Genomic DNA, 56450 nt, shown 5'->3' on the forward strand with positions numbered 1-56450 from the left:
GACTCGCTGCTGTGCGCGCACGTCCTGGAGCACATGGACGAGTCCCTGGGGAACTCGATCCTGGAGCAGTACCTGCCGCTGGTGAAGCCGGGCGGCTCGGTCGTCCTCATCACGCCGCAGGAGGCCGGCTACAAGACGGACGCCACGCACGTCCGCTTCGTCGACTTCGAGGGCCTGCGCGGGCACGCGGAGAAGGTGGGACTCACCGTCGACCGCACGTACTCGTTCCCCTTCGCGCGGTCGGTCGGCAAGGTCTTCCCGTACAACGAGTTCATCCTGGTCGCCCGCACCTGAGCCGGACACCGCCTACGGCACCCGGGCGGTCCACTCCGGAGTCGCGAACTTCGTCTCCGCGAGCTCCTTCGCCCGGGTCAGCTCCTCCTCCGTGACCGTGCCCTCGGACAGGCCGTAACGGGAGCGGAAGGAGGCGATCATCCGCTCGATGACCGCCTCCCGGGGCAGCCCGGTCTGGCGGCGCAGCGGGTCCACACGCTTCTTGGCGCTCTTGGTGCCCTTGTCGGAGAGCTTCTCCCGGCCGATGCGCAGCACCTCGGTCATCTTGTCGGCGTCGATGTCGTACGCCATGGTCACGTGGTGCAGCACCGCGCCGTCGCCCGCGACCATGCGCTTCTGCGCGGCCCCCGCGATCTTGCCGGCGTCGGTGGCGATGTCGTTGAGCGGCTGATACCAGGCCTTGACGCCCATGTCGCCGAGCGCGCCCAGCACCCAGTCGTCCAGATACGCGTAGCTGTCGGTGAAGGACAGGCCCTGGACCAGGGCGTCGGGGACCGAGAGCGAGTACGTGATGGTGTTGCCCGGCTCGATGAACATGGCGCCGCCCCCGCTGATCCGGCGCACCACCTCGATGCCGTGCCGCTCCGCCGCCTCCGGGTCCACCTCGTTGCGCAGCGACTGGAAGCTGCCGATGACGACGGCGGGGGAGCCCCACTCCCAGACCCGCAGCGTCGGCGGTCGCCGGCCCGCCGCGACCTCGGCGGTCAGCACCTCGTCGAGCGCCATGTGCAGGGCGGGGGACTGCGGCGGCTCGTGGATCAGCTGCCAGTCGTAGTCCGTCCAGTCCGTGGCGTGCGCGAGGGCCCGGCGGACCGCCACCCCGATGCCCTCCGTGGTCAGCCCGTACATCTGCGTCCCGGGCGGCAGCGCCGCGTCGATCCTGACCGCGAGACCGGCCGCGTCCGTGTCGGCCGGGGCGCCCTCAAGAGCGCGGTCGATCGCCAGGATCGCCTCGTCGGGCTCCAGGAAGAAGTCGCCCGCGACCCGGACCCGGCGCAGCACGCCGTCCTCCACGTCGAGGTCGACGACGACCAGCTTGCCGCCCGGAACCTTGTACTCGCCGTGCACGGGACCCTCCCTGGAGGTAAAGGGGTGAACTCGATCAAAGCGTACTCGGGGCCCGAGGGTCGCCCTCCGGTTGTCCACAGGTCGCCACGGGGCCTCCGGAATGTCAGCCGGGTGTGCTTGGCTGGTCACATGACCGCATACCCCGAGAGCATCGAGAGCACCGAGAGCACCCTGACCGCGGCAGGCGCGGCCTTCCTGGCGCATGTCCTGGCCGGTGGCACGGCCGAGGTGGAGGAGGCCGTCCGCAAGGCCGCCGCCGCCGAGATCATGCCGCGCTTCCGGCAGCTCGGCGCGGAGGAGATCGTCGAGAAGAACGGGCCGCACGACCTGGTCACCGTCGCCGACCGGGCCGCCGAGGCCCACCTGACGGCCTCCCTCACCGCCCTGCTGCCCGGCTCCGTCGTCGTCGGCGAGGAGGCCGTGCACGCCGACCCCTCGGTGTACGAGGCGCTCCAGGGCGACGCCCCCGTCTGGATCGTCGACCCGGTGGACGGCACCCGCCAGTTCGTCCAGGGCGAGGCCGGCTTCTGCACCCTGGTCGCGCTCGCCCGGCGCGGCGAGCTCCTCGCCTCCTGGACCTACGCCCCCGTCCTGGAGGAGCTGGCCGTCGCGGTGCGCGGCCGAGGCGCCACGGTCAACGGGCAGGGCATACGGGCGGGCGCGCCCGCCCCGGGAGCGGCCCTGTCCGTCGCCACCTCGCACCCCGACTACACCACCCCGGACCAGAAGCGCGCCCTGCTCGGCCTGCGCACCGAGGGCGTCCGGCCCCGCCCCTGCGGCTCGGCGGGCCTGGAGTACCTGGCCGTCGCCAAGGGCGAGCTCGACGCGGTCGCGTTCTCCTGGGAGTACGCCTGGGACCACGCGGCCGGGCTGCTCCTGGTCGAGGAGGCCGGCGGCACCGACCGCACCCTCACCGGCGAGCGGTACCGCGTCACCGGGGGCAACGCGCTGCCGTTCACCGCGGCCCGCGACGCGGCCACCGCGGAGCGGATCCGGTCCCTGCTCGGGGCCGGGTAAGTCCCTTACGGGGCCGCACATATGCTGGGATCACTGGCCATCGGCTGACGAAGGAGTCCGAAGGTGCCGTCGATGCTCGATGCCGTCGTCGTGGGGGCGGGGCCCAACGGACTGACCGCCGCCGTGGAGCTCGCCCGGCGCGGATTCTCCGTCGCGGTCTTCGAGGCGAAGTCCACCGTGGGCGGCGGAGCCCGGACCGAGGAGCTCACCCTCCCCGGCTTCCGCCACGACCCCTGCTCGGCGGTGCACCCGCTGGGCGCCGGATCGCCGGTCTTCAAGACGATGCCGCTGGACCGCCACGGCCTGGAGTGGCTGCACCCCGCGCTGCCCATGGCCCACCCCTGGGACGACGGCACCGCGGCCGTCCTCTCCCGCTCCGTCGCCGAGACCGCCGCCTCCTTCGGCCCCCGCGACGCCGGGACCTACCGGCGGCTCGTCGCACCCTTCCTCGGCAAGTGGGACACCCTCAGCGCGGACTTCATGCAGCTGCCGCTCACGGCCCTGCCCCGCGACCCGGTCACCCTCGCCCGCTTCGGGCTCGCCGGAGTCCAGCCGTCCACGTGGCTGACGAGCCGCTTCCGCGACGACAAGGCGCGCGCCCTGTTCGCCGGTCTGGTCGGCCATGTCATCGCCCCGCTCGACGGCGTCGCCACCAGCGCCGTCGGCCTGGTCTTCGCGCTCGCCGCGCACGCGGGCGGCTGGCCGCTGCCCCGGGGCGGCTCCCAGTCCATCGCCGACGCCCTCACCTCGTATCTGAAGGAGCTCGGCGGCGCCGTCCACACCGACTACGAGGTCAAGCGGCTCGACGACCTGCCGCCGGCCCGCGCGTACGTCTTCGACACCTCGCCCACCGCGCTCGCCCGGATCGCCGGTCTCGGCGGCCTCTACGACTCCTACCGCTACGGCGCCAGCGTCTTCAAGATCGACTACGCGCTCTCGGGGCCCGTGCCGTGGACCGCCGAGGCCCCGCGCCGCGCCGGCACCGTCCAGATCGGCCCCAGCCCGGCGGAGATCAGCACCGCCCTGCGCCAGGCCTCCTCCGGCACCGCCCCCGACACCCCCTTCCTCATCTCCGCCCAGCCCAGCCTGGTCGACCCCGGCCGCGCCCCCGAGGGCAAGCACGTCTTCTGGGTCTACGGCCACGTCCCGAACGGCTGGCAGGGCGACCTCACCGACGCGATCGAGCGGCAGATCGAGCGCTTCGCCCCCGGCTTCCGCGACCTCGTCCTGGCCCGCGCCACCGCGGGACCGCCCGAGCTGGCCGAGCGCAACGCCAACTACGTCGGCGGCGACATCGCCTGCGGCGCGGCCCGCGGCCTCCAGCTGGTGCTGCGCCCCAAGCTGTCCCTCTTCCCGTACGCCACCCCGCACCCGGCCGTCTTCCTCTGCTCCTCCGCCACCCCGCCCGGCCCCGGCGTCCACGGCATGTCCGGCCACAACGCGGCCAAGGCGGTCTGGCGCAGACTCCGCACCCCCGTCCGGTAGCGGCCGGGGGAAAACACCTGCGGCGCCGGGCACGGCGGCGGGAGGATGGAGACATGACCACCCAGCCCGCGATCGTGCTCGTCCTCGGCGACATCACCTACCAGGACGCCGACGTCATCGTGAACGCCGCCAACTCCTCGCTGCTCGGCGGCGGAGGCGTGGACGGCGCGATCCACCGCAGGGGCGGCCCCGCGATCCTCGCCGAGTGCCGCGCCCTGCGCGCCGGCCACTACGGCCGCGGCCTGCCCACCGGCCGCGCCGTCGCCACCACCGCCGGAGAGCTCGCCGCCCGCTGGGTCGTCCACACCGTCGGCCCCGTGCACAGCACCGAGGACGACCGCTCGGAGCTGCTGGCCTCCTGCTACGGCGAGTCCCTGCGGGTGGCCGCCGAGCTGGGCGCCGAGACGGTCGCCTTCCCGGCCGTCTCCACCGGGATCTACGGCTGGCCCATGGACGACGGCGCGCGCATCGCGATCCGCACCGTCCGCGAGGAGGCCGTCGCCCCCGTCCGCGAGGTCCGCTTCGTCCTCTTCGACCGCGCCGCGTACGACGTCTTCGCCACGGCGCTCGCGGAGGACGACGCCTCCGGACGGTGAGGTCGGCTCCGGACGTCGATGTCGTTTTCTCGCCAGCCTCGCCGCCGTCGATCGTCGATCCTTGACCCATGCACACCGACACCGAGCGCTGCGTGCGGGCCGTCCGGTCGAAGGACGCCCGCTTCGACGGCGTCTTCTTCACCGCCGTCCGCACCACCCGGATCTACTGCCGCCCCAGCTGCCCGGCCGTCCCGCCCAAGGACGAGAACATGGAGTTCCACCCCAGCGCCGCCTCCTGCCAGCGGGCCGGGTTCCGGGCCTGCAAGCGGTGCCGGCCCGACACCAGCCCCGGCTCGCCCCAGTGGGACGTGCGGGCCGACGCCGTCGCCCGCGCCATGCGGCTCATCCGGGACGGTGTCGTGGACCGGGAGGGCGTGCCGGGGCTCGCCGCCCGGCTCGGCTACTCCGCCCGCCAGATCGAGCGGCACCTGCTCGCCGAACTCGGCGCCGGACCGCTCGCCCTCGCCCGCGCCCAGCGCGCCCAGACCGCGCGGCTGCTCATCGAGACCACCCCGCTGCCGATGGCCGAGATCGCCTTCGCGGCCGGCTTCTCCTCCGTCCGCACCTTCAACGACACCGTCCGCGAGGTCTTCGCCGTCACCCCCGGCGACCTCCGCGCCCGCGCCGCCCGCTCCCGCACCGCGCCCGCCGCGACCCCCGGCACGCTCACCCTCCGGCTGCCGTTCCGCGCCCCGCTCGACCCGTCCAACCTCTTCGGCCACCTCGCCGCGACCGCCGTCCCCGGCGTCGAGGAGTGGCGCGACGGCGCCTACCGCAGGACCCTCGCCCTGCCGTACGGGCACGGGATCGTCGCCCTCGCGCCCCGCGCCGACCACGTCCTGTGCCGGCTCTCGCTCACCGACCCGCGCGACCTCACCCACGCCATCAGCCGCTGCCGGTGGCTGCTCGACCTGGACGCCGACCCCGTCGCCGTCGACGACCAGTTGCGCGCCGACCCGCTGCTCGCCCCCCTGGTCGACGCGGCGCCCGGCCGGCGGGTGCCGCGCACCGTGGACGCCGCCGAGTTCGCCGTACGGGCCGTGCTCGGCCAGCAGGTCTCCACGGCCGCCGCCCGCACCCACGCGGCCCGCCTGGTCACCGCGCACGGCGTCCCCGTCGACGACCCCGAGGGCGGCCTCACCCACCTCTTCCCGACCCCCGCCGCGCTCGCCGGGCTCGACCCCGAGACCCTCGCGCTGCCCCGCAGCCGCCGCACCACCCTGCTCACCCTCGTCCAGGCACTGGCCGACGGAAGCCTGACCCTCGGCCCGGAGAGCGACTGGGACGAGGCCCGCGTCCGGCTGCTCGGCCTGCCCGGCTTCGGCCCGTGGACCACCGAGGTCATCGCGATGCGGGGGCTCGGCGACCCCGACGCCTTCCTCCCCGGCGACCTCGGCGTCCGCCGCGCCGCCCAGGGCCTCGGCCTGCCCGCCACCCCCGCCGCGCTCACCGCCCGCGCCGCCCGCTGGCGGCCCTGGCGCGCCTACGCGGTCCAGTACCTCTGGGCCACCGACGCCCACCCGATCAACCATCTCCCCGCGTAAGGAACCCCGCCCATGCCCACCGTCCAGCACACGGTCGTGGACAGCCCCTACGACGCGCTGACCCTGGTCGCCGTCGACGGAGTCCTCAGCCGCGTCCACATGACCGACCAGCGCCACCGCCCCCCGGAGGAGAGCTTCGGCTCGCCCGACCCCCGCCCCTTCACCGAGGCGGTCCGCCAGCTCGACGCCTACTTCGCCGGTGAACTCACCACGTTCGACCTGCCGTTGCACCTCATCGGCACGCCGTTCCAGCTACGCGTCTGGGAGCAGCTGCGGCTCATCCCGTACGGGGAGACCCGGACCTACGGCGAACTCGCCGAGGCCCTCGGCAACCCCGGCGCCTCCCGCGCGGTCGGCCTGGCCAACGGCAAGAACCCGGTCTCCGTCATCGTCCCCTGCCACCGTGTCATCGGCGCCGGCGGCTCCCTGACCGGCTACGGCGGCGGCCTGGACCGCAAAAAGCGCCTGCTGGCCTTCGAGTCGGGCCGCGAGGACACCCTGTTCTAGAGGGTGTCCCCACCCAGCCGATCGAGCAGCGCGGGCAGCGCCGTCCCGATCGGCTCCCGCACCACCTCGTCCGCCAGCGGATCGTACGGCGTGGGCTCGGCGTTCACGATGATCAGCCGGGCCCCGTGCTCCGCCGCGATCCCCGCGAGGGAGGCGGCCGGCTGCACCTGGAGGCTCGTGCCGACGGCGATGAACACCTGGGCCGCCTTGGCGATGGACATCGCGTCCCCGAGCACCTTCGGATCGAGCCGCTGCCCGAACATCACGGTCGCCGACTTCAGGATCCCGCCGCACACCCGGCAGTCCGGATCGGCCTCGCCGCCCCGCACCCGGTCCAGGGCCTCGGCCATCGAGGACCGGGCGTGGCAGGCGGTGCACACCACCGACCGCGCCGAGCCGTGCAGTTCGAGCACCTTGCGCTCCGGCACCCCGGCGGCCTGGTGCAGCCCGTCCACGTTCTGCGTGACGACCCGCAGCGCGTGCCCGCCGCGCGCGAAGGCCGCGATGGCGTGATGCGCCACGTTCGGCTCGGCCCGCAGGACCGGCCCGTCGAGCCGCATCCGCCACGAGCGGCGGCGGATCTCCGGGTCGGCCATGTACGGCCCGTAGGTGACGAGCCGCTCCGCCTCCGGGTCGCGCCGCCACAGCCCGTCGGGCCCCCGGTAGTCGGGGATGCCCGAGTCGGTGGAGATTCCGGCTCCGCTGAGGATCGCGACCATGGTCATACCGCGAGCGTAGGCGGGCCCCCGCGCCCCGCGCGAGCCGGTTTTCCAGGGACTCAGCGCGCCGCGCGTCCGTTCTCCAGCTCCGCCGGGCCGCGGCCCGAGGCCAGGGCGTCGAGGGCGGCGAGCACCCGCGGGCCCAGGCTGCCCGGCAGGTACGCCGTGGCCTCTGCGGGCTCGATCAGCTTCCAGGAGATCAGCTCCTCCTCCTGGAGCCGGATCGCCGCGAACCGCGCGTCCGACAGCACCCCGCCGTCATACACGTACGCCACGATCGGCGGCCGGCCCGTCCCGTGCACCCAGTCGACGGCGAGCAGCGCGCCCAGCTCCACGTCCAGGCCGATCTCCTCGGCCGTCTCCCGGCGGGCCGCCTGGCGCGGCGTCTCGCCCGCGTCCGACTCGATCGTGCCGCCCGGCAGCGTCCAGCCCTCCCGGTAGTTCGGCTCGACGACCAGGAGCCGGCCGCCGGCGTCCCGGAAGAGAGCGGCCGCACCGGCCAGGACACGGGGCAGGCTCGCGATGTACGTGGCGTAGTCGGCGTATTCAGGGGTTGTCATCCCGTCAGCGTAGCCAGCCGCAGGGTCCGTTCGGCCAGCTCGCCGATGCGTACGCCGTCGAAGCCGGACACCGCGCTGCGCACCCGGTCCCGCAGCGGCTCCGACCACTGCGGCGGGATCGCCGCCGCCCCGCACAGCACCCCCGCCACCGAGCCCGCCGTCGCCCCGTTGGAGTCCGTGTCCAGGCCGCCGCGCACGGTGAGCGTGATGGTGCGGGTGAAGTCCCCCTCCCCGTACAGGAGTCCGGCGGTCAGCACGGCGGCGTTCGGCACGGTGTGGATCCAGCCGAGCCCGCCGGTCTCCCGCCGCAGCTCGGCGAGGGTCTCGGACCACGGCAGGCCCGCCTCGTGCAGGGCCATGGTGTGCCGCACCGCCCTGGCGAGCCTGCTCCCGGCGGGGACGCGTTCCAGGGCGGTCTCAAGCGCGGCGCGCGGGCCGGGCGCGGTGAACGCGGCGGCGACCAGGGCCGCCGCCCACATCGCCCCGTACACCCCGTTGCCCGTGTGCGAAAGGACCGCGTCCCGGCGGGCCAGCGCGGCGGCCCTGCGCGGGTCGCCGGGGGAGGTCCAGCCGTAGACGTCGGCCCGGATCAGCGCGCCGATCCACTCCTGGTGCGGATTGTCGTACGTGGCCGTCAGCGGCGGCTTCAGCCCGTTGGCGAGGTTGCGGTACGCGACCCGCTCGGCGGTGAAGGTCTGCAGATAAGGCAGCCGCAGCAGCCACACCTCGCCGACCTGCTCCGTGGTGAAGGCGAAGCCCCGGGTCTCCAGGAGGTGCAGGCCCAGGATCGAGTAGTCGATGTCGTCGTCCCGGCAGCTGCCGTGGATCCGGCCGCGCACGCACTGCGGCCACTCGGGCCGCAGCTCGAAGCCGTCCGCGCCGGCGGCGGGCGGCGCCGGCAGATAGTCGGTGAGGGGGAGGGCGTCGGTCAGCCGCAGATAGGCGTCGATCCGCTCGGGCGTCCAGTGGTCGCCGCGCTCGACCGGCTTGCCGAGCATGTTCCCGGCGATCCGCCCCGTCCAGCCGCCGAGGATCCGGTCGGCGAGTTCGCTGTGCTTGAGGAGGCCCATGACACCGGTCTACCGAATGCGCCGTCGGGCCGCGCGCCGACGCACCCGCGCGGCCCCGGAAGATCGTTCCGTCAGTCCTCCTCACCGCCCGAGCGGGACTTCGCCGCCCGGCGCAGCCGGTGGTGCCGGGACGGACCCTGCTCGGTGATCGCCTCGCCGACCGCCGCGCGCACCGCGTCCCGCACCCCGTGCAGCGCCTGGTGCCGGGCCGGGCCCGCGCCCGGGTCCACCCGGAGCTCCTTCAGGAGCGCCCAGCACAGGCCCAGCATCACCAGGACGAAGGGCAGCGCGACCAGGATCGTCGCCGTCTGGAGCGAGCTGAGCCCGCCCGCCACGAGGAGCACCGCCGCGACCGCGGCCATCAGCACGCCCCAGGACACCACGAGCCAGGTCGGCGGATGCAGCGCGCCCCGGCTGGTCAGCGAGCCCATCACCAGGGACGCCGAGTCGGCGCTGGTCACGAAGTAGGTCATCACCAGGATCATCGCCAGGTACGAGGTGACCGTGCCGATCGGCAGCGCGTCGAGCATCGCGAACAGCGAGGCCTCCGGGCCGTCCTTGACCGCCGTCGCCAGGTCCGCCTCGCCGGTGGACTGGAGCCGGATCGCGGTGCCGCCCATCACGCAGAACCAGATGACCGTCGCCCCCGAGGGCACCAGCAGCACCCCGAAGAGGAACTCGCGCACGGTCCGGCCGCGCGAGATCCGGGCGATGAAGGTGCCGACGAACGGGGCCCAGGACAGCCACCACGCCCAGTAGAAGATGGTCCAGGCGCCCAGCCAGGTCCGGTCCGTGAACGCGCCGGTGCGGCTGGCCATCGGCAGCAGCTGGTGCAGATAGCCGCCGACCGAGGCGGGGATGGTGTCGAGGATGTAGACGGTCGGGCCGATCAGGAAGACGAAGGCCGCCAGGCAGGCGGCGAGGACGATGTTCAGCGTCGACAGCCACTTCACGCCCTTGTGCAGGCCCGAGAAGGCCGAGAGCACGAACGCCGCCGACAGGACGACGATGATGATCAGCTCGGTGGCCGTGGAGTCCTTCACGTCCATCGTCAGATTCAGGCCCTTGGCGACCTGGAGGGCGCCGAGCCCGAGACTGGTCGCCGTGCCGAACACGGTCGCGAAGACGGCGAGCAGGTCGATCGCCTTCCCCGGCCAGGACCGCGCCCGGCGCTCGCCCATCAGCGGCACGAAGGCGGCGCTGAGGGTGTTGCCGCGCCCCTTGCGGAAGCCCGCGTAGGCCAGGGCGAGGCCCGCGATGCCGTAGATCGCCCACGGGGTGAGCGTCCAGTGGAAGAACGAGTACTCCAGGGCGGTACGGGCCGCCTCGCCCGACTGCGCGGGCACCCCGCTCGCCGGGGGCGGGCTCAGGAAGTGCTGGAGCGGTTCCCCCACCCCGTAGAACATCAGGCCGATGCCCATGCCGGCGCTGAACATCATCGCGATCCACGCGAGATTGGTGAACTCCGGCTCCGAGTCGTCGGCGCCGAGCCGGATCCGGCCGTAGCGGCTCAGCGCGATCACCACGCACAGCACCAGGAAGATGTCGGCGGCGGTCACGAAGAGCCAGGCGAAATTCGACAGGACCCAGTTCAGGGCCGAAGAGGAGGCGCTGTCGAAGGAGTCCTTGCCGAGCGCCGCCCAGCCGACCACACCGACGACGACCGCCATCCCGATGGCGATGACTTTTCCGTCGGGGCCGGGGGAGGGGCCGGGACCAGGGCCTTCTTGTGATGTTTGATCGATCAGTTCCGTACTCATGATGGCCCACTATGGTGCGGAATATCGCTTTATCAGGGGGTGGCACGCCGTCTTCCGCTACGGATAAGGTCGGCCTCGGCGCGACTGCACGTTCGAAAGCAAGGGATGCAAGGTGACGGACGGAGCAGTAACTGAGGTCGCCCGCGTACTGGTCGCGGCCGACAAGTTCAAGGGTTCGCTCACGGCCGTGCAGGTCGCCGAGCGGGTCACGGCCGGCCTGCGACAGGTCGTCCCGGAGCTCGAAGTGGAGACGCTGCCCGTCGCGGACGGCGGCGACGGCACCGTCGCGGCCGCGGTCGCGGCCGGATTCGAGCGCCATGAGATCACCGTGACCGGGCCGCTCGGCGCGCCCGTCACCGCGGCGTTCGCGCTGCGCGGGACCACGGCGGTGGTGGAGATGGCGGAGGCCTCCGGCCTCCAGCTCCTGCCGGCCGGGGTCTTCGCGCCGCTCACCGCCACCACCTACGGCTCCGGCGAGCTGCTGCGCGCGGCCCTCGACGCCGGTGCCACCACGATCGTCTTCGGCGTGGGCGGCAGTGCCACCACCGACGGCGGCGCCGGCATGCTCGCCGCGCTCGGCGCGGTCTTCCTGGACGCGGACGGCGCCCCGGTCGGCCCCGGCGGCGGCGCCCTGGCGGGCCTGGCCTCCGCCGACCTGTCCGGCGTCGACCCGCGCTTCGCCGCCGTCGACCTGGTCCTCGCCAGCGACGTCGACAACCCGCTGACCGGCCCGAAGGGCTGCGCCGCGGTGTACGGCCCGCAGAAGGGCGCCACCCCGGAGGACGTGGCCACCCTCGACGCGGCCCTCGCGCACTACGCCCGGATCCTGGAGAAGGCCATCGGCCCCAAGGCCGCCGAGCTCGCCGCCTCCCCGGGCGCGGGCGGCGCCGGCGGCATCGGCTACGGCGCGCTGCTCCTCGACGCGAGTTTCCGGCCCGGCATCGAGCTGATGCTGGAGGTGCTGGGCTTCGCCCCGGCCCTGGAGCGCGCCACCCTCGTCATCACCGGCGAGGGCTCCCTCGACGAGCAGACCCTGCACGGCAAGGCCCCGGCGGGCGTCGCCGCCGCGGCCCGGGCGGCCGGCAAGGAGGTCGTCGCGGTCTGCGGCCGCCTCGCCCTGCCCCCCGAGGCGCTGGGCGCCGCCGGCATCCGGCGCGCCTACCCGCTGACCGACCTGGAGCCGGAGCCCGCGAAGTCCATGGCGAACGCGGGGCCGCTCCTGGAGCGGGTCGCGGCGGCCATCGCGCGGGACTTCCTGGCGTAGGGCCTGTCCGAACCATTCCGGCCGGGTCCGGCCCGTCCGGCCGTGCGCCGAGCACACCCACCGGACGACCCGGCCTGATCCGACGCGCATGGTCGGACAGGCCCGGCCCGGCTCCGGTGGGTCCCGCACGTCCCGGCGCCGCCGGACACACCCGCGTAACACCGGCGTGTGAGGGTCGTCCGCATGAACGGACACCTCGCGACCATCCGGCGGCTCCCACCCGAGGAAGTGCGTGAGCGGGCCCCTGACGGCCTCGCCGCCCTCCTCGTGGACGCGGTGGCCGGTGGCGCCTCCGTCGGCTTCCTGGCCCCTCTGGAGGCCGTGGAGGCCGCCGCCTGGTGGTCCGCGGCGGCCTCCACCCGGGAGGTCTGGGCGGCGTACGGTCCCGGGGACGAGCTGCTGGGTGCCGTCACCCTCGTACGGGACGGCAAGGCCAACGGGCGGCACCGGGGCGAGATCGCCAAGCTGGTGGTGCACAGCGCCGCCCGGGGCCGGGGCCTCGGCCCCCGGCTGCTCGCCGCCGCCGAGGCCCACGCGGCGGCCACCGGGCTCACCCTGCTGGTGCTCGACACCGAGACCGGCAGCCCCGCCGAGCGGCTCTACCGCGCGGCGGGCTGGACCCCGGCCGGGACCATCCCGGACTTCGCGGCCGACCCCGGCGGCACCCTGCGCCCCACGACGCTGTACTACAAGCGCCTCTGACGGCATACGAAAGGGCCCCGGACGCTTCCGCGTCCGGGGCCCTTCCCTTGTACGTCGTCCTTACGGCAGCTGTGCCGCCTGCCGCGCCTCCCGGCTCTCGCGCCGGTTGTCGCGGAAGGTGTTCACTCGCCGGGCCGTCGCGAAGAGGGGGATCACGGCGCCCAGCACCACCTGGAGTGCGCAGCCGGTCTGGAGCAGGAACGCTCCGCCCGGTGCGTCGAACGCCCACGCCGCGAGCATCGCCATGGCGCCGACGATCCAGCTGAGCATCGCCACCGCGAGGATGCCCCGCGGCTTCGGGTACTCGACCCGGCTCACCATCAGCCAGGCGACCCCGATGATCGCGAGCAGCGTCGGGATGAACGGCAGCTCAAGGAGGATGATCGACACGACGGTCAGCGCGCCGAAGGGGCTCGGCATGCCCTGGAACATGCCGTCCTTCATCGTCACGCAGGAGAACCGCGCGAGTCTCAGCACCACCGCGAGCAGCACCACGATCGCGGCAAGGGCCGAGACCTTCTGCTGCGCGTCGTCCGCGACCATCCCGTACACGAGCACGAAGTAGGCCGGGGCGAGACCGAAGCTGATCAGGTCCGACAGGTTGTCGAGCTCGGCACCCATCGGCGAGCTGCGCAGCTTGCGGGCCACGATGCCGTCGAAGAGGTCGAAGATCGCCGCGGCCAGCATCAGGATCACGGCGGTGGCGGCGCTGTTGCGCGCCATGCCGGTCTCGCTGCTGCCGGTGAGGTGCGGGATCAGGATGCCGGTGGTGGTGAAGTACACCGCCATGAAGCCGCACGTGGCGTTACCGAGCGTGAGGGCGTCCGCTATGGACAGCCTCAGCGACAGCGGCATCTCCTCGGCGTCGTCGGCGGCCTCCTGGTCGCCGTCGGCGACCCAGTCGGCCGCCCGTGTGTCGGGATCAATCACGGTCAATGCGAGTCACCCCCGCGGTCGTGGTCTGTCCGACCTCGACGGCGACCTCGACACCTTCCGGAAGGTAGATGTCGACGCGCGACCCGAAGCGGATGAGACCGATCCGGTCACCCTGCTCGACCTTCGTCCCCTGGGGGATGTACGGCACGATGCGCCGGGCGACGGCGCCGGCGATCTGGATCATCTCGATGTCGCCGAGCTCGGTGTCGAAGTGCCAGACAACGCGCTCGTTGTTCTCGCTCTCCTTGTTGAACGCGGGGACGAAACCGCCGGGGACGTGCTCCACCGACGTCACGGTGCCGGCCAGCGGCGCACGGTTGACGTGCACGTTCAGCGGGCTCATGAAGATGGCGACGCGGGTGCGTCCGTCCTTCCACGGCATGATGCTCTGCACCACGCCGTCGGCGGGCGAGATGACCCGGCCCTGAGCGATCTCGCGCTCGGGGTCGCGGAAGAACCACAGCATGCCGGCCGCGAGAGCGGTGGTCGGCACGGCGATGGCCGCGGCGCGCCTCGACTTACGGGAGCGCGCGAGGCTGAGCGCCGCGGTGGCGACGGTCGGCAGAAGCCACGGCGATGCTCCACGTGCGATGCGGGCGCCCTTGAGGCTGTCGCGATGTGCAGAGGTTCGACTGTCGGGCATGGATGACCTTCGTAGCGGATGATGCCGCGCTGGCAACAGGGGGACGGCGGCTTTCCGGCGATGCTATCGGTTGCGGGGCGCAACTGGGCAAGCCAGGAACCGAGTCGACGGCCGGAAGGCGAACACGGGGTGTGATCTTCTTCGCGGCCGAACCGACTCAAAAGCGACAATCAGCCCTGGAATCGGTATTCCTCCAGGAGGCGGCGGCCAATGATCATTTTCTGGATCTCGGCGGTACCTTCACCGATGAGCAGCATCGGGGCCTCACGGTAGAGGCGCTCGATCTCGTACTCCTTCGAGAACCCGTAGCCACCGTGAATGCGGAACGCGTCCTCGACGACCTCCTTGCAGTATTCGGAGGCGAGGTACTTCGCCATCCCCGCTTCGAGGTCGTTTCGTTCCCCGGAGTCCTTTTTGCGTGCTGCGTTCACCATCATCGCATGAGCGGCCTCGACCTTGGTAGCCATCTCGGCCAGCTTGAACTGAATCGCCTGGTGCTGGGCGATCGGCTTTCCGAAAGTATGACGCTGCTGGGCATACTGGACGCCGAGTTCGAAAGCACGCTGCGCGACGCCGCAACCACGGGCCGCCACGTTCACGCGGCCGACCTCCACGCCGTCCATCATTTGGTAAAACCCTCGTCCGGTCTCGCCGCCGAGGACCCGATTGGCCGGAATGCGCAGTCCGTCCATGATGAGTTCGGTCGTGTCGACGCCCTTGTAACCCATCTTCTCGATCTTGCCGGGAATGGTGAGTCCGGGACGGACCTCTCCGAATCCGGGCTCCTTCTCGACGAGGAAGGTCGTCATCGACTTGTGGGGGGCGGTCCCCTCCGGGTGTCCTTCGTCACTTCGGACGAGAACGGCGACCAGCGTTGACGTGCCGCCGTTCGTCAGCCACATCTTCTGACCGTTCAGGACGTACTCGTCGCCGTCCTTCACCGCCTTGGACGTGATCGCCGACACGTCCGAGCCGAGGCCCGGCTCCGACATCGAGAACGCGCCGCGCGTCTCGCCGGCCGCCATCCGCGGAAGGAAGTACTCCTTCTGCTCCTGCGTGCCGTGCTGCTTCAGCATGTACGCCACGATGAAGTGCGTGTTGATGATGCCGGAGACCGACATCCAGCCGCGCGCGATCTCCTCCACGCACAGCGCGTAGGTGAGCAGCGACTCACCCAGGCCCCCGTACTCCTCGGGGATCATCAGACCGAAGACACCGAGCTCCTTGAGCCCGTCGACGATCTGCTGGGGGTACTCGTCACGGTGCTCCAGCTCCGTGGCGACCGGGATGATCTCCTTGTCGACGAAGTCGCGGACGGTGGCGAGGATCTCCTGCTGGACGTCGGTCAGACCGTGGGTCTGGGCGAGTCGCGCCATGACTACTTCCCCTGTTCCTTCAGCTGGGGGCGGCCGGGCTGCTCGCCGCCGCGCGCTTCGATGTACTCGGCGGTCGGGACCATCACCTTGCGGCGGAAGACGCACACCAGGGTGCCGTCCTGCTTGTAGCCCTTGGTCTCGACGTGGACGATGCCGCGGTCGCTCTTCGACCTCGACGGCGTCTTGTCCAGGACGGTCGTCTCGCCGTAGATCGTGTCGCCGTGGAAGGTCGGCGCGACATGGCGCAGCGACTCGATCTCCAGGTTGGCGATGGCCTTGCCCGAGACGTCCGGGACGGACATGCCGAGCAGCAGCGAGTAGACGTAGTTGCCGACGACGACGTTCCGCTTGAAGTCCGTCGTGTTCTCCGCGAAATTCGCGTCCATGTGCAGCGGATGGTGGTTCATCGTCAACAGGCAGAAGAGATGGTCGTCGTACTCGGTGACCGTCTTCCCGGGCCAGTGCTTGTAGACGGCACCGATCTCGAACTCTTCGTAGGTGCGGCCGAACTGCATGGGACTCAGGCCTCCGGGATCTCGAACGTGGTGGTGCGCTCCATACCGGCGGCGCGGCCCTTGCCGGAGATGACCAGGGCCATCTTGCGGGAGGCCTCGTCGATCATCTCGTCGCCGAGCATGGCCGAGCCCTTCTTGCCGCCGGCCTCGGAGGTGTAGTAGTCGTACGCGTCGAGGATCAGCTCGGCGTGGTCGAAGTCCTCCTGCGCGGGCGAGAAGATCTCGTTCGCCGCGGCCACCTGGTCCGGGTGCAGCACCCACTTGCCGTCGAAGCCGAGGGCGGCGGCGCGCTGCGCGACCGCGCGGTAGCCCTCCTGGTTGCGGATCTGGAGGTAGGGGCCGTCGATCGCCTGGAGGTTGTTGGCGCGGGCGGCCATCAGGATGCTCATCAGGATGTGGTGGTAGGCGTCCGCCGGGTAGCCGGGCGGCTGCTCGCCGACGACCAGCGACTTCATGTTGATGGAGGCCATGAAGTCGGCCGGGCCGAAGATGATGGTCTCCACGCGCTGCGAGGCCTGGGCGATGGCGTTGACGTTGTTCAGGCCCTGCGCGTTCTCGATCTGCGCCTCGATGCCGATCTTGCCGACCTCGAAGCCCATGGTCTTCTCGATCTGGGTGAGCAGCAGGTCGAGCGCGACGATCTGCTCGGCGCTCTGCACCTTCGGCAGCATGATGCAGTCGAGGTTCTGGCCGGCGCCCTCGACGACCGTGACGACGTCGCGGTACGTCCAGTGGGTCGTCCAGTCGTTGACGCGCACCACGCGGGTCTTGCCGGTCCAGTCGCCCTCGTTGAGGAACTTCACGATGGTGTGCCGGGCGTCCGGCTTGGCCAGCGGGGCGCAGGCGTCCTCCAGGTCCAGGAAGACCTGGTCGGCGGCGAGACCCTGGGCCTTCTCCAGGAACCGGGGGTTGGAGCCGGGGACCGCCAGGCAGGAGCGGCGGGGGCGCAGCCGGTTCACGGGGGAGACGGGGCTGGTCATGCGGGGACCTCCGTGCTTTCGAGGGGGTTGAGCTGGTTGGCTTTGCGGATCTCGTCGACGATACGGCCGATGATCCCCGTGATGCCGAAGTCCTTCGGGGTGAAGACGGCGGCCACGCCCGCCGCCCTGAGCTCCTCGGCGTCGGCGTTCGGGATGATCCCGCCGACGACCACCGGGATGTCGGCCGCGCCGGCCAGCCGCAGGCGGTCCAGCACGTCCGGCACGAGCTGGGCGTGCGAGCCGGAGAGGATCGACAGGCCGACGGCGTGCACGTCCTCCTCCAGGGCCGCGTCCACGATCTGCTCCGGGGTGAGCCGGATGCCCTGGTAGACCACCTCGAACCCGGCGTCGCGGGCCCGCACGGCGATCTGCTCGGCGCCGTTGGAGTGCCCGTCCAGGCCCGGCTTGCCGACCAGGAAGCGCAGCTTGCCGACGCCCATGTCCTGGGCCGTGCGGTCCACCTTGCGGCGCACCTCGGCCATCGGGGAGCCCGGCTCGGCCGGCACGGCCACCGGGGCCGAGGAGACACCGGTCGGGGCGCGGAACTCGCCGAACACCTCGCGCAGCGCCCCGGACCACTCGCCGGTGGTGACACCGGCCCTGGCGCACTCCAGGGTGGCCTCCATCAGGTTCCCGGTGCCCTTCGCGGCCTCCTTGAGCTGGTCCAGGGCCTGCTGGGTGGTGGGGAAGACGAAGGGGTCGCCGTTGCCCTGCCGGTCCGTGGACTCCTGGCGCTCGGCGCGCCAGCGGCCGACGGCGGAGACCACCCGGGCCTCGACGGCCGGGTCGACGGTCTGGATCGCGGTGTCCAGGTCGGCGGTGAGCGGGTTGGGCTCGGTCGTCTCGAAGATGTTGACGCCGATGATCTTGTCGTCGCCCGACTCGATACGGGCCCGCCGCTCGGCGTGCGAGGAGACCAGCTGTGCCTTGAGGTAGCCGGACTCGACGGCGGCCATGGCGCCGCCCATCTCCTGGATCCGCTCGATCTCGGCCAGGCACTCGGCGACCAGGGTCTCCACCTTGGCCTCGATGACGTGCGAGCCGGCGAAGATGTCCTCGTACTCCAGCAGATCGGACTCGTGGGCGAGGACCTGCTGGATGCGCAGCGACCACTGCTGGTCCCAGGGGCGCGGCAGGCCGAGCGCCTCGTTCCAGGCGGGCAGCTGCACGGCACGGGCGCGGGCGTCCTTGGAGAGGGTGACGGCCAGCATCTCCAGGACGATCCGCTGGACGTTGTTCTCCGGCTGCGCCTCGGTCAGGCCCAGCGAGTTGACCTGCACGCCGTAGCGGAAGCGTCGCTGCTTGGCGTCCTCGATGCCGTACCGCTCACGGGTGATGGTGTCCCAGATGCGCCCGAAGGCCCGCATCTTGCACATCTCCTCGATGAACCGGACCCCGGCGTTGACGAAGAAGGAGATCCGGGCGACGACCTCGCCGAACCGCTCCTCGGGCACCTGGCCCGAGTCGCGGACGGCGTCGAGGACGGCGATGGCCGTGGACATCGCGTACGCGATCTCCTGGACCGGGGTGGCTCCCGCCTCCTGCAGGTGGTAGCTGCAGATGTTGATCGGGTTCCACTTCGGGATGTGGTTCACCGTGTAGGCGATCATGTCCGTGGTGAGACGGAGCGAGGGCCCGGGCGGGAAGACGTGCGTCCCGCGCGACAGGTACTCCTTCACGATGTCGTTCTGGGTGGTGCCCTGGAGCGTGGCGATGTCCGCGCCCTGCTCCTCCGCCACCACCTGGTAGAGCGCCAGCAGCCACATCGCGGTGGCGTTGATGGTCATCGAGGTGTTCATCTGCTCCAGGGGGATGTCCTGGAACAGCCGCCGCATGTCACCGAGGTGCGAGACGGGCACCCCGACCCGGCCGACCTCGCCGCGGGCGAGGACGTGGTCCGGGTCGTAGCCGGTCTGTGTGGGCAGGTCGAACGCGACCGAGAGGCCGGTCTGGCCCTTGGCGAGGTTCCGCCGGTAGAGCTCGTTCGACGCCTCGGCGGTCGAGTGGCCGGCGTAGGTCCGCATGAGCCACGGCCGGTCCTTCTGACGCTCTGTCATCTGTGGTCCCGGGGTCAGATGTTACGGAAGCGGTTGATGGCGTCGATGTGCTTGGCGCGCATCTCCGGGTCGCGGACGCCGAGGCCCTCCTCCGGGGCGAGGGCGAGGACGCCGACCTTGCCCTGGTGCAGGTTGCGGTGGACGTCGTACGCGGCCTGGCCGGTGTCCGCGAGGGAGTAGACCTTGGAGAGGGTGGGGTGGATCTTGCCCTTGGCGATCAGGCGGTTGGCCTCCCACGCCTCGCGGTAGTTGGCGAAGTGCGAGCCGATGATCCGCTTCAGCGACATCCACAGGTAGCGGTTGTCGTACTGGTGCATGTAGCCCGAGGTGGAGGCGCAGGTGGTGATGGTGCCGCCCTTGCGGGTGACGTACACGGAGGCGCCGAAGGTCTCGCGGCCCGGGTGCTCGAAGACGATGTCGATGTCCTCGCCGCCGGTCAGCTCACGGATCTTCGAGCCGAAGCGCTTCCACTCGCGCGGGTCCTGGGTGTTCTCGTCCTTCCAGAACCTGTACCCCTCGGCGTTGCGGTCGATGACCGCGTCCGCGCCCATGGAGCGGCAGATGTCGGCCTTCTCCGGGGAGGAGACGACACAGATCGGGTTGGCGCCGCCGGCCAGCGCGAACTGCGTGGCGTACGAGCCGAGTCCGCCGCTCGCGCCCCAGATGAGGACGTTGTCGCCCTGCTTCATGCCGGCGCCGTTGCGGGAGACCAGCTGGCGGTACGCGGTGGAGTTGACCAGACCGGGGGAGGCGGCCTCCTCCCAGCTGAGGTGGTCCGGCTTCGGCATCAGCTGGTTGGACTTGACCAGGGCGATCTCGGCGAGGCCGCCGAAGTTGGTCTCGAAGCCCCAGATGCGCTGCTCGGGGTCGAGCATCGTGTCGTTGTGGCCGTCCGAGGACTCCAGCTCGACGCTCAGGCAGTGCGCGACGACCTCGTCGCCGGGCTTCCAGGAGTTGACGCCCGGGCCGGTGCGCAGGACGACGCCCGCGAGGTCGGAGCCGATGACGTGGTACGGCAGGTCGTGGCGCTTGGTGAGCTCCGACAGGCGCCCGTAGCGCTCCAGGAAGCCGAAGGTCGAGACGGGCTCGAAGATCGAGGTCCAGACCGAGTTGTAGTTGACCGAGCTCGCCATGACGGCGACCAGGGCCTCGCCCGGGCCCAGCTCGGGCAGGGCCACGTCGTCCAGGTGGAGCGACGTGCGCGGGTCCTTGTCGCGGCTCTCCAGCCCGGCGAACATCTCCGCCTCGTCCTTGTGGACGGTGATGGCGCGGTACGACTCGGGGAGCTTGATGTGGGCGAAGTCGGCCGACGTGGAGTCGGGCGACTGGATCGCGTCCAGGATGTCCTTCACGGGTGCCTCCGGCGGTGCGGCGTCTGAGGGGGACGCGCTGAGGGGTACGTCGGGGTGTGGTGCTGTGGAGGTGTGCCGTCGGTTCGGCCGGGTGGTGCGGTGGCGGCGCCGGGTGCGGCGCGAGGGGTGCCTGTGACGCAGGCGTCCGGGCGCGCCAGCGGGATCGCTTGCGGGGACAGCCGGCGCGCGAGGAGTTCCTCGTCGTGCCGGCCGCCCGGACAACATCAACGTATGGCACGCCGTGTCACGTGACAAGGCACTGCGTGCCAACAATTTCTCTCAGATGCGATCGGGTGCCCGCAGATGAGCGATGATCGATCGAAATACCGGCTGAGCTGCGCAAACGCGACATGGGCCGCCCCCGGAAAACCGGGAACGGCCCATGCCTGAGTGTGGTGGGGAGGTGGGTCAGCCCTTCTTGAGGGCCTTCTGGATGGTCCGCATGACCTCGTCGAGAGGTGCGTCCGTCCGGGCGACGGCGATGACCACGTCACCCGCCGCCGAGGCGGTCGCGGCCGGCACCGGCTCGGCCGTGGGAGCGGCCCCCGCGGAGCCCGCGGGACGGCCGGCGCCTATGCCCGTGCCGAAGGTCTCCCGCACGATCGCGAAGGCGTGGTCGAGCTGCGTCTCCACGTCGCCCTGGCCGCCCGCCCGCAGCCAGCGCCGCAGCACATGGTTGTGCGCGGTGACCACCGCGGAGGCGGCCACCTCGGCGAGCAGCGGGTCGTCGTTGCCGTCGTGGTGGTCGCGCTCGTCGAAGTGCCCGAGCAGATAGCGCGTGAACAGACGCTCGTAACGGGCCACCGAGGCGATCTCGCGCTCCCGCAGGGTCGGCACCTCGCGGGTGAGCCGGTAGCGCTCCACGGAGACCGCGGGCGAGCCCGCGTACATCTTCATGACTTCCTTGATGCCCCGGCACACCGTGTCGAGCGGGTGCTCGTGCGGCGGGGCGGCGTTCAGGACCGCCTCGGCGCGCACCAGGGTGTCGTCGTGGTCCGGGAAGATCGCCTCTTCCTTGGAGCGGAAGTGGCGGAAGAAGGTCCGCCGGGCCACTCCGGCCCGCGCGGCGATCTCGTCGACCGTGGTGGCCTCGTACCCCTTGGTCGCGAAGAGCTCCATGGCCGCGGTCGCGAGCTCCCGGCGCATCTTGAGCCGCTGCGCGGCGGCTCGGGTCCCCGCCGCGCTCTCCTGAGCGTCGGGCGTGGACGTGGCACGGGGTGTCTTCGCGGCCTTGGACATGTCCCGAACGTACTGCATCGGAGCGGGAGTGTGCCCAGGTGGGGGAGGGGAGCCGGGCCCGGCACCCGGGGTGCCCGAGGGGCTCAGCAGCCCTCCCCACTGCCCGTACGGCTCGGTGTGGGCCTCAGCGGCGGGCATATTCGCGGAAGCCGCGCCCGGTCTTGCGGCCCAGGCAGCCCGCGGCCACCAGGTGCTCCAGGAGGGGCGCGGGGGCGAGACCCGGGTCGCGGAACTCGCGGTGCAGCACCCGCTCGATGGCGAGCGAGACGTCGAGCCCGACCACGTCGAGGAGCTCGAAGGGGCCCATCGGGTAGCCGCCGCCCAGCTTCATCGCGGCGTCGATGTCGTCCAGGGTCGCGTAGTGCTCCTGGACCATCTTGATCGCGTTGTTCAGGTACGGGAAGAGCAGCGCGTTCACGATGAAGCCGGCCCGGTCGCCGCAGTCCACCGGGTGCTTGCGGATCTTCGCGGTGACCTCGCGGACGGTGGCGTGCACGTCGTCGGCGGTCAGGACCGTACGGACGATCTCGACCAGCTTCATGGCGGGCGCCGGGTTGAAGAAGTGCATCCCGATGACGTCCTGCGGGCGGCTCGTCGCCTTCGCGCAGGCGACGACCGGCAGCGAGGAGGTCGTGGTGGCGAGCACCGCGCCCGGCTTGCAGATCTTGTCCAGGTGGGCGAAGAGCTCCTGCTTGACCTCCAGGTCCTCGGCGACCGCCTCGACCGCCAGGTCGACCTCGGCGAAGGCGTCCAGCGCGCCGGCCGGGACGATCCGGGCCAGCGTCTCGTCCCGCGCCTCGCCCGTCATCCGGCCCTTGTCGACGGAGCGGGCCAGGGACTTCGCGATCCGGGCCTTGGCGGTGTCGGCCTTCTCCTGCGAGCGGGCCGCGAGGACGACGTCGTAACCGGCCTTGGCGAAGACCTCGGCGATGCCGGAGGCCATGGTGCCGGAACCGGCGACGCCCACCGAGCGGACCTCGCGGCCCCCGCCCGTGGCGGCGGCGTCCGCCGGGGTCAGCGCGTCGCGGACCACCTCGGCGGAGCCGGGGGCCGCGTACGTGTAGAAGCCGCGGCCCGACTTGCGGCCGGTCAGGCCCGCCTCGCTGAGCTGCTTGAGGATCGGGGCGGGGGCGTGCAGCCGGTCCTGCGAGGAGGCGTACATCGCGTCCAGGACGGTACGGGCGGTGTCGACGCCGATCAGGTCGAGCAGCGCCAGCGGGCCCATCGGCAGACCGCAGCCGAGCCGCATGGCCGCGTCGATGTCCTCGCGGGAGGCGTACCGGGCCTCGTACATCGCGGCGGCCTGGTTGAGGTAGCCGAAGAGCAGCCCGTCGGCGACGAAGCCGGGCCGGTCGCCGACCGCGACGGGCTCCTTGCCGAGCTCCTGCGCGAGGACGGTCACGGCGTCGACGGCCTGCGGGGCGGTCAGCACCGAGGAGACCACCTCGACCAGCTTCATCGCCTGGACCGGGGTGAAGAAGTGCAGCCCGAGGACCCGCTCGGGGTGGGCGGAGTCGGCGGCGAGCCGGGTCACGGAGAGCGCGTTGGTGCCGGTGGCGAGGATCGTGTCGGGCCGGACGATGCCGTCCAGGGCCCGGAAGACCTCCTGCTTCGTCTCGTACGACTCGGGGACGACCTCGATGACGAGGTCGGCGTCGGCCGCCGCGTGCAGGTCGGAGAAGGTACGGAAGCGGGCCAGGACGTCCCGCCGCTCCTCCTCGGTGATCCGGCCGCGGTCCACGGCGCGGGCGGTGGAGGCCTCCAGGGCGGCGACGGCCTTGGCGGCGGCGTTCTCGCTGATGTCGATGCCGACGACCTCGCGGCCGGCCCGGGTGAGGACGTCGGCGATGCCGGTGCCCATGGTGCCGAGACCGACGACGGCGATGGTGGAGAGAGGGGTGTCCATCAGGGGACTCCTGGGAGGAAGAGTGACGACTGAAGGCAGTGCGCGAAGAGGGGAGCGCGAGGCGCGGGAAAGCGCGCGAGAAAAGGGGCGACGAACTCTGTCCCGGAGTCACGTCGAAACTGCCGAACCGAAAGACCACGCACAACGGCTGCGTCACCAGGCCGTTGTGAAAGTGCGGGGGGTGACCCGCTCACCTGAGATTAACCGTCGGGTAACGAGCGCGCCAGCCCTCGGAAGTTGAGGAAAGTGTGATCTGGGTCGCGGATAGGCTGCGGCATATGAATGCCGCCGCGGACCCCGAATTCCGCTCGATGATCGATCGTTTGCGTGAGGAGATCGAGAATGCGGAAGGCGCCGTCCCCGCCGCGTTCGAGGAACTCGCCGGGCCGCTCGGGACGGAGGAACTGCACGAGGCCCTCACCGCCTCCGGACAGCCGCTGTGGGCCCGCGAGATCGCCGCCTTCCGGCTCGGTCTCGCCGGCGATCCGCGCGCCTTCGAGGCGCTGGTCCTCCTCCTCAACCACCGCGACCCCGAGCGCTGTGTCTCCGCCGCCCACGCCCTGACCCGGCTCGGCGACCCGCGCACCGCCCGGGCCGCCGCCGCGCTCGCCACCAACGAACTGCGCGTCGCCTACGCCCTGTCGCCGGTCCGGCTGCTGGCCGCGCTGCGCGCCCCGGAGAGCGTGCCCGCCCTCGTCGCGGTCCTGGAGCGGCGGCTGGCGTCCGGCGACCCGCACTGGCGGGTCGGCCTCGCGTGCGTGGAGGGGCTCGGCTCGCTCGGCGACGCCCGCGCGCGCGGCGTCCTGGAGGCGGCGCTGCCGCACCCGCGCCTCGGGGGAGCGGCCCGGCAGGCGCTGGGGCGGCTCGACGGATAGCGGGCTTTGAGGGGGCGCGGCGGGACCGCGCCCGGCGCCGTCAGGCCTTGTCCTCCGGCTCCGGTATCAGCGCGAACGCCTCGATCTCGATGAGCAGTTCGGGCCGCACCAGGGCGCTCACCTGCACCGCCGAGCTCGCCGGCAGCGGGGCCGCGCCGAAGGCGGCGTCTCGGGCGGACCGGACCGCGGGGAGGTGCGCCACGTCCGTCACGAAGTACGTCAGCTTCACGACGTCCTCGAAACCCGCGCCCGCCGAGGCCAGGCAGCGGCGCAGGTTGTCGAAGACCTGATGGGCCTGCGCCGCCGGGTCGCCGACGCCGACGACCGCGCCCGAGGCGTCGAGGGCGCACTGACCGGACACGGCCACGAACCGGCCGGTGCCCCAGACGACATGGCTGTACTGCGGGCTCGGGGCGAGGCCCTCGGGCGCGGACACATGGGTCAGATGCGTAGTCATGCGTCACATCGTGACGCACCCCACTGACAATGCCGGCAGTGCCCGCCCCCAGTGCCCGCTCAGTGCTCGCGGGCCAGCAGACCGTGCAGCGTGGTGCCCGCCGACGGGGCGCCCTCGCGGATCGCGCCGGCCTTCGCGGGCACGGGCTCCGGCAGCTTCTCGCAGACCGCGTCCGCCTCCGCGCCGTCCGTGCCGCGCGGCACCGTCCCGGTGGCGAGGTACGTGTCCAGGTGGGCGTCCAGGCAGTCGTTGCCGGCCAGGGTCACCCCGTGGTTTCCGCCGCCCTGCTCCACGACGAGGCTGGAGCCGCTCACCATCCGGTGCAGGGCGACCCCGCCCTCGTAGGGGGTGGCCGCGTCCTCGGTCGCCTGGAGGATCAGCACCGGGGGCAGCTTGTCGTTGGTGACGTCCGGCGGGGTGAGCGAGGCGACCGGCCAGAACGCGCAGGGCGCGTTGTACCAGGCGTTGTTCCAGGTCGAGAACGGCGCCTTGGTGTGCGCCTCCCAGTTGTCCTTGCGCCAGACGTTCCAGTCGCGCGGCCAGGAGGCGTCGCGGCACTGGACGCTCGTGTAGACCGAGTAGCCGTTGTCCGCCGCCGCGTCGGCGGCGCCCAGGGTCTCGTACGCCTTCACCAGGGGCGCGGGGTCGGCGTCGTTGACGTAGGCGGCGAACGCGGCCGCGAGCCGCGGCCAGTAGCCGTCGTAGTAGCCGCCCGGCAGGAAGGTGTCCTCCAGCTCGCCCGGGCCGACCTTGCCGCCGGCCGGCGCGGTGCGCAGCGCCTCGCGCATCCGGTACCAGGCCGCGTCGACCTCCGCCGGGTCGGTGCCGAGCCGGTAGGCCGCGTCGTTGCGGGCCACCCAGGCGGTGAAGTCCTTGTACCGGGCGTCGAAGGCGTAGTCCTGCGCCAGGTTGTCCTCGTACCAGACGCCGTGCGGGTTGACCACGGAGTCCAGCGCCATCCGCCGCACCCGCTCGGGGAACAGCCGGGCGTACACGGCGCCCAGATAGGTGCCGTAGGAGTAGCCGAGGTAGTTGACCTTGGGCGCGCCGAGCGCCGCGCGGATCGCGTCGAGGTCCCGGGCGGTGGAGACGGTGTCGATGTACGGCAGGACGTCGGCGTACCTGTCGCCGCAGGCCTTGGCGAAGGCCTGGGCCCGCTCGACGCCCGCCCGCTCCTCCTCGGCGCCGCGCGGGACGGAGTCCGGGCGGACGGGGGCGAAGTGGCCGGGCTCGCAGTCCAGGGCGGGCTCGCTCTTGCCCACCCCGCGCGGGTCGAAGCCGATGACGTCGTACTGCGCCGCCACCTCGGGCTTGAGCGAGGCGGCCACGTAGCCGGCCATCCCGCGCCCGCTGCCGCCCGGGCCGCCGGGGTTGACGAGCAGCGGCCCCTGGTAGCTCTTCGCGGTGTGCGCGACCCGGGTGAGGGCCAGTGTGATGGTCCGCCCGGTGGGGCGGTCGTGGTTCAGCGGCACCTTCAGGGTGGCGCACTGGAGCCTCGGGTACGCCTTGGTGGCGCAGCCGGTCCAGCGGAGCGGCGCGGTGGGGCGGGCGGCCGGTCCGGACCCGTCGGGTGTGGTGCCGGCGGAGGCGGACGCGGGCAGGACGGTGACCGTCCCGGCGACCAGCGCCCCAGCGGCGATCAGCGTTCCTGCGCGTGGTTTCATACGGCGTCCGTGCCCCGAACACGGTCCGGAAGGACCGCTTCCGGCCAGAGTTGACCCGATCAGAGGACGTTCCGGGGTTTCGGGTACGGCGATTCAGAGCAGGGTGAGCTGTTCGGCCGCCGCCGGGGGAGCGTGGTGGTCGGGCACCGGTATACGGCGCGGCGCGCCCCGGTGCGCGGGCCCGATGCCGAACTCCGCTGCCAGCTCGTGCACCTGACGGGTGATCCGGCGCTGGTACCAGGTCGGCGCGTAGGCCCCGGTCCCGTACAGCCGCTCGTAACGCCCCACCAGTTCCGGGTGGTGGTGGCGCAGCCAGCCGAAGAACCACTCGCGGGCGCCGGGCCGCAGGTGCAGCACGAGCGGGGTGACGGAGGCGGCGCCGGCCTCGGCGATGGCGCGGACCGTGGCGCGCAGCTGCTCGGGCCGGTCGCCCAGGAAGGGCACGACCGGGGCCATCAGGACCCCGCAGTCGACGCCGTGCCCGGCGAAGGCGCGGACGACGTCGAGGCGCCGCTCGGGGGAGGGGGTGCCGGGCTCGATGGTGCGCCACAGCTCACGGTCGGTGAAGCCGACGGAGACGGACACGCCGACCTCCGTCACCTCGGCGGCCTGCCGGATGAGCGCCTGGTCGCGCAGGATCAGCGTCCCCTTGGTGAGGATCGAGAACGGGTTGGCCCGGTCCCGCAGCGCCTCGATGATGGCGGGCATCAAGCGGTACCGGCCTTCCGCGCGCTGGTAGCAGTCCACGTTGGTGCCCATCGCGATGTGCGCCCCCTGCCAGCTCCGGGAGGAGAGCCGGGCGCGCAGCAGCTCCGGGGCGTTGACCTTCACCACGATCTGGGAGTCGAAGTCGATCCCGGTGTCGAGGTCCAGATAGGCGTGCGTCCTGCGGGCGAAGCAGTACACACAGGCGTGCGTACAGCCCCGGTACGGGTTGACCGTCCATTCGAACGGCATCCGGGAGGCGCCGGGCACGCGGTTGACGATCGACCGGGCCCTCACCTCGTGGAAGGTGATGTCGCGGAACTCGGGAGTGTCGAACGTGCGGGTGGTGACCGCGGCCGTGCCGAACAGGGCGATGTCGGCGGGTGCGGCGGGCGTGGCGGCGGTGGCAGGGGTGTCGGCCAGACGGTCCCATCGCATGGCGCCTCCTCGGGGGCGGGGGTGGAACCAGAATAGAACACATGTTCCCTTGATCGTCGCAACCCCGATTTCGCGCCCCGGCGCACAGATGGTTGGCTTGGGCTGCATTTTCGAGAACCACCGAGAGAACCAAGCTGGAGGACTCCCATGGCGCAGGTCGAGGCCACGACGGAGCGGATCATCGCCGCCGGCCCGGAGGACGTGTTCGACGCCCTGGCCGACTACAGCGGCACCCGCGCGAAGCTGCTCCCCGAGCACTTCAGCGAGTACGAGGTGCGCGAGGGCGGCGACGGCCAGGGCACCCTCGTCCACTGGAAGCTCCAGGCCACCAGCAAGCGGGTCCGCGACTGCCTCCTGGAGGTCGCCGAGCCCACCGAAGGGCAGCTCGTCGAGAAGGACCGCAACTCCTCCATGGTCACCACCTGGACCGTCACCCCGGCCGGCGAGGGCAGCGCGAAGGTCGTCGTCAGCACCGTGTGGAACGGCGCCGGCGGCATCGGCGGCTTCTTCGAGCGGACCTTCGCCCCCAAGGGCCTCGGCCGCATCTACGACGCCGTGCTCGCCAAGCTGGCCGCCGAGGTCGAGAAGTAGTCCACGGAAGTAGCCTCGGGAAACGGTCGGAGAAGTAACGCCCCGGTCCGTCACCGATTCGAGTGGTTTCCCCGCGACCCCCACAAGAGCGCCCGGCGCGCCCAGGGGTCGCGGGGAGCTCCGTAAACGCCCTGATGAGCGCCCCAAGTGCGCCGCCTCCGAGGGGTGTTCGGGACCCGGTGTCCCACCCTCCTCCCGTACCGCCCGACTTGCTCCCGCTTCGCGCCCAATGCGAAGAATGGCGCGCGCAGACGCCGTGACGAGGGGAGCAGCACGTGGGTGCGATCACGCTGGCGAAGCACGCCCGAAGGACCGAAGCCGCCGGGGCCGCCCAGGAGCAGGAGGACGGTGAAACGGTCCCGCTCCTCGCGGACGGCCCGCCCACCGGCCAGACACCGCCGCAGGGACCCGGGTCCGGACCGGCGCCCGGACCGGCGCCGGACCTCGACCCGCGACGGATCCGGCTCGTCTTCTGCGGACTCATGCTCGCGCTGCTGCTCGCCGCGCTGGAGCAGATGATCGTCGCCACCGCCCTGCCGAAGATCGTCGGCGAGCTCCACGGCCTGGACCGGATGTCCTGGGCGATCACCGCCTACCTGCTCACCGCCACCATCGGACTGCCCGTCTACGGCAAGCTGGGCGATCTCCTCGGCCGCAAGGGCGTCTTCCTCTTCGCCATCGTCGTCTTCGTGATCGGCTCAGGACTGGCCGGGCTGTCGCGCAGCATGGACCAGCTCATCGCCTTCCGCGCCCTCCAGGGCGCCGGGGCGGGCGGGCTGATGATCGGCGTCCAGGCGATCATCGCCGACATCGTGCCCGCCCGGGAGCGCGGCCGCTACATGGGCCTCATCGGCGCCGCGTTCGGACTCGCCTCCGTCGCGGGACCCCTGCTCGGCGGCTTCTTCACCGACCATGTCTCCTGGCGCTGGTGCTTCTACTTCAACGTGCCCTTCGGGCTCGTCACCCTCGCGGTCGTCGCCGTCGTCCTCAAGCTGCCCAAGCCCGCCGCCCGCGCCCGCTTCGACGTCCTCGGCGCCCTGCTGCTCGCCGCCGCCTCCACCTGCCTGGTCCTGCTGACCAGCTGGGGCGGCACCCGCTACGCCTGGGACTCCCGGGCCGTCATCGGACTCGGCTGCGGCGCCGTCGCGGCCGCCGCCCTCTTCCTGGTCGTCGAACGCTTCGCCCCCGAACCGCTCATCCCCCTGCGCCTGTTCCGCGACTCCGTCTTCACCGTCACCAGCCTCGTCGGCATGGTCGTCGGCATCGCGCTCTTCGGCGCCGCCAGCTATCTGCCCACCTTCCTCCAGATGGTCGAGGGCGCCAGCGCCACCGAGTCCGGCCTGCTGATGCTCCCCCTGATGGGCGGCATCGTCGCCGCCTCCATCGTCTCCGGCCAGCTCATCAGCCGCACCGGCCGCTACAAGATCTACCCCGTGCTCGGCGTCGCCGTCGCCGCCGTCGGCATGTGGCTGCTGTCCCGCATGGACACCGACACCCCGCGCCTCCAGCACAGCCTCTGGCAGGCCGTCCTCGGCGTCGGCATCGGCCTGGTCATGCCGGTCCTCGTGCTCGCCGTGCAGAACTCCGTGCGCCCCGCCGACCTCGGCACCGCCACCAGCGCCCACACCTACTTCCGGCAGATCGGCGGCAGCGTCGGCGCCGCCGTCTTCGGCACCCTCTTCGCCTCGCGCCTCGACGACGCCCTCGCCGACCGGCTCCCCAAGGACGGCGCCGCCGCGCTGCCGCCCGCCGACTCGATCACCCCGCAGGTCGTCCACGCCCTGCCGCCCGCCCTGCGCGACGCCTTCGTCCAGGCGTACGCCGACGCGATGCCCCGGATCTTCCTCTACCTCGTGCCGGTCCTCGTGCTCGGCCTCGCCCTCGCCTTCTTCCTCAAGGAGAAACCGCTGGTGTCCCACCACACCCCCGCCACCGAGGCCCCCGCCCCCACCGCCGTCCCGCACGCCCGGCCCGGCGTCCCCACCGGCGCCCCCGCGCCGCTGCCCGCCGGCGTACCCGTCTGCGGCACGGTCCAGCACCACGACGGCAGCTGCGTGCCCCGCGCCGCCCTCACCCTCATCGACGTCCAGGGCCGCCAGATCGGCCGCGGCGCGAGCGGCGACGACGGACGGTACGCCCTGAGCGTGTCCGGCCCCGGCGCGTACGTCCTGATCGCGGCCGCCGGCGGGCACCAGCCGCAGGCCGTCTCCGTCACCGTCGGGGAGCGCCCGGTCGAGCTCGACGTCGTCCTCGGCGGCGCCGGGCGGCTCGCCGGCACCGTCGTGACCGCCGACGGCACCCCCGTACGGGACGCGGCCGTCACCCTCACCGACGTCCGCGGCGAGGTCGTCGCCTCCACCCGCAGCGGACGCGAGGGCGGTTACGTCATGGGGGAGCTGGTCGCCGGCGAGTACACCCTGGCCGCCAGCGCCCCCGCCTTCCGGCCCGCCGCCCTCCCGGTGAGCGTGCAGGCGTCCAGGGAGACCCGCCAGGACATCGAGCTCGCGGGCGGCGCCGTGCTGCGCGGCACGGTGCGAGCGGGCGGCGGGCGGCCCGTCGAGGACGCCCGGGTGACCCTGCTCGACGCCGCGGGCAACGTCGTCGACACCCTCACCACCGGGCCCGACGGGACCTTCCGCTTCGTCGACCTGTCCTCCGGCGAGTACACGGTCATCGCCGCCGGATACCCGCCGGTCGCCACCGTCCTCCAGGTCGCGGGCGGCGGGCGCACCGAGCGCGACCTCCAGCTCGGGCACGAGGACTGAGCGGACGGCCCCGTAAGGGTCCCGTACGGGTCAGGAGGCGGTGGTCGCCTTGCGGATCGCGCTGATGCAGGCGCCGATCGCCTCCTGGAGCGCCTCAAGGCGCTGGAGCATGTCCTCCTCGACGACGTCCTCCTCCAGGACCTCGTCCAGGGTGAGCTCCTCGAAGACCTTCGTCGCCTTCTGCAGGCTGTTGTAGAACTTCGTGCGGCGCTCCTGCACCCGCAGCGCCGGGTCCGCCTCCACGGCCTGGGCGACCAGCGACTTCACCGTGTCGTAGGCCTCGCCGGCCCACTCGCCGGCCTCCTCCGACTCGTCGAGCTCGTCGATGAGCGACAGATGCCGCTCGGCCTCCGCCCGCAGCTCCGCCGGGGCGTCCACGGTCTGCCCCGCGGGCGTCCTGATCTGCCCGCCCTCGGCGATCTGCCGGACGTAGTCGATCCGGTCGGCCGCCTTCGCCTCCTGCGCCACCGCCTTCTTCAGGTCGCCGGTGCGGGCGATGGCCCGGGCCATCTCGGTCTGGAGCGCCGGGTCCTCCTTCATCCGGTCGAGCAGCGCGCCACGCGCCGCCTCGGCCGTGCCCGGGTCGGCGAGGATGGCCGCACGCAGCGCGGTCGGGTTCTCCGCCACCTCCAGCGCCTTGGTCGGCTTGATGCCCTCGGCCTCGGCCGCCGCCGTGATCGCGTGGCCGCGCACCGAGGTCGCGCTGGAGCGGGAGGAGTAGTACGAGAGCCAGACGTCGGCCTCGGGCAGCTCGACGTCCTCGCCGGGGGTCAGGGCCTCGAACTGCGGCACCACGCCGTCGTCCGCGGCCATGTCCCAGGCCTTGTAGTACCGCATGACGCGCTCGGGGGAGCAGCCGGCGAGCTCGGCGAAGGCCTTCGCCGACACCTTCTCCGTACCCTCGGCGGACTGGCCGCCCGGCCGCACGCTCCGCGCCACCTTGAGCGCGAACGCCCAGCCGCCCGTCCTCGCGTACACGCCGAAGTCGCGGGCGTCCCGCACGACGGCCTCGGCGACGGCCTCAGCGGCGGGTTCGACCCACTCGCCGGTATCGAGGACGACGGGGGACACGGGGGTCTCGGACGGAGCGACAGAGGTGGTCACCGAGGGATCTCCTGGGGTCTTCGGGGCAAGAAAACTGCGCCAGTCAGCCTATACGTACGAGATGAAAGGATTCGCCCGAATCGCCGTCGCGATCAGGCCTGCGAAACCGCCACTGGTCCACGCCTCCGACACTTTTCCACAGGGGTGGTGGGGCCTGCGGGTCGGCGCGTACGGTGCCAGGCATGAAGATCCTGATCAGCGCCGACATGGAAGGCGCCACCGGTGTGACCTGGCCCGCCGACGTGCTGCCCGGCACCCCCCAGTGGGAGCGGTGCCGGTCCCTGTTCACCTCGGACGTGAACGCGGCGGTGCTCGGCTTCTTCGAGGGCGGCGCCGACGAGGTGCTGATCAACGAGGCGCACTGGACCATGCGCAATCTCCTCCTTGAGCGGCTCGACGAGCGGGCCGAGATGCTCACCGGGCGCCACAAGTCGCTCTCCATGATCGAGGGCGTCCAGCACGGGGACGTCGACGGCATCGCCTTCGTCGGCTATCACACGGGCGCGGGCGCCGAGGGCGTCCTCGCCCACACCTACCTGGCCAACTCGATCACCGGTGTCTGGCTCAACGGGGTGCGCGCCAGCGAGGGCCTGCTCAACGCGCATGTGGTCGCCGAGTACGGGGTCCCCGTCGTCCTCGTCACCGGCGACGACCTGACCTGCGAGGACGCCCTGGGCTACGCGCCGGAGGCGCACAAGGTCGCCGTCAAGGACTACGTCTCGCGGTACGCGGCGGTGTGCCGCACCCCCACCAGGACGGCCGCCGACATCCGCGCGGCGGCGAAGGCCGCGGCCTCGCTCGCCGTGCGGCACGAGCCGGTCGTCGGCGGGCCGTTCACGGTGGAGCTGGAGTTCGACGCGGAGCATCTGGCCGCCGCCGCGACGGTGGTCCCCGGCGCCGAGCGGAGTGGCGAACGCAAGGCGGCCTACACCAGCGAGACGATGTACGAGGCGATTCGCACGTTCAAGGCGGTCACGACCATCGTCTCCGCCGCGGTGGAGGAGCAGTATGGCTGAGGAGGTCCGGGGCCCGGACGCGACGGCACTCGACGAGGTGGTCACCTTCACCTCCGAGCTGATCAGGATCGACACCACCAACCGGGGCGGCGGCGACTGCCGCGAGCGGCCCGCCGCCGAGTACGTCGCGGAGCGGCTCGCCGACACCGGCCTCGACCCGGTCCTGCTTGAGCGGACCCCGGGCCGCACCAACGTCGTCGCGCGCATCCCCGGCACCGATCCGACCGCCGAGGCCCTCCTCGTCCACGGGCACCTGGACGTCGTCCCGGCCGAGGCCGCCGACTGGACCGTGCACCCCTTCTCCGGCGAGGTCCGCGACGGCGTCGTGTGGGGGCGCGGCGCCGTCGACATGAAGAACATGGACGCGATGGTGCTCGCCGTCGTCCGCTCCTGGGCCCGGGAGGGCTTCCGGCCGCGCCGGGACATCGTTCTCGCCTACACCGCCGACGAGGAGGCCAGCGCCGAGGACGGCTCCGGCTTCCTCGCCGACCGGCACCCCGGCCTCTTCGAGGGCTGCACGGAGGGCATCAGCGAGTCGGGCGCCTTCAGCTTCCACCCGGACCCCGGGACGACCCTCTACCCGATCGCCGCGGGCGAGCGCGGCACCGCATGGATCAAGCTCACCGCCCACGGCCGGGCCGGCCACGGATCCAAGGTCAACACGGCCAACGCGGTCACCCGCCTCGCCGAGGCCGTCGCCCGCGTCGGCGCCCACACCTGGCCCGTCCGGCTCACCCCGACCGTACGGGCCGCACTCACCGCGCTGGCCGCGCTGTACGGCATCGAGGTCGACGTCGACGCCCCCGACTTCGACACCGACCTGCTCCTGGAGAAGCTGGGCCCGGCCGCCGCCCTGGTCGCACCCACCGTCCGCAACAGCGCCAACCCCACGATGCTGGAAGCGGGCTACAAGGTGAACGTGATCCCGGGCCAGGCCGTGGCCTACGTCGACGGGCGGATGCTGCCGGGCGGCGAGGAGGAGTTCATCGCGACCATGGACCTGCTCACCGGCCCGGACGTCGCCTGGGAGTTCCACCACCGCGAGGTGCCGCTCCAGGCCCCGGTCGACTCGCCGACCTTCGCCAAGCTGCGCGCCGCCGTCGAGCACGTCGACCCGGCCGGACACGTCATCCCCTTCTCCATGTCGGGCGGCACCGACGCCAAGCAGTTCTCCCGCCTCGGCATCACCGGCTACGGCTTCTCGCCGCTGAAGCTGCCCCCGGAGCTCGACTACGGGGCGCTCTTCCACGGCGTCGACGAACGCGTCCCCGTCGACGCGCTCCACTTCGGCGTCCGCGTCCTGGACCGCTATCTGCGGTCCGCCTGACCACCCGCGGCAGCCGCCGCGACCCGACGAACCGACCGCTCACACGTTCCGCTCAGGGGGGGATCGAGATGGTAACCACGGCCGCCTACGGCAGCTGGCCGTCACCCATCGGCGCCGCGCTCGCCGCCGCACACGACGGGCGCCCCGACCATGTCGGAGTGCTCGGCGACGAGGTGTGGTGGACCGCGCCGCGCCCCACCGAGGGAGGCCGCCGCGCCCTCGTGCGGCGCCGCCCCGACGGCACCGAGCAGACCGTCCTGCCCGCCCCGTGGAACGTGCGCACCCGGGTCATCGAGTACGGCGGACAGCCCTGGGCCGGCACCCTGCGGCCCGACGGTTCACCGCTCCTCGTCTTCAGCCACTTCCCCGACCAGCGGCTGTACGCGTACGAGCCCGACGCCGGACCCGGCGCCGAGCCCCGGCCGCTCACCCCCCTCTCGGCGACCGGCGGCGGGCTGCGCTGGGCCGACCCCGTCGTCCACGCCGACCGGGGCGAGGTCTGGTGCGTCCTGGAGGAGTTCACCGGGCCCGCGCCGACCGATGTGCGCCGGGTGATCGCCGCCGTGCCGCTGGACGGCTCCGCCGCCGGGGACCGCGGCCGGATCCGCGAACTCTCCGACGGGCGGCACCGGTTCGTCACGTCACCACGGCTCTCGCCGGACGGCCGGCAGGTCGCCTGGATCGGCTGGGACCACCCCCGGATGCCCTGGGACGGCACCGAGGTCCAGCTCGCCCGGGTCGCCGAGGACGGCACCTTCCAGGAGGCCCGCACCGTCGCGGGCGGCCCCGAGGAGTCCGTGCCGCAGGTCGGCTGGACCGCCGACGGGCGACTGCTCCACCTCAGCGACCGCACTGGCTGGTGGAACCTCTACCGCACCGGCGAGGACGGCGTGCCCGTCGCGCTCTGCCCCCGCCCCGAGGAGTTCGGCGGACCGCTCTGGACGCTGGGCCAGAGCTGGTTCGCGCCCCTGGAGAACGGGCTGATCGCCGTCGTCCACGGCAAGGGCGCCACCACGCTCGGCATACTCGACCCCGACAGCGGCGAGCTCGTCGACACGGCCGGCCCCTGGACCGCGTGGTCCGCCACCCTCGCCGTCCACGGCACCCGGGTCGTCGGCGTCGCCGCCGGTCCCCGCAGCGGCGCCGAGCTCGTGGAGCTGGACACCCGCACCGGCCGGGCGCGCGTCATCGGCGCCCCGCACACCGACCCGGTCGACCCCGCGTACTACCCCGAGCCCCTGATCCGCACCTTCACCGGACCCGACGGCCGGGACATCCACGCCCATGTCTACCCGCCGCACAGCCCCGACCTGACCGCCCCCGGCGCGGAGCTCCCGCCCTACGTGGTGTGGGCGCACGGCGGCCCCACCGGACACGCCCCGCTCGTCCTCGACCTGGAGATCGCCTACTTCACCTCCCGGGGCATCGGCGTCGCCGAGGTCAACTACGGCGGCTCCACCGGCTACGGCCGGGAGTACCGGGACCGGCTGCGCGAACAGTGGGGCGTGGTCGACGTGGAGGACTGCGCCGCCGTCGCCCGCGCGCTCGCCGACGAGGGCACGGCCGACCCGGACCGCCTCGCGATCCGCGGCGGCAGCGCGGGCGGCTGGACCACCGCCGCCTCCCTCGCGCTCAGCGACGTCTACGCCTGCGGCACGATCATCTACCCGGTCCTGGACCTGACCGGCTGGGCCGCCGACGAGACCCACGACTTCGAGTCGCAGTACCTGCACTCGCTGATCGGCCCGCTCGACGAGGTGCCCGCCCGCTACCGGGAGCGCTCCCCGCTGGAGCACGTCGAGCGGATCACCGCGCCCTTCCTGCTGCTCCAGGGGCTCGACGACGTCATCTGCCCGCCCGCGCAGGCCGAGCGCTTCCTCGGCCGGATGGCCGGCCGGGGCGTCCCGCACGCCTACCTCTCCTTCGAGGGGGAGGGGCACGGCTTCCGCAGGGCCGACACGATGATCCGCGCCCTTGAGGCCGAACTCGCGCTCTACGCCGGGACCTTCGGCTTCGACCGGACGGACGTGACCCCCATGGAGTTCCGGAAGTGACCGCCACGGCCAGGCCGGCGCACACCGCCCCGACCCCGACCGGGCCCGGCCCCGTGCCCGCGCTCACCCGGCCGCCCCGGCTGCGGCCCGGCGACCGGGTGGCGGTCGTCGCGCCCAGCGGGCCCATCCCGGAGGACCGCCTCCGGGCCGGCCTCGACATCCTCCGCGGCTGGGACCTCGACCCGGTCGTGGCCCCGCACGTCCTCGACACCCACCCCGGACTCGGCTACCTCGCGGGGGCGGACGCGGCCCGCGCCCGCGACCTCACCGAGGCCTGGTGCGACCCGGACGTCACCGCCGTGTTCTGCGCCCGCGGCGGCTACGGGGCCCAGCGGATGGCCGACCTCGCCGACTGGACGGCGATGCGGGCCGCGGCCCCCAAGGTCCTCGTCGGCTACAGCGACGTCACCGCCCTCCACGAGGCCTTCGCCACCCGCCTCGGCCTCGCCACCCTGCACGGCCCCATGGTCGCGGCCGCCGCCTTCCTCCAGGACCCGCGCACCCGCGAGTCCCTGCGGGCCACCCTCTTCGAGCCCGAGTCGGTGCGCACGATCGCCACGGCGACGGCCGGGGCCCTCGTGCCGGGGCGGGCCCGAGGGGTCACCCTCGGAGGCTGTGTCAGCCTGCTCGCGGCGGAGCTCGGCACCCCGCACGCCCGGCCCTCCGCCCGCGGCGGGCTGCTGCTCCTGGAGGACGTGGGGGAGGAGCCGTACCGGCTGGACCGGATCCTCACCCAACTGCTGCGCTCCGGCTGGCTGGACGGGGTCGCCGGGATCGGCCTCGGCTCCTGGGAGGAGTGCGGTCCCTACGAGGAGGTGCGCGCGGTGCTCGCCGACCGGCTCGGCGGGCTCGGGGTCCCGGTCGTCGAGCGGATGGGCTTCGGGCACGACGCGAGCGCGCCGACCGTGCCGTTCGGGGTCCCGGGGGTGCTGGACGCCGAGTCGGGGACGCTCACGCTGGAGGTGCCGGCCCTGCGGTGACCGGCGCGCGGGGCGCGCGGCCCTTCACTGAATCTCCGTCAACAAGCCGGGACGGGCGCGTTGACGGGCCCGTGACGCCTGTCACACGATGGGCGCGGAACGGTGCCCACCGGAAGGCGGGCACCTCGTGCGCCCTCGGTGTGGAGGCCCCGTGTCCGATGCCCCGACCCACTCCCGGTCCCGTGCCCACTCCCGTACCCTGCTCGCGCTGACCGCCGTGGCCGCGCTGGCCGCGCCCCTCGTGCTCGCCGCCCCCGCCCGGGGCGCCGAGACCGGCCCGTACACCGTCACCTCGCTGAGCTTCACCGTCGAGGCGGGCGGGCGCCGTTGCGCCGTGGACGCCGACCTCTACCGGCCCGACGGCGTGGACGCCGCCCATCCCGCCCCGGCCGTGCTCGCCACCAACGGCTTCGGCGGCAGCAAGAGCGACGGCACCACCGACGCCATCGGCAGGGCCGTCGCCTCCCGCGGCTATGTCGCCCTCGTGTACTCCGGCCTCGGCTTCGGCCGGACCGGCTGCCTGATCTCCCTCGACGACCCGCGCGTGGACGGCAGGGCCGCCGCCGGGCTCGTCGACTTCCTGGCCGGCACCCGCGCCGCCGACGACGGCACCCGCGCCGACTTCGTGACCCAGGACGGCGCGGGCGACCCGCGCGTCGGCATGATCGGTGGCTCCTACGGCGGCGCCGTGCAGCTCGCCGCCGCCTCCGTCGACCCCCGGCTCGACGCGCTCGTCCCCCTCATCACCTGGCACGACCTCGCCTACTCCCTCGCGCCCAACGGCGCCGACCGCGCCACCCCCGGCGTCTTCAAATGGCAGTGGGCCAACGGCTTCTACCTGATGGGCGAGGGCCAGCCGCTGCTCGTGCCCTCGCTCGACCCCAGCCGGATCAACTCCCTGAGCTGCCTGCACTTCGTCACCGACGCCTGCGACACGGTCCGGCTGCTCAACTCCGGCGCCTACCCGGAGGGCGAGACGAAGAAGGTGCTCGACTTCGCCCGCAGCGTCTCCCCGGTCTCGTACCTCGACAAGGTCGAGGCCCCCACCCTGATCGTCCAGGGCCAGTCCGACAGTCTGTTCACCCTCAACGAGGCCCGGGCGACCTACGAGCGGCTGGCGCGCCGGGGCGTCGAGACCAGGATGATCTGGCAGTCCTGGGGCCACAGCGGAGGCCAGAAGCCCGGCGAACTCGACCTGGGCCAGGGGGATCTGGAGTCCAGCTACGTCGGCCGCCGGATCCTCGGCTGGTTCGACCGCCATCTGCGCGGCGACCGTACCGCCGACACCGGCCCCGCGTTCGCCTACTACCGCGACTGGGAGAGCGGCTACGGCACCGCGGCCGCCGTGCCCGCGCTCAGCCAGAAGCTGTACCTCTCCGGCGACGGAAAGCTGGTCGAGGCCCGCGCCAAGGTGGCCCGAGGCTCCCGCTCGTACCTCAACTGGCCACTGCCGACCAGTCACTCCGAGTCCTCGCTCGCCGGCCTGATCGGACTGCCCGACCCCGCCCCGTACGACCTCACGGGCACCTACCTCGGCTGGCGCAGCGCCCCGCTCACCGCCCCCGTCGACCTCGTCGGGGCGCCGCGCGCCACGCTGCGGGTCGACTCGCCGTGGACCGAGCGGGTCCAGGACTCCGGGGACGCCGCCGACAAGCTGGTCCTCTTCGCCAAGCTGTACGACGTCGCCCCCGACGGCACCAGGACTCTGGTCAACCGGCTCGTGGCCCCGGTCCGCGTCCCGGACGTCACCCGGCCCTTCACGGTCGAACTCCCCGGCATCGTGCACCGCTACGCGACCGGCCACCGGCTGGAGTTCGTGATCGCGGCGAGCGACACGGCGTACTTCGGCAACCGGGGCATCAAGCCCGTGACCGTCTCCAGCGCCCCCGAGGAGACGGGGACGCTGGAGCTGCCCCTGGTGCGGGGGCGGGTCGACTAGCGGCCGACTAGCGCGCCGCGAGGGCCGCGTACCCCGGGCGGACCAGCTCGTCGATCATGCGGCGGCGCTCCGGCAGCGGCAGGAACGCGGCCTCCAGGGCGGCGACCGTGAACTCCTCGAAGACCTCCGGGCCGTAGCCGAAGGCGTCCGCCATGTGCTGGAACTCCTCGCTCATGGTGGTGCCGGAGACCAGCCGGTTGTCCGTGTTCAGGGTGATCCGGAAGCCCAGGCGGCGCAGCTCGTCGATCGGGTGCGAGGCGTAGTCCTTCGCGGCGCCGGTCTGGAGGTTGGAGGTCGGGCAGACCTCCAGGGCGATGGCGTTGTCCCGCACGTACGCGGCGAGCCGGCCCAGCGTGCCGTCCTCGGCGATGTCGTCGGTGATCCGCACACCGTGGCCGATCCGCTCGCTGCCGCAGATCTGCACGGCCTCGTGGATGGACTCCGCGCCGACGGCCTCGCCCGCGTGGATCGTGAAGTGGCAGTTCTCGCGCTTCAGGTGCTGGAAGGCGGGCAGGTGGCGGGCCGGCGGGTTGCCGATCTCGCCGCCGGCGATGTCGAAGCCCGCCACGCCCCTGTCCCGGTGGGCGACGGTGAGCTCCGCGATCTCCAGCGAACGGTCGGTGTGCCGCATGCCGGTGAGCAGGGTGCGGACGGTGATCCGGCCGCCGGAGCGGCGCTCGCCCTCGCGGAAGCCCTCGTTCACCGCCTCGACCACCTCGTCGAGGGTCAGCCCGCCCTCCAGGTGCTGCTCGGGGGCGTAGCGGATCTCGGCGTAGACGACACCGTCCGCGGCCAGGTCCTCGGCGCACTCGGCCGCGATCCGCTCCAGGGCCTCGCGGGTCTGCATCACCGCGCAGGTGTGGGCGAAGGTCTCCAGGTACCGCTCCAGGGAACCGGAGTCGGCGGCGTCGCGGAACCACACGGCGAGCTCCGCCGGGTCCTCGGTGGGCAGCGCGGTGTAGCCGCAGGACCGGGCCAGTTCGACGATCGTGGCCGGGCGCAGACCGCCGTCGAGGTGGTCGTGCAGGACGGCCTTCGGGGCCTCGCGGATCCAGTCGGCGACGGTGGCGGCGGAGGCCGGGACGGTGGGGGCGGCAGGGTTGTCAGACAAGTGCATGGCCGGGAAGTGTACGCGACCGTGGCCGGGCCGGGATGTGATCCCGGTGACACATCCCGGTGACACCGCTCAATCCGAGCTCCGTCCGAGCTCCGTCCGGGCTCAGTCCGACTGGAGGACCGGCAGCGCGGGGGCGCCCGTCGGCAGCATGTGCTTGGCCGCCAGGACCGGGGTCTCGCCCACCCGTACGACCTGGGTGACGAGCACCGCCGGGGTGTCCGCCGAGCGCCCGAGCTGCTCGCCCCTGCGGCGCCCGAGCAGGGTCGCGGTCACGGCGCTGTGCCCCGCGAGCTGCACCCCGCGCGAGGCCCCGGCGAGGACGGCCAGCATCGAGACCCGGTCCGGCGCGGGCGCCGCGCGCAGGGCCTCGGCGAAGGCCGGGTGGGTCCCTTCGAGGACCTCGTCGGCCGCCGCCCACTCGTGGCTCAGCGCCGCCGGACCCGCCTCGCCGGTGAGCACGGACTCCCAGAACCGCAGCTCGGCCCCGGCCGCGGCGAGCAGGTGCTGGGTGGTGAAGTCGGTGGGCTCCTCCGTGGAGCGCAGCAGGCCGCGGACCCGCAGCTGTACGGCCCCGCCGAGCAGCTCCTCCAGCGGCTGGAGGTGCTCGAAGCCGCGCCGGGGCGGGTGCGCGTTGACCGTCCGGCCGACCCCCCGCCGTACGGTGAGCAGCCCGTCCTCCTGGAGCAGCAGCAGCGCCTCGCGCAGGGCCGGGCGGCTCACGCCGAGCTCGCCCGCCAGCTTGGGTTCGGAGGGGAGCGTCGAGCCCGGGGGATAGGTGCCCTCGTGGATGGCGTCCGCGATCCGTTCGTAGAGCGCGACGACCGGTCGCCGCTGCTGTCCGCCGGCTGCCACGGATCCTCCTCGTGCTCGTGCCCGCGGGTCCGCCCGCGGCCGTGCTCTTACCGTAGCCGCCCCACGTTGTCTGACAAGTCACTCGGACGGGCGTGTTCACTACCGCCACGGGGTGCGAATCGGCCCATCCTGGTGGGACGGACGACGGAGGAGAGGGCCGGCGATGAGTTCCAAGGAGACGTCGAGCACGGGCCACGCGGCCCGTGCCGGAGGAGTCTTCACCCCCGGCCGGATCGCCATCGCGGTGGTTCTGGTCCTGTTGCTGGTCTTCATCTTCGAGAACACCCGGCAGGTACGGATCCGGCTGCTGATCCCCGAGGTCTCCATGCCGCTCTACCTGGCGCTGCTGGCCACCACGGTGCTCGGCGCGGTCTGCGGCTATTACGCGGCCGCCCGGAGGCGCAAGTGAGGCGCGCGGCGGTCGTGGGCGCCGGGGCGGTGCTCGCGCTCGCCGCGATGGCCGTCAGCTCGGCGGAGGCGGCGGCGGAGGCCGAGGCGACGGCGGACGCGGCCGGCGCGGGCGGGCAGCCCATGCCGGACTTCCTGGGCAAGGGGCTGTGGCGGGTCTTCACCTCGCTGGACCCGCGCACCCGGCTCGACGTCCACGACGTGGCGGGCGGCGACCGGCGGGTGCTCTGGCCGCCGAACTGGCGCGTCTGCACGCAGCACCCCGCGCCGGGGGTCGAGCGGCGCGCGCGGGGGCGGGTGGTGGTGGGCGTGGTGAAGAAGGGCGAGGTCTGCCCGGCCCGGGTGACGGCGGCCCGGCGCTGACGCCGCCGTGCGCGGCCCCGGCATGCCCTGCGGCCCGGCCCGCCGGGCGGTCAGCGCTTGTAGTTGATCTTCATCGTGTCCATGTCGGTGACCTTGGACTTCAGGTCGCGGAAGCCGTGCCCCAGCTCCCTCAGGGCGCTCTCCACCCGGTCCTCGGCGAGGGCTCCCGCCATCTCGTCGCCGTCCGCCGCGTCGGAGACCACGATCAGGCGGTACGAGAAGTGCTTCAGGTTCCGGTCGTAGGCCAGCGAGCCCTCCTCGGTGAAGCGCATCGCCGACATGCCGTGCTCCTCGACCTCCGCGAGCAGCCGCTCGCGGCTCCCGTCGCTCAGCCCGTCGAACGTACCGCGCACGATCACCCGGTAGGTGTGCTGCGTGCCCATGCCCTGCCTCCTCGGTGGAACAACCGCAAAACATCCACCCTACGGCGACGGGTGTACGCCGCAACGGAATTTCCGGCGCCCCGCGCGGGGTGTTGTCCACCCTCTGGCCAGCGGTGGTTCCGGCGTGTTCCATGGGCGTCATGACGACCGTACGACGTGCCGTACACACCCTGCCCGCGGCCCCGTTGGGCCCGGACAACCCCCTCCCGGCGCTGCACCTCCTCGACGGGGCCGGCGCCCCCGCGGTCGACGAGCGGGCCACGCTGCCGCGCGACATGGCCCGGCAGCTCGGACACGCGCCGCTGCGCACCCTGCTGCCCGCCCCCGTCCGGGACGGCTACGGGCGCGAGCGGGCCCCGCTGGCCCTCGACACGATCGTGATCGAGAACGAACGGCTGCGGGTCACCGTGCTGCCCGGCCTCGGCGGCCGGGTCCACTCCCTGTTCGACAAGACGGCCGACCGCGAACTCCTCTACCGCAACCCGGTGTTCCAGCCCGCGGCCTTCGCCCTCAACGGGGCCTGGTTCTCCGGCGGCATCGAGTGGAACATCGGCGCCCGCGGCCACACCACCCTCTCCTGCGCCCCGCTGCACGCGGCGGTCGTCCCCGCGCCCGACGGCGGCGAGATGCTCCGGCTCTGGGAGTGGGAGCCGCTGCGCGACCTGCCCTTCCAGGTCGACCTGTGGCTGCCGGCCGGGTCCGCGCACCTGCGGGTCGGGGTCCGGATCCGCAACCCGCACGAGCGGGCCGTCCCCACGTACTGGTGGTCCAACACGGCCGTCCCCGAGGACCGCAGGATCCTCGCCCCCGCCGACCGGGCCTGGCAGTACGGCTACGAGCGTGCCCTGCGCCGGGTGCCGGTGCCCGTCACGGCGGACGGCGTCGACCGTACGTACCCCCTGCGGAGCACCCACGCCGCCGACTACTTCTACGAGGTGCCGGACGGGCGGCGCCGCTGGATCGCCGCGCTCGACGAGAGCGGCGCGGGGCTCGTGCAGACCTCCACGGACGTGCTGTGCGGGCGGAAGCTGTTCCTGTGGGGCTCGGGGCGCGGCGGGCGCCGCTGGCAGGAGTGGCTGACCGAGCCCGGCACCCCCGGCTACGCCGAGATCCAGGCCGGGCTCGCCCGCACCCAGCTGGAGCACCCCACCCTGGAGCCCGGGGAGGAGGTCTCCTGGATGGAGGTGTACGGCCCGCTGGCCGCGGCGCCCGACGCGGTCCACGGGCCGGACTGGGCCGAGGCGACCGGGAGCGTCGAGGAGGCGCTCGGGCGGGTGCTGCCCCGGGACGAGGTGGACGCGGCGTACGCGCTGTGGCGGGAGCGGGGCGCCGACGCGGAGCCGGGTGCGCCGCTGGCCGTCGGCTCGGGGTGGGGAGCGCTCGAAGTGCTGCGCGGGGGGTACGAGTTGCCCGGCACCCCGTTCGCCGAGGAGCTGCTCGGCGAGGAGCAGCGGCCGTGGACGCATCTGCTGCGGACGGGCGCTCTGCCCGACATGCCGGCCCTGGGGCGCACGCTGGTGTCGGACGCCTGGCGGGACATGCTGGAGACCGCCCCGGCCGATCCGGCCACCGAGTACCACCTGGGTGTCGCCCAGTGGGCCGCCGGAGACCTCGCCCAGGCGGTACGGAGCTGGGAGCGCGGTCTGAAGAACGCGTCCGAGCGCTGGCCGCTGCTCTACTGCCTGGCCGTCGCCGACCGGGAGTGCGGCCACCCGCGCCGGGCGGCCGAGCGGCACGCGGAGGCCTTCGAGGAGCAGTACGGGGGCGATCCGCTGGTCACGGCGGCCCTCGGGCGCGAGACGGTGACGGTGCTCCTGGAGACGGGCGACACCGCGCACGCCCGCGCCGTCCTGGAGCGGCTGCCCGCCGAGGTACGGGCCCGGGGCGCGTTCCGCTTCCTGGAGGCGCGGCTGCTGCTCGCCGAGGGACGGAGGGCCGAGGCCCGCGCCGTGTTCGACGCGGGCTTCGAGGTGGCGGACCTGCGGGAGGGGGCGGAGGTCCTGGGGGAGGTGTGGTCCCGCCTCACGGACGAACCACTGCCGGACGCCTACGAGTTCAGGATGCGCCCGAGCTGAGCGCGGGCGGTGCTCAGACGCGGCACAGGATCTCGCCGTGCGGCACCATGAACCAGGCGTCCTCCGTGGCACCCCAGGCGCGCCAGGCCCCGGCGATCGTGTCCAGCTCCTCCTGGGTCGCGTGGCCGCCGTCGACGGCCAGCCGGGCGTAGCTCGACTGCGTGGTGCGGTCCGCCCACAGGCCGCTCCACCAGGCCCGCTCGTCGGGCTGGGCGAAACACCAGGTGGCGGCGGTGGTGGTGATCTCGGTGAAGCCCGCCCGGCGGGCCCAGGAGAACAGCCGCCGCCCCGCGTCGGGCTCACCGCCGTTGGCGCGGGCCACCTTCCGGTACAGCTCGGACCAGCGGTCCAGACCCGGTTGCTCGGGGAACCAGGTGAACGCCCCGTAGTCGCTGTCCCGGGCGGCCACCACACCGCCCGGCCGGCACACCCGCCGCATCTCCCGCAGCGCCTGGACCGGGTCGCCCACATGCTGCAGCACCTGATGGGCGTGGACGATGTCGAAGGAGTCGTCGGGAAATTCCAGAGCATGGACATCGGCGACCGCGAACTCCACGTTCTCCACCCCCCGTTCGCCCGCCACCGCACGCGCCTTCTCCAGCACGTCCTCGGCCGCGTCCACCGCGGTGACCCGCCCCGGCGCGACCCGCGCCGCCAGATCGGCGGTGATCGTCCCCGGCCCGCACCCGACGTCCAGGATCTCCAGCCCGGCCCGCAGCTCAGGGATCAGATAGGCGGCGGAGTTCTCCACGGTCCGCCAACTGTGCGACCGCAGCACCGACTCGTGGTGCCCATGGGTGTAGACGGCGGTCTCGCGCGGCGCGTTCTGCTCGTCGGCATGCGTCATGGCCGGACTCCCTCGTGTGAGTTGGTACGACGACGGTACGCCGATCATTCGTATTGTGAGACCCCGTTCTCGCCATATGGACACGTCAGGGCGAACGGCGCGCTCCTGTACCGGAGTTCGGCAAGCGCGCGACCGCCCGTTTCCTCGACGACCGAGGTCCCGTCGGGCCGCCACCCGGCCGCCTCATAGAAGGCGCGCGCCCGGGGATTCCCCTCGAAGACCCAGAGCCCCGCCGTACGGAAACCGGCCGCCGCCATCGCGGTCACGGTCGCGGCCAGCAGCTCGCGCCCCACGCCCCGGCCCCACACCTCCGGCACGGCGTAGAACGCCGAGAGCTCGGCCGTCACCGAGGGGTCCAACTCCCCGCCGGACCACGGACGGAAGCTGGAGAACGCCACCAGGTCGCCCTCCTCGGCCACCAGGACGGTCGGAGCGTCGGGCGCCGACAGCCTGTCCCGCCAGGACTCCGCCCGCGCCCCGACGTCGAGGGCGTCCAGGTAGGCGTCGGGCACGAGGCCGCGATAGGCGGCGCGCCAGGAGCGGACGTGCACGGAGGCGACGGCGGCGGCGTCGGAGGGTCCCGCCTCACGGATCGACATGGTCGCCGTCCTGTCCCGTGAGCCCCGCCCGTTCCGCCAGGGCGCCGCCCTGGAAGCGGCTTTCGGCGCCGAGTTCTTCGAGGAGGTCGGCTATGTGGCGGCGGCAGGTGCGGAGGGACATGCCCATGCGGCGGGCGATTACCTCGTCCTTGGCGCCCTCGGCCAACAGGCCCACAAGGGCGCGGCGGAGGCTGGGGCCGACGTCCTTGTAGGCGGCCTCGCTGGTGCCGTGGAAGGGCATGGCGCCGGACCAGTGCTGCTCGAAGACGCGGCACAGGTAGGCCACCACGTCCGGGTCGCGGACCAGGACCGCGCCCTCGCCCGTACCGCCGTCGGCGCGTCGGGGGAGGAAGGCGACCGTGCGGTCGAACACCACCGCGCGGTCCGGGAGTTCGGCCGCCGTGCGGTATTCGGCGCCGGCCTCCGTGAGTCTCTCCACGTACCCCTGGGTGGAGAGGCTCGCGCGCGCCGAGTGCTGGTACAGGGTGCGCATCCGCACGCCCCGGCCCAGCATCGCCAGGTCCCGGTCGATCGCGGCGCCCAGCCGGCCGGGAGCGCGGCCGCCGCCGGGCTGGATGCTGAAGACCTCCTCGCGGCAGCGGGCCGACTCCTCCGTCAGCATCGCGGACGCCGAGGCCATGTCGGGCAGGAGGTCGACGCCCTGCCGGCGCTCCTGCTCGCGCCGCGCGGCCCGGTACTGCGGCATCAGCGCGTGGAGTTCGTCGCGGAGCGACTGGGCGTGCGCCGCGGCCTGGGCGAGCTGCGCCTCCAGGGGGCCGACCACCTCCGCCGCCGCCGCGTCCGGGCTCACCGGTATCAACTCCTCTGGCCTGCCGGGAGCCGGCCGCAGCAGCCGCAGCCGCAGCAGCGTGCGGGACGCGGCCTCGACCTCCTCCTGGCTCAGGCCGAGCGCGGGCACCACGTCGGGCGGCCAGCGGGTCAGGCTGCCACGCGCGAGCACGTACTCGAAGACGGCGACCGCCCGCGCGTCCAGTCGTGGCATTTCATCGAGATGTGCCCCCATCGGCATGCGTTCCCCCCGTTTTGCGGCCCTGCTACTTCCGTGCCATGCAGGGTATTGCCAGGTCGCGACCCTGGACCACGAGGGCTCGCCGCGATGGACTGAGGACGTCCGACGGGGTCAAACCCCGCCAGGGCGACATCCGGCGCGAACCCGTCGAACACGGGTCATGCGCGCCCCCGACGCCTCCCGAACCAGGAGCCTTCGCATGTCCGCAGCCGTCCGCTCTCTCCTCGTCCTCACCGTCCTGCTCACCGGCGCCGCCGCCGCGACCGCCGGGCAACAGGGGTACGGACAAGGGTCGTTCACGGTGCGCACGGTCGCCGACGCGCCGCTGGACACCAGCTGGGGCGACCACTACGTCCGGCCGCAGCTCTAAGGCCGGGCGCAGACCATGGCGAACTCCTCCGCGCTCACGACCGGCCCCGGCCCCCGCCGGGCCCGTGCCGAGCACCCCGCCGACCTCGCGCTCCTGCCCGACCTGGTGCGCGCCGCCGTCGCCCGCTCCGGCGCCGCCGGCTGGTCCGTCGAACCCGGCGCGTTCTGGTGCCACGTCGTGCCCGCCGGAGCGGTCCGCCGCGCCCAGGGCTGGAAGCTGCACGTCTCCGCCACCCCCCTGTCGGCCCCGCTGGTCCTGGCCCGCGCCGCCGAGGTGCTCGTCGAGCACGGCGCGGCCTTCAAGTTCGCCGCCAGCCCCGCCAGGGTCGCCGCGCTGGTCTCCGGACGCTCCGCGCGCGGCGGGGGCGGCAAGTTCCTCACCGTCTACCCGGCCGACGACGACCGGTTCCGGCTGCTCGCCGAGGAACTGCACCGGGCCACCGTCGGCCTGCCGGGACCCACCGTCCTCTCCGACCGCCGCTACCGGCCCGACAGCCAGGTCTTCTACCGGTACGGCGTGTTCTCGGGCGTACGGGAGCTGACCGCCGACGGCGGCTTCGCGGCCCGGCTCACCGACCCCGAGGGCCGCCCCGTCGAGGACGAGCGCAACGCCTGGTTCAGCCCGCCCGCCTGGGCCGGCGAGCCCTTCCCGGACCGCCCGGCAGCCCCGGCCCGCAGCACGGCCGCCGCCAAACCCGTGCTCCTCGCCGACCGTTACGTCGTCCGGGGCGCCATCCAGCACTCCAACAAGGGCGGCGTCTTCCGCGCCGAGGACACCCGCACCGGGGCCCAGGTCATCGTCAAACAGGCCCGCCCGCACGTCGGGGCCGGACTCGAAGGACTCGACGTCCGGGACCTGTTGCGCCGCGAGGCGTCCCTCCTCGCCCGCTTCTCCGCCGCCGCCCGGGACCGGGTCCCGCAGCCGGTCGAGGTGTTCGAGCAGCAGGGCAGCGTCTTCCTCGCCACCGAGTCCGTACCGGGGGCGACCCTGCGCCGTACCGTCGCGGAACGGCTCGCCGAGGACGGCACCGCCTGCCCCGACGAACGCACCGCCGGCTCCCTGGTCTGGCAGCTGATCGAACTGGTCGCCACCGCCCACGGACTCGGCGTCACCCTCCACGACTTCAACCCCAACAACGTCATGGTCACCCCCGACGGGCGGCTGCTCCTCATCGACCTGGAGATGGCGGCCACCCCCGGCGAACGCTGGGTGCTCGGCGCCACCCCCGGCTACACCGCCCCCGAACTCCGCGCCGCCGACCAGGTCGCCCCCGCCTTCCCGCCGGCCGTCGACCTGTACGCCCTGGGCGCGACCGTCCTGCACGCGCTGAGCGGCGCCGACCCGCTGTTCGCCGCCGACCGGCCCGCCGCCGACGCCCGCCCCGACGAGGAGCGGCTGGCCGGACTCGTGGCCCTGCTCGCCCGCGACCAGCCGCTCGTCCGCCGCTTCGGGCCGCTCGTACGGGGGCTGATGCGGGACGCCGCCGAGGACCGCTGGAGCCTGGAACGGGCCAGGACCTTCGTCACCGGGCTCCGGGGGGAGGGCCGCCCGGCCCCGGCGCCCGCCGCCGAGCCGTGGGCGGCGGACGCCCGCGAGACCGAGCCGCCGGACCCCGCCGCGACCCGCGACCGCCTGCTGCGCGACGGCATCGCGCACCTCCTCGCCACCCTGCGCCCGGACGACCCCGAACGGCTGTGGTCCTCCGACTCGTTCGGCGAGAACTGCGACCCGGTCGCCGTCCAGCACGGCTCCGCCGGCGGGGTCGCCGTCCTGGCCCGGGCCCTCCTCCACGCCGACGCCCTCGAAGCCGCCGGGGTACCCCTGGACCCGGCGGCGCTCAGCGACGGGCTGCGCACGGCGGCCCGCTGGACCGCCGACCGGACGGAGGCCCTGCCGGGGCACCTGCCGGGGCTCCACTTCGGACGCTCCGGCACCGCCTGGGCCCTGCTCGACGCCGCCACGGCCCTCGACGACCCCGCGCTCGCCGGACGCGCCGCCGAACTCGCGCTCGCGCTGCCCGTACGGTGGCCCAACCCCGACGTCTGCCACGGGGCGGCCGGCTCAGGCCTCGCTCAACTGCGCTTCTGGCAGGCCACCGGCGACCCCCGCTTCCTCGACCGGGCCGCCGAGGCCGCCGAAGGACTCCTGGAGGCGGGACGGCGCACCCCGGAGGGCCTGTTCTGGCCCGTACCGGAGGACTTCGGGTCCGCCCTCGCGGGAGCCTGGCACTACGGCTTCGCGCACGGCGTCGCCGGAGTGGGCACCTTCCTGCTGCTCGCCGCCGGGGCGACGGGGGAGGAACGCTTCCGCAGGGCGGCCGTCGAGGCCGGCGCCACCCTCGCGTCGGCGGCACGTGGCGGAGCGGCCGGGGTGCTGTGGCCCGTGGACCGGGCCCGCCACCTCTCCGACTCCCCGGAGCTGGCCCGGCACTGGTGCAGCGGCTCCTCCGGCGTCGGCACCTTCCTGGTCCGGCTCTGGGCGGACGGCGACGGCGCCGCCGACGGCCTGCTCGCCCTCGTGGACGGGGCGGCCCGCGCGGTCCGGGCGGGCAGGGTCACCGACTCGCCCGCCACCTGCCACGGACTCTCGGGCAACGCCGAGTTCCTCCTCGACGCCGCCGAACTCACCGGCGACCCGCGCCACCGCGCCGACGCGGAACTGCTCGTCGAACACCTGGCGGCCCAGGCCGTCCTGCGCGACGGCCGGCTCCTGGTGCCCGACGAGAACCGCAGGACCGTGCTCGCCGAGTACGCCACCGGTCTCGCCGGCAGCCTCTCCCTGCTGCTGCGCTTGCGCTGCGGCGGCCCCAGGGCCTGGCTGCCCGAGGGCTGAGACGCCCCCCCCTGATCTTCCGTCGGCCGCCGGCCGACGGACGCCGGTCCCGCGCGGGACCGGCACCCACCGCACCACACCACACAAAGGAGAACGCCATGATGGAGTTCGACATCGACGCCCTGCAGGTGCTGCCGCAGGAGGTCCGCACCGAGGACGCCCGCGGTGAGGAGCACGCCGCCGCGCTCATCACCGCCTGCCGCTGGCTGACCAGCGGCTGCTGACCCACAGCCGACAGCGGGACCCCCGGCCCCCGGGGGTCCCGCTGGGCGTGCCCCCGGGAGTCGGCTAGGCCCGCCACTCCCAGCGCCGCTCGCCGTCCTCGAAGCTCTCCGTCGGCGCAAGTCCCGCCGCCGTGGCCACCGCCGCCGAGGCATGGTGGTCGGGGTGGACGTGCGCCAGGAGCACCGGGATGCCGAGCCCCCGCAGCCACGCGGCCAGGGCGGCCGCCGCCTCCTTGGCGAGGCCGAGGCCCTGCCAGGCGGTGCCGGTCACCCAGGCGATCTCGGCCGCCGCCCCCGTGACCGTGGCCTGGACCGTGCCCACCGCGACACCCGTGGCGCGCAGCCTCAGCACCCAGTTGCACCAGGCCGTCCCCGGCTCCGCAGGACCGGCCAGCATCCGCGCGTACCGGGCCCGCAGCTCCGGCTCCGGCAGCGGGCTGCCGCCGATGAACACGTGCAGCGCCGGATCGGCCAACGCCGAGGCCATCTCGGGCGCGTGATCGAGCCGCAACGGCTCCAGATCGAGGCGGGCGGTGAGCAGGGGGACGACGGTGACGACGGGGATCATGCGACAAGTGTCCCCCGCACCGAGGCGAGTCGGCCCGCTCCGGACCACCCCGGACCCCTCCGGACCGCCTCGGACCCCTCCGGACCGTCCCGACCTGACGGATGTTCACATGACGGCTCCATGAACGGCCCGTCCCCACCCCCACCCCGCCCCTAAGGTGTGGCGGACCCCGCCCCGACGCGCCGAGGAGATTCCGCCCGTGCCCGCCCGTCGCACCCTCCTGAAGGCGCTCGCAGGCGCCCCCGCCCTGCCCCTCCTGGGCACCGCGCCCGCCACCGCCGCCCCCGTGGCCCCAGGCATCGTGAAGCCGACGCCGTCCGAGTACTTCACCCTCCGCGGCACCAACGCCGAGGCCCGGTACGAGACCTTCGCCGGTACCGGCGCGCTCACCCCTGTCGACCGCTTCTTCGTCCGCAACCACACCTCCACCCCCGTCCTCTCCGCCGCGACCTGGAGCCTCACCGTCTGGGGCGACGGACTGCACGGCCGCACCCCCGTGCGTTTCGGGTACGGGCAGCTGCGCGACCTGCCCGCCGTCACCCGGACGGCCCTGGTGGAGTGCGCCGGGAACGGGCGCAGTCTCTACACCACCCAGCAGGGCGAGACGGTCGCGGGCACCCCGTGGACCCTCGGCGCGATCGGCGCCGCCCGCTGGCGGGGCGCCCGCCTCTCCGACGTGCTGCGGCTCGCGGGGATCGCCGCCGACGCCGTCGACGTCCAGCCGCGCGGCCTCGACGACCCGTACGTCACCGGTGGCGCCGACCTCGGCCGGGTCCGCCGCCCGCTGCCCGTCGCCAAGGCCCTGGACGACGTCATCCTCGCGTACGAGATGAACGGCGAGCCCCTCCCGTACGACCACGGGCACCCGGTCCGGCTCATCGTCCCCTCCTGGATCGGCATCGCCTCCATCAAGTGGCTCGGCGACATCGAGGTCTCCCGCACCCCGCTCGCCTCCCCCTGGTCCACCGACTACTACCGCCTGTTCGGCGCCGCCCACCCGCCCGGCGGCAGCGCGCCGCTCACCCGCCAGACGCTCAAGAGCGCGTACGAACTCCCCTTCAGCGCCACCCTGGAGACCCACCGCACGCACCGGCTCACCGGCCGCGCCTGGTCCGCCCTCGCGCCCGTGCGCCGGGTGGACGTCTCCACCGACGGCGGCGCCCACTGGCGGCCCGCGCGGCTGCTCGACCCGCCCCGCCGGGCCGGCTGGGTCCGCTGGACGACGCCCTGGCGCCCGCACGCCACCGGGCCCGCCACCCTGCTCTCCCGGGTCACCGACGCGGCCGGGAACGTCCAGCCCGAGCGGGCCGTGCACAACACCCAGGGGTATCTCTTCGACGCGATCGTCCGGCACCCCGTCACCGTCGCCTGAGCGGCGGAATGCCCGGAACCTCCGTATAAAGGGCTCTGGGGTGCCGTACGCGCGCCCCGGCACAGTCCCAGGAGGGCCGGGAGGTTCGGAAGATGCGGCAGACAGCTCCGGAGGGCCGCGGACCGGTGCGCTACGGACCGCCCGCACCGGAGTCCGGCCTCCCCGTGCTGCCCGGCCTCGCCGCCCTCCTCGCCGCCGCGGCGGGCCGCACCGAGCCCGAACCGCCCGGCGGCGGACCGGTCCTGCGCGGGGCCGCCGCCGGCTACTGGTGGCGCCGCGGCCTGCGCACCCACGCCGAGGACGTCGTCGCCGCCCCCGGCGCCGCGCCCCTGCTGCTCGCCCTCATCGCCGCCCACGGCGGCGACGTCCTGCTGCCCCGGCCCTGCCCCGCCTGGTGGACCCCGCAGGCCCGGCTGCTCGGCCGGCCCGCCTACCACGTGCCCACGCCCGCCGAGTGCGGCGGCGTCCCCGACCCGTACGCCCTCCTGGAGACCGTACGACGGGTCCGCGCCGAGGGCGGCAGCCCCCGCCTGCTGCTCCTCTCCGTCGCCGACGACCCCACCGCCACCGTCGCCCCGCCCGAACTCGTCCGCGAGGCCTGCGAGGCGGCCGTCGCCGAGGGCCTGCACATCATCAGCGACGAGACCTGGCGCGACACCCTGCACCGCCCGCACGAGACGGTGCTGCTCAGCCCCGCCGAGATGTGCCCCGACGACGTGACCGTCCTCACCGACCTGGCCGGCGCCCTCACCCCCGCCGGCTGGCCCTGCGCCGTCGCCCGCTTCCCGCCCACCGCCCCCACCCGCGCGGACCGGTACGCCGACCGCAGGGCCCGCACCCTCGACATCCTCACCGTGCTCGGCGCCCTGGTGGCGGGCCCGGTCGCCCCGGCCGCCGCCCACGCCCTCGACGAACCCGAGGACGTCACCGTACGGACGCGGACGACGGCCACCCTGCACGGGAGCATCGCCGCCGCCGCCCACCGCGCCGTCCTCGCCGCCGGGGCGCTCGCCCGGCCGCCGCAGGCCGGACGTCATCTCTACGCCGACCTGGGCCCGTTGCGCGCCGGACTCGCCGCGCGCGGGGTCACGGACTCCCTGGAACTGGAGAACCACCTGACCGAACGGCTCGGCACCCCCGTACCCGGCGGGCACCGCTTCGGCGACGAACTCGGCGCGCTGCGCGTCCGGTTCGACACCGCCGCCTTCCTGGGGACGGCAGAGGAGGAGCGGACCGAGGCGCTCGCCTCCGCCCGCCCCGAGGAATCACCGCACGTGGCCCGCGCGTTGAGCACCTTCGAGGGCGCGCTCGACGAACTGGCCAGGTAAACGAAGGCAGTAGGAAAGACGGAGGTCGCAGCGATGACGGAACAGACCGCCCGGCCGCCCCGGGCCCCGCACTCCGCCGGCACCCCCCACGCCCCGCACCCCGCCCCCGCGCTCCAGCCGCTCGGCCGGGTGCGCCACGACTGGCCGCGCTCCTTCGCCGACCGGCTCACCACGCCGCTGGCCGGCGTCCGCGCCATGGCCCGGCTCGCCCGCGAGGGCGCCGTCCGGCCCGGGCCCGAGGGGCTGCGGGACATCCCGCTGCTGCCCTTCGCCCCCGGACCGCTGCCCGAGGCGGGGCCCGGCATCCTCGCCGTCACCTGGGTGGGACACGCCAGCTGGGTGGTGCGGATCGGCGGTCTGACCGTGCTCACCGACCCCGTCTGGTCGCGCCGCATCCTCGGCACCACGGCCCGGCTCACCCCCGTCGGCGTCCGCTGGGAGGACCTGCCGCCGGTCGACGCCGTCGTCATCAGCCACAACCACTTCGACCACCTCGACGCCCCCACCCTCAAACGGCTCCCGCGCGACACCCCGGTCTTCGTGCCCGCCGGACTCGGCCGCTGGTTCACCCGCCGCCGGTTCAGCCGCGTCACCGAGCTCGACTGGTGGGAGGCGGCCGAACTCGACGGCGTACGCTTCGAGTTCGTCCCCGCCCACCACTGGTCCAGGCGCACCCTCCTGGACACCTGCCGCTCCCTGTGGGGCGGCTGGGTGCTGCGCGACGGCGAGGGGCAGCGGGTCTACTTCGCCGGGGACACCGGCTACGGCCACTGGTTCGAGGAGATCGGCCGACGCCACCCCGGGATCGACCTCGCGCTGCTCCCGATCGGCGCGTACGACCCGCGCTGGTGGCTCGGCGACGTCCACACCGACCCCGAGGAGGCCGTGCGCGCCTTCCAGGACCTCGGCGCGCGCCGGATGGCGCCCATGCACTGGGCGACCTTCGTCCTCTCCTCCGAACCCGTCCTCGAACCGCTCACCCGCGTCCGCGCCGCCTGGGACCGGGCCGGACTGCCCCGCGAGGACCTCTGGGACCTTCCGGTGGGGGCCTCGCGGGCGTTGGGGCCGCACTGATCCTTCCAGGAAAGGATCCGTTTCTGGCCAATTCCTCCATAGCGTGCCGTTGTTGTGAACAAGCTGTGTAGCTTCGAGCGGTCCGGAAGGATTACAGCATTCCGGATGGCGCCAATCGCCTGTGCGTCGGGGGCTGTTGGCACCTGGTGGGCAGGGCGATCCCCATTCCACCCTCACGACGGGACACGTGATGACCACCCCGAGCTCCGGAACACCGGCGACCACCCCGACGAGCACGCCGACGAGCACGCCGCTCACGCCCGAAGTGGACAGAGCGATGCTCGACGGCCCGACGCCGAAGGACCTGCTCCCGTCCACCGGCAACTACCCGACGGAGATCGTCCGGTACCAGTCGGTGGTGCTCACCGACATCCCCGGGGCGCAGCCGTCGCGCGCGCTGACCGGCGCCATCGACCTCGGCGAAGAGAACCTGCCGTTCTACGACCGCCCGGCCGAGGGCATGGTCGTCACGACGGAGCAGAGCTGGTCGGCCCAGGGCGTCACGCTCGGCCGGCTGCTGCACAGCCTCGCGCTCGCGCCCGGTGAGAGCACCCGGGTCGCGGTCGTCGACTGGCAGCGCACCACCCGGGCGACGGGCGCCGAGACGGCCGGTGAGAACGAGTTGCTGACCGGCTCCACCGACCAGAACCGGTCGATCAGCGAGGTCGCGAACGCGATCGCCCACGAGGAGCAGTACGGCAGCTCCCAGGGGTTCGAGGTGGGCCAGTCGTCCAGTGAGGGCGGCAGCATCGGCGGCTCGCTCGGCGCTTTGTTCAGCGGCGGCGGAAACTGGAGCAAGTCGTCGAACATGGGCATCGCCAGCGCGGTGTCCCGCTCCACGGGCGTGCGGTCGGTCGCCGAGTCGGCGACGCAGCGGATCAGCGCGCGGACCCAGCAACTGGCGACCGCCGCCCGCAGCCGGAACATGACGGTCGTGCGCGAGACGTCGCAGGCGGAGAAGGACCAGGTGATGACCCGGGTCGTCACCAACTACAACCACATGCACGCCATGTCGGTGCAGTACTACGAGGTCGTCCAGGTCTACAGCGTGACGACCAAGCCGACCAAGCTGGAACGCTGTCTGTTCATCCCGCTCCAGGAGCTCACCTTCACCCACACCAGCCTCCAGCGGTACAAGGAGGTGCTCGCCTCGGTGGCGCCGGCCGACTGGGCGACGAGGATCCGCGGGGCGAACCCGTTCGAGACCGCCGTGCGCAAGCTGGACGCGTGCGCGGCGCCGGAGGCGCCGGACCGGCAGGAGTTCGAGGGGGTGGAGCTGTCTGACATCGCCGCGTCGGTCAAGGGCGTGTACGGGGTGCGCAAGGCCGACGGCATCCCGGTCAGGTTCGACCCGACGACCCAGCGGTGGAACCCGCTTCCCACGACGGGACTCGGCGGCGGGCTGACCCGTATCGCACCGGGCAAGGACACCGTCTGGGCGATGAAGACCAACCAGGACATCGTGCAGTTCGACGGGACGACCTGGCGCGCCGACTCCTCGGG

At 73.3% G+C, this 56450-nt stretch carries 50 protein-coding genes and 1 pseudogene (1 of these 51 running past the window's edge); 26 read left to right on the forward strand and 25 right to left on the reverse strand.

What is annotated here, in order from left to right; translation table 11 throughout:
• Window positions 1-294, forward strand: a pseudogene (locus ABTZ54_RS11075) (class I SAM-dependent methyltransferase); the annotation flags it as partial.
• 12 nt (window positions 295-306) lie between these two features.
• On the opposite strand, the gene lplAB reads toward ABTZ54_RS11075, so the two are convergent.
• Entirely contained in the window at window positions 307-1362 is a 1056-nt protein-coding gene (gene lplAB, locus ABTZ54_RS11080; RefSeq protein ID WP_351659983.1) for a lipoate-protein ligase LplAB, read from the reverse strand.
• A gap of 129 nt (window positions 1363-1491) precedes the next feature.
• On the opposite strand from lplAB, the gene ABTZ54_RS11085 reads away from it, so the two are divergent.
• The 5 genes from ABTZ54_RS11085 (at window position 1492) to ABTZ54_RS11105 (ending at window position 6511) form a co-directional block, all read left to right on the forward strand.
• On the forward strand, window positions 1492-2379 hold the full coding sequence (locus tag ABTZ54_RS11085; RefSeq protein WP_351659986.1) for an inositol monophosphatase family protein: 888 nt from the start codon (window positions 1492-1494) through the stop codon (window positions 2377-2379).
• 63 nt (window positions 2380-2442) lie between these two features.
• On the forward strand, window positions 2443-3864 hold the full coding sequence (locus ABTZ54_RS11090) for a phytoene desaturase family protein (protein WP_351659989.1): 1422 nt from the start codon (window positions 2443-2445) through the stop codon (window positions 3862-3864).
• A 53-nt stretch (window positions 3865-3917) separates the two neighbouring features.
• A complete protein-coding gene (locus ABTZ54_RS11095) occupies window positions 3918-4460 on the forward strand; it encodes an O-acetyl-ADP-ribose deacetylase (protein WP_351659992.1) in 543 nt (180 codons plus the stop codon).
• 68 nt (window positions 4461-4528) lie between these two features.
• Window positions 4529-6004: an AlkA N-terminal domain-containing protein gene (locus tag ABTZ54_RS11100; RefSeq protein WP_351659994.1), complete on the forward strand. Its 1476-nt coding sequence runs from the start codon at window positions 4529-4531 to the stop codon at window positions 6002-6004.
• A 12-nt stretch (window positions 6005-6016) separates the two neighbouring features.
• Window positions 6017-6511, forward strand: coding sequence for a methylated-DNA--[protein]-cysteine S-methyltransferase (locus tag ABTZ54_RS11105; RefSeq protein WP_351659997.1), 495 nt, complete (start codon window positions 6017-6019; stop codon window positions 6509-6511).
• On the opposite strand, the gene ABTZ54_RS11110 is transcribed toward ABTZ54_RS11105, so the two are convergent.
• The 4 genes from ABTZ54_RS11110 to ABTZ54_RS11125 form a co-directional block, all read right to left on the reverse strand.
• Complete coding sequence (locus ABTZ54_RS11110) at window positions 6508-7236, reverse strand: SIR2 family NAD-dependent protein deacylase (protein WP_351660000.1); 729 nt, start codon at window positions 7234-7236, stop codon at window positions 6508-6510. The two genes, ABTZ54_RS11105 and ABTZ54_RS11110, sit on opposite strands and share 4 nt — an antisense overlap.
• 53 nt (window positions 7237-7289) lie before the next feature.
• Window positions 7290-7790 (reverse strand): NUDIX domain-containing protein, encoded by a 501-nt coding sequence (locus tag ABTZ54_RS11115; RefSeq protein ID WP_351660003.1) that lies wholly within the window; start codon window positions 7788-7790, stop codon window positions 7290-7292.
• Window positions 7787-8860, reverse strand: coding sequence for an ADP-ribosylglycohydrolase family protein (locus tag ABTZ54_RS11120; protein WP_351660006.1), 1074 nt, complete (start codon window positions 8858-8860; stop codon window positions 7787-7789). Before ABTZ54_RS11120 ends, ABTZ54_RS11115 begins: the two co-directional genes overlap by 4 nt.
• Window positions 8861-8931: 71 nt before the next feature.
• Window positions 8932-10620 carry a BCCT family transporter gene (locus ABTZ54_RS11125; protein WP_351660009.1) on the reverse strand — a complete coding sequence of 563 codons (1689 nt, stop codon included), beginning with the start codon at window positions 10618-10620 and terminating at the stop codon, window positions 8932-8934.
• Between the two features lie 112 nt (window positions 10621-10732).
• Here ABTZ54_RS11125 and ABTZ54_RS11130 point away from each other — a divergent pair, with 112 nt between their 5' ends.
• Together ABTZ54_RS11130 and ABTZ54_RS11135 are read left to right on the forward strand one after the other, a co-directional pair.
• Window positions 10733-11884: a glycerate kinase gene (locus ABTZ54_RS11130; RefSeq protein WP_351660012.1), complete on the forward strand. Its 1152-nt coding sequence runs from the start codon at window positions 10733-10735 to the stop codon at window positions 11882-11884.
• 183 nt (window positions 11885-12067) lie between these two features.
• Window positions 12068-12586 carry a GNAT family N-acetyltransferase gene (locus ABTZ54_RS11135; protein WP_351660015.1) on the forward strand — a complete coding sequence of 173 codons (519 nt, stop codon included), beginning with the start codon at window positions 12068-12070 and terminating at the stop codon, window positions 12584-12586.
• 60 nt (window positions 12587-12646) lie between these two features.
• Here the strand turns inward: ABTZ54_RS11135 and pssA are convergent, their stop codons facing one another.
• The 9 genes from pssA to ABTZ54_RS11180 all read right to left on the reverse strand — a co-directional run bounded on the left by pssA (window position 12647) and on the right by ABTZ54_RS11180 (window position 23590).
• A complete protein-coding gene (pssA, locus tag ABTZ54_RS11140) occupies window positions 12647-13516 on the reverse strand; it encodes a CDP-diacylglycerol--serine O-phosphatidyltransferase (protein WP_351660819.1) in 870 nt (289 codons plus the stop codon).
• Window positions 13509-14165 (reverse strand): phosphatidylserine decarboxylase, encoded by a 657-nt coding sequence (locus ABTZ54_RS11145; protein ID WP_351660018.1) that lies wholly within the window; start codon window positions 14163-14165, stop codon window positions 13509-13511. The genes pssA and ABTZ54_RS11145 overlap by 8 nt, the downstream gene beginning before the upstream one ends.
• 170 nt (window positions 14166-14335) lie before the next feature.
• Window positions 14336-15541, reverse strand: coding sequence for an acyl-CoA dehydrogenase family protein (locus ABTZ54_RS11150; protein ID WP_351660021.1), 1206 nt, complete (start codon window positions 15539-15541; stop codon window positions 14336-14338).
• 2 nt (window positions 15542-15543) lie between these two features.
• Window positions 15544-16056, reverse strand: coding sequence for a MaoC family dehydratase (locus ABTZ54_RS11155; protein WP_351660024.1), 513 nt, complete (start codon window positions 16054-16056; stop codon window positions 15544-15546).
• 5 nt (window positions 16057-16061) lie between these two features.
• On the reverse strand, window positions 16062-17036 hold the full coding sequence (locus tag ABTZ54_RS11160) for an HpcH/HpaI aldolase/citrate lyase family protein (RefSeq protein ID WP_351660027.1): 975 nt from the start codon (window positions 17034-17036) through the stop codon (window positions 16062-16064).
• A complete protein-coding gene (locus tag ABTZ54_RS11165) occupies window positions 17033-19093 on the reverse strand; it encodes an ethylmalonyl-CoA mutase (protein WP_351660030.1) in 2061 nt (686 codons plus the stop codon). Before ABTZ54_RS11165 ends, ABTZ54_RS11160 begins: the two co-directional genes overlap by 4 nt.
• A gap of 14 nt (window positions 19094-19107) precedes the next feature.
• Complete coding sequence (gene ccrA / locus ABTZ54_RS11170) at window positions 19108-20445, reverse strand: crotonyl-CoA carboxylase/reductase (protein ID WP_351660033.1); 1338 nt, start codon at window positions 20443-20445, stop codon at window positions 19108-19110.
• Between the two features lie 408 nt (window positions 20446-20853).
• On the reverse strand, window positions 20854-21702 hold the full coding sequence (locus tag ABTZ54_RS11175; protein ID WP_351660036.1) for a TetR family transcriptional regulator: 849 nt from the start codon (window positions 21700-21702) through the stop codon (window positions 20854-20856).
• 106 nt (window positions 21703-21808) lie between these two features.
• Window positions 21809-23590: a 3-hydroxyacyl-CoA dehydrogenase family protein gene (locus ABTZ54_RS11180; RefSeq protein ID WP_351660039.1), complete on the reverse strand. Its 1782-nt coding sequence runs from the start codon at window positions 23588-23590 to the stop codon at window positions 21809-21811.
• Window positions 23591-23868: 278 nt separating this feature from the next.
• Between ABTZ54_RS11180 and ABTZ54_RS11185 the strand changes: the two genes are divergently transcribed.
• Entirely contained in the window at window positions 23869-24465 is a 597-nt protein-coding gene (locus tag ABTZ54_RS11185; RefSeq protein WP_351660042.1) for a HEAT repeat domain-containing protein, read from the forward strand.
• Window positions 24466-24505: 40 nt separating this feature from the next.
• Here the strand turns inward: ABTZ54_RS11185 and ABTZ54_RS11190 are convergent, their stop codons facing one another.
• The 3 genes from ABTZ54_RS11190 to ABTZ54_RS11200 form a co-directional block, all read right to left on the reverse strand.
• Complete coding sequence (locus ABTZ54_RS11190) at window positions 24506-24922, reverse strand: RidA family protein (protein ID WP_351660045.1); 417 nt, start codon at window positions 24920-24922, stop codon at window positions 24506-24508.
• Window positions 24923-24981: 59 nt separating this feature from the next.
• On the reverse strand, window positions 24982-26586 hold the full coding sequence (locus tag ABTZ54_RS11195; RefSeq protein ID WP_351660048.1) for an alpha/beta hydrolase: 1605 nt from the start codon (window positions 26584-26586) through the stop codon (window positions 24982-24984).
• A 93-nt stretch (window positions 26587-26679) separates the two neighbouring features.
• Window positions 26680-27729: an Rv2578c family radical SAM protein gene (locus ABTZ54_RS11200; protein WP_351660050.1), complete on the reverse strand. Its 1050-nt coding sequence runs from the start codon at window positions 27727-27729 to the stop codon at window positions 26680-26682.
• Between the two features lie 147 nt (window positions 27730-27876).
• On the opposite strand from ABTZ54_RS11200, the gene ABTZ54_RS11205 reads away from it, so the two are divergent.
• The gene (locus ABTZ54_RS11205) at window positions 27877-28320 is read left to right on the forward strand and encodes an SRPBCC family protein (protein ID WP_351660052.1); all 444 of its coding nucleotides are present in this window, start codon (window positions 27877-27879) and stop codon (window positions 28318-28320) included.
• A gap of 290 nt (window positions 28321-28610) precedes the next feature.
• Window positions 28611-31085, forward strand: coding sequence for an MFS transporter (locus ABTZ54_RS11210; protein WP_502997239.1), 2475 nt, complete (start codon window positions 28611-28613; stop codon window positions 31083-31085).
• 30 nt (window positions 31086-31115) lie between these two features.
• On the opposite strand, the gene ABTZ54_RS11215 is transcribed toward ABTZ54_RS11210, so the two are convergent.
• On the reverse strand, window positions 31116-32189 hold the full coding sequence (locus ABTZ54_RS11215) for a hypothetical protein (RefSeq protein WP_502997227.1): 1074 nt from the start codon (window positions 32187-32189) through the stop codon (window positions 31116-31118).
• A gap of 182 nt (window positions 32190-32371) precedes the next feature.
• Between ABTZ54_RS11215 and ABTZ54_RS11220 the strand changes: the two genes are divergently transcribed.
• The 5 genes from ABTZ54_RS11220 to ABTZ54_RS11240 all read left to right on the forward strand — a co-directional run bounded on the left by ABTZ54_RS11220 (window position 32372) and on the right by ABTZ54_RS11240 (window position 39505).
• Window positions 32372-33205: a M55 family metallopeptidase gene (locus ABTZ54_RS11220; RefSeq protein WP_351660058.1), complete on the forward strand. Its 834-nt coding sequence runs from the start codon at window positions 32372-32374 to the stop codon at window positions 33203-33205.
• Complete coding sequence (locus ABTZ54_RS11225; protein ID WP_351660060.1) at window positions 33198-34532, forward strand: M20/M25/M40 family metallo-hydrolase; 1335 nt, start codon at window positions 33198-33200, stop codon at window positions 34530-34532. Before ABTZ54_RS11220 ends, ABTZ54_RS11225 begins: the two co-directional genes overlap by 8 nt.
• Window positions 34533-34600: 68 nt before the next feature.
• On the forward strand, window positions 34601-36586 hold the full coding sequence (locus tag ABTZ54_RS11230; RefSeq protein ID WP_351660063.1) for a S9 family peptidase: 1986 nt from the start codon (window positions 34601-34603) through the stop codon (window positions 36584-36586).
• A 53-nt stretch (window positions 36587-36639) separates the two neighbouring features.
• Window positions 36640-37566, forward strand: a complete 927-nt coding sequence (locus ABTZ54_RS11235) for a S66 peptidase family protein (protein WP_351660825.1) — start codon at window positions 36640-36642, stop codon at window positions 37564-37566.
• Window positions 37567-37717: 151 nt separating this feature from the next.
• Entirely contained in the window at window positions 37718-39505 is a 1788-nt protein-coding gene (locus ABTZ54_RS11240; RefSeq protein WP_502997228.1) for a CocE/NonD family hydrolase, read from the forward strand.
• Window positions 39506-39512: 7 nt separating this feature from the next.
• Here ABTZ54_RS11240 and ABTZ54_RS11245 read toward each other — a convergent pair whose 3' ends face one another.
• A complete protein-coding gene (locus tag ABTZ54_RS11245) occupies window positions 39513-40622 on the reverse strand; it encodes an adenosine deaminase (RefSeq protein WP_351660066.1) in 1110 nt (369 codons plus the stop codon).
• A gap of 102 nt (window positions 40623-40724) precedes the next feature.
• Window positions 40725-41474, reverse strand: a complete 750-nt coding sequence (locus ABTZ54_RS11250) for a GntR family transcriptional regulator (RefSeq protein WP_351660069.1) — start codon at window positions 41472-41474, stop codon at window positions 40725-40727.
• 163 nt (window positions 41475-41637) lie between these two features.
• On the opposite strand from ABTZ54_RS11250, the gene ABTZ54_RS11255 reads away from it, so the two are divergent.
• Together ABTZ54_RS11255 and ABTZ54_RS11260 are read left to right on the forward strand one after the other, a co-directional pair.
• On the forward strand, window positions 41638-41883 hold the full coding sequence (locus tag ABTZ54_RS11255; RefSeq protein ID WP_351660072.1) for a LapA family protein: 246 nt from the start codon (window positions 41638-41640) through the stop codon (window positions 41881-41883).
• Window positions 41880-42245 (forward strand): hypothetical protein, encoded by a 366-nt coding sequence (locus ABTZ54_RS11260; protein WP_351660075.1) that lies wholly within the window; start codon window positions 41880-41882, stop codon window positions 42243-42245. The genes ABTZ54_RS11255 and ABTZ54_RS11260 overlap by 4 nt, the downstream gene beginning before the upstream one ends.
• Window positions 42246-42295: 50 nt before the next feature.
• Here ABTZ54_RS11260 and ABTZ54_RS11265 read toward each other — a convergent pair whose 3' ends face one another.
• Complete coding sequence (locus ABTZ54_RS11265) at window positions 42296-42628, reverse strand: DUF6204 family protein (protein ID WP_351660078.1); 333 nt, start codon at window positions 42626-42628, stop codon at window positions 42296-42298.
• A gap of 131 nt (window positions 42629-42759) precedes the next feature.
• On the opposite strand from ABTZ54_RS11265, the gene ABTZ54_RS11270 reads away from it, so the two are divergent.
• Window positions 42760-44703, forward strand: a complete 1944-nt coding sequence (locus tag ABTZ54_RS11270) for a DUF5107 domain-containing protein (protein ID WP_351660081.1) — start codon at window positions 42760-42762, stop codon at window positions 44701-44703.
• Between the two features lie 13 nt (window positions 44704-44716).
• On the opposite strand, the gene ABTZ54_RS11275 is transcribed toward ABTZ54_RS11270, so the two are convergent.
• From ABTZ54_RS11275 to ABTZ54_RS11285, 3 genes are read right to left on the reverse strand one after another with little or no spacing between them, the layout of a single operon-like run.
• Complete coding sequence (locus tag ABTZ54_RS11275; RefSeq protein ID WP_351660084.1) at window positions 44717-45550, reverse strand: methyltransferase domain-containing protein; 834 nt, start codon at window positions 45548-45550, stop codon at window positions 44717-44719.
• A 44-nt stretch (window positions 45551-45594) separates the two neighbouring features.
• Window positions 45595-46149 carry a GNAT family N-acetyltransferase gene (locus tag ABTZ54_RS11280; RefSeq protein ID WP_351660087.1) on the reverse strand — a complete coding sequence of 185 codons (555 nt, stop codon included), beginning with the start codon at window positions 46147-46149 and terminating at the stop codon, window positions 45595-45597.
• Complete coding sequence (locus ABTZ54_RS11285; protein ID WP_351660090.1) at window positions 46136-47152, reverse strand: hypothetical protein; 1017 nt, start codon at window positions 47150-47152, stop codon at window positions 46136-46138. The genes ABTZ54_RS11280 and ABTZ54_RS11285 overlap by 14 nt, the downstream gene beginning before the upstream one ends.
• 226 nt (window positions 47153-47378) lie before the next feature.
• On the opposite strand from ABTZ54_RS11285, the gene ABTZ54_RS11290 reads away from it, so the two are divergent.
• The 3 genes from ABTZ54_RS11290 (at window position 47379) to ABTZ54_RS11300 (ending at window position 50605) form a co-directional block, all read left to right on the forward strand.
• Window positions 47379-47549, forward strand: a complete 171-nt coding sequence (locus ABTZ54_RS11290; protein ID WP_351660093.1) for a hypothetical protein — start codon at window positions 47379-47381, stop codon at window positions 47547-47549.
• Window positions 47550-47564: 15 nt separating this feature from the next.
• Complete coding sequence (lanL, locus tag ABTZ54_RS11295; protein ID WP_351660096.1) at window positions 47565-50381, forward strand: class IV lanthionine synthetase LanL; 2817 nt, start codon at window positions 47565-47567, stop codon at window positions 50379-50381.
• 98 nt (window positions 50382-50479) lie between these two features.
• Complete coding sequence (locus ABTZ54_RS11300; protein ID WP_351660099.1) at window positions 50480-50605, forward strand: ALQxL family class IV lanthipeptide; 126 nt, start codon at window positions 50480-50482, stop codon at window positions 50603-50605.
• Window positions 50606-50669: 64 nt separating this feature from the next.
• On the opposite strand, the gene ABTZ54_RS11305 is transcribed toward ABTZ54_RS11300, so the two are convergent.
• Entirely contained in the window at window positions 50670-51173 is a 504-nt protein-coding gene (locus ABTZ54_RS11305) for a GNAT family N-acetyltransferase (RefSeq protein ID WP_351660102.1), read from the reverse strand.
• Between the two features lie 190 nt (window positions 51174-51363).
• Between ABTZ54_RS11305 and ABTZ54_RS11310 the strand changes: the two genes are divergently transcribed.
• The 4 genes from ABTZ54_RS11310 to ABTZ54_RS11325 all read left to right on the forward strand — a co-directional run.
• Window positions 51364-52545 carry a sulfite oxidase gene (locus ABTZ54_RS11310; RefSeq protein WP_351660831.1) on the forward strand — a complete coding sequence of 394 codons (1182 nt, stop codon included), beginning with the start codon at window positions 51364-51366 and terminating at the stop codon, window positions 52543-52545.
• 92 nt (window positions 52546-52637) lie between these two features.
• Window positions 52638-53873 (forward strand): aminotransferase class I/II-fold pyridoxal phosphate-dependent enzyme, encoded by a 1236-nt coding sequence (locus tag ABTZ54_RS11315; protein WP_351660105.1) that lies wholly within the window; start codon window positions 52638-52640, stop codon window positions 53871-53873.
• A gap of 33 nt (window positions 53874-53906) precedes the next feature.
• Window positions 53907-54947 carry an MBL fold metallo-hydrolase gene (locus ABTZ54_RS11320; protein WP_351660108.1) on the forward strand — a complete coding sequence of 347 codons (1041 nt, stop codon included), beginning with the start codon at window positions 53907-53909 and terminating at the stop codon, window positions 54945-54947.
• A 190-nt stretch (window positions 54948-55137) separates the two neighbouring features.
• A protein-coding gene (locus ABTZ54_RS11325; RefSeq protein ID WP_351660111.1) for a hypothetical protein crosses the window boundary here: on the forward strand, window positions 55138-56450 show its beginning. The gene runs 1759 nt beyond the window's last position; the window shows 1313 of its 3072 coding nt (coding positions 1-1313); its start codon is at window positions 55138-55140; its stop codon lies beyond the right edge, outside the window.

The sequence above is a fragment of the Streptomyces sp. NPDC094032 genome, assembly GCF_040303965.1.
GTDB lineage: Bacteria > Actinomycetota > Actinomycetes > Streptomycetales > Streptomycetaceae > Streptomyces.

Bases quoted from the DNA above. Each gene is read 5' to 3' on its own strand.
- ABTZ54_RS11085 (WP_351659986.1), top strand. From the start codon at position 1,492: ATGACCGCATACCCCGAGAGCATCGAGAGCACCGAGAGCACCCTGACC.
- ABTZ54_RS11095 (WP_351659992.1), top strand. From the start codon at position 3,918: ATGACCACCCAGCCCGCGATCGTGCTCGTCCTCGGCGACATCACCTAC.
- ABTZ54_RS11100 (WP_351659994.1), top strand. From the start codon at position 4,529: ATGCACACCGACACCGAGCGCTGCGTGCGGGCCGTCCGGTCGAAGGAC.
- ABTZ54_RS11105 (WP_351659997.1), top strand. From the start codon at position 6,017: ATGCCCACCGTCCAGCACACGGTCGTGGACAGCCCCTACGACGCGCTG.
- ABTZ54_RS11110 (WP_351660000.1), bottom strand. From the start codon at position 7,236: ATGACCATGGTCGCGATCCTCAGCGGAGCCGGAATCTCCACCGACTCG.
- ABTZ54_RS11115 (WP_351660003.1), bottom strand. From the start codon at position 7,790: ATGACAACCCCTGAATACGCCGACTACGCCACGTACATCGCGAGCCTG.
- ABTZ54_RS11120 (WP_351660006.1), bottom strand. From the start codon at position 8,860: ATGGGCCTCCTCAAGCACAGCGAACTCGCCGACCGGATCCTCGGCGGC.
- ABTZ54_RS11125 (WP_351660009.1), bottom strand. From the start codon at position 10,620: ATGAGTACGGAACTGATCGATCAAACATCACAAGAAGGCCCTGGTCCC.
- ABTZ54_RS11135 (WP_351660015.1), top strand. From the start codon at position 12,068: ATGAACGGACACCTCGCGACCATCCGGCGGCTCCCACCCGAGGAAGTG.
- ABTZ54_RS11145 (WP_351660018.1), bottom strand. From the start codon at position 14,165: ATGCCCGACAGTCGAACCTCTGCACATCGCGACAGCCTCAAGGGCGCC.
- ABTZ54_RS11150 (WP_351660021.1), bottom strand. From the start codon at position 15,541: ATGGCGCGACTCGCCCAGACCCACGGTCTGACCGACGTCCAGCAGGAG.
- ABTZ54_RS11155 (WP_351660024.1), bottom strand. From the start codon at position 16,056: ATGCAGTTCGGCCGCACCTACGAAGAGTTCGAGATCGGTGCCGTCTAC.
- ABTZ54_RS11160 (WP_351660027.1), bottom strand. From the start codon at position 17,036: ATGACCAGCCCCGTCTCCCCCGTGAACCGGCTGCGCCCCCGCCGCTCC.
- ABTZ54_RS11165 (WP_351660030.1), bottom strand. From the start codon at position 19,093: ATGACAGAGCGTCAGAAGGACCGGCCGTGGCTCATGCGGACCTACGCC.
- ABTZ54_RS11175 (WP_351660036.1), bottom strand. From the start codon at position 21,702: ATGCAGTACGTTCGGGACATGTCCAAGGCCGCGAAGACACCCCGTGCC.
- ABTZ54_RS11180 (WP_351660039.1), bottom strand. From the start codon at position 23,590: ATGGACACCCCTCTCTCCACCATCGCCGTCGTCGGTCTCGGCACCATG.
- ABTZ54_RS11185 (WP_351660042.1), top strand. From the start codon at position 23,869: ATGAATGCCGCCGCGGACCCCGAATTCCGCTCGATGATCGATCGTTTG.
- ABTZ54_RS11190 (WP_351660045.1), bottom strand. From the start codon at position 24,922: ATGACTACGCATCTGACCCATGTGTCCGCGCCCGAGGGCCTCGCCCCG.
- ABTZ54_RS11195 (WP_351660048.1), bottom strand. From the start codon at position 26,586: ATGAAACCACGCGCAGGAACGCTGATCGCCGCTGGGGCGCTGGTCGCC.
- ABTZ54_RS11200 (WP_351660050.1), bottom strand. From the start codon at position 27,729: ATGCGATGGGACCGTCTGGCCGACACCCCTGCCACCGCCGCCACGCCC.
- ABTZ54_RS11205 (WP_351660052.1), top strand. From the start codon at position 27,877: ATGGCGCAGGTCGAGGCCACGACGGAGCGGATCATCGCCGCCGGCCCG.
- ABTZ54_RS11220 (WP_351660058.1), top strand. From the start codon at position 32,372: ATGAAGATCCTGATCAGCGCCGACATGGAAGGCGCCACCGGTGTGACC.
- ABTZ54_RS11225 (WP_351660060.1), top strand. From the start codon at position 33,198: ATGGCTGAGGAGGTCCGGGGCCCGGACGCGACGGCACTCGACGAGGTG.
- ABTZ54_RS11230 (WP_351660063.1), top strand. From the start codon at position 34,601: ATGGTAACCACGGCCGCCTACGGCAGCTGGCCGTCACCCATCGGCGCC.
- ABTZ54_RS11245 (WP_351660066.1), bottom strand. From the start codon at position 40,622: ATGCACTTGTCTGACAACCCTGCCGCCCCCACCGTCCCGGCCTCCGCC.
- ABTZ54_RS11255 (WP_351660072.1), top strand. From the start codon at position 41,638: ATGAGTTCCAAGGAGACGTCGAGCACGGGCCACGCGGCCCGTGCCGGA.
- ABTZ54_RS11265 (WP_351660078.1), bottom strand. From the start codon at position 42,628: ATGGGCACGCAGCACACCTACCGGGTGATCGTGCGCGGTACGTTCGAC.
- ABTZ54_RS11270 (WP_351660081.1), top strand. From the start codon at position 42,760: ATGGGCGTCATGACGACCGTACGACGTGCCGTACACACCCTGCCCGCG.
- ABTZ54_RS11275 (WP_351660084.1), bottom strand. From the start codon at position 45,550: ATGACGCATGCCGACGAGCAGAACGCGCCGCGCGAGACCGCCGTCTAC.
- ABTZ54_RS11280 (WP_351660087.1), bottom strand. From the start codon at position 46,149: ATGTCGATCCGTGAGGCGGGACCCTCCGACGCCGCCGCCGTCGCCTCC.
- ABTZ54_RS11285 (WP_351660090.1), bottom strand. From the start codon at position 47,152: ATGCCACGACTGGACGCGCGGGCGGTCGCCGTCTTCGAGTACGTGCTC.
- ABTZ54_RS11290 (WP_351660093.1), top strand. From the start codon at position 47,379: ATGTCCGCAGCCGTCCGCTCTCTCCTCGTCCTCACCGTCCTGCTCACC.
- lanL (WP_351660096.1), top strand. From the start codon at position 47,565: ATGGCGAACTCCTCCGCGCTCACGACCGGCCCCGGCCCCCGCCGGGCC.
- ABTZ54_RS11300 (WP_351660099.1), top strand. From the start codon at position 50,480: ATGATGGAGTTCGACATCGACGCCCTGCAGGTGCTGCCGCAGGAGGTC.
- ABTZ54_RS11305 (WP_351660102.1), bottom strand. From the start codon at position 51,173: ATGATCCCCGTCGTCACCGTCGTCCCCCTGCTCACCGCCCGCCTCGAT.
- ABTZ54_RS11315 (WP_351660105.1), top strand. From the start codon at position 52,638: ATGCGGCAGACAGCTCCGGAGGGCCGCGGACCGGTGCGCTACGGACCG.
- ABTZ54_RS11320 (WP_351660108.1), top strand. From the start codon at position 53,907: ATGACGGAACAGACCGCCCGGCCGCCCCGGGCCCCGCACTCCGCCGGC.